Annotated in this window: 54 protein-coding genes, 2 tRNA genes and 1 other RNA gene (1 of these 57 running past the window's edge); 33 read left to right on the top strand and 24 right to left on the bottom strand. The window is 54.7% G+C overall.

Going from position 1 to position 56,534, the window contains the following annotated elements:
* On the top strand, positions 1-1,099 hold the 3' portion of the coding sequence (gene cgtA, locus SIK97_RS26885; protein WP_004125676.1) for an Obg family GTPase CgtA. The gene continues 74 nt to the left of window position 1, outside the view; only the last 1,099 of its 1,173 coding nucleotides appear in the window; its start codon lies beyond the left edge, outside the window; its stop codon occupies positions 1,097-1,099.
* A 45-nt stretch (positions 1,100-1,144) separates the two neighbouring features.
* Here cgtA and dacB read toward each other — a convergent pair whose 3' ends face one another.
* Entirely contained in the window at positions 1,145-2,578 is a 1,434-nt protein-coding gene (gene dacB, locus SIK97_RS26880; RefSeq protein ID WP_057173180.1) for a serine-type D-Ala-D-Ala carboxypeptidase, read from the bottom strand.
* A 234-nt stretch (positions 2,579-2,812) separates the two neighbouring features.
* Between dacB and greA the strand changes: the two genes are divergently transcribed.
* Entirely contained in the window at positions 2,813-3,289 is a 477-nt protein-coding gene (gene greA / locus SIK97_RS26875) for a transcription elongation factor GreA (protein WP_004854554.1), read from the top strand.
* Positions 3,290-3,441: 152 nt separating this feature from the next.
* Here greA and yhbY read toward each other — a convergent pair whose 3' ends face one another.
* Positions 3,442-3,735 (bottom strand): ribosome assembly RNA-binding protein YhbY, encoded by a 294-nt coding sequence (gene yhbY, locus SIK97_RS26870; protein ID WP_004139797.1) that lies wholly within the window; start codon positions 3,733-3,735, stop codon positions 3,442-3,444.
* 124 nt (positions 3,736-3,859) lie between these two features.
* Here yhbY and rlmE point away from each other — a divergent pair, with 124 nt between their 5' ends.
* The 7 genes from rlmE to SIK97_RS26835 all read left to right on the top strand — a co-directional run bounded on the left by rlmE (position 3,860) and on the right by SIK97_RS26835 (position 10,005).
* Complete coding sequence (gene rlmE, locus SIK97_RS26865; RefSeq protein WP_004106110.1) at positions 3,860-4,489, top strand: 23S rRNA (uridine(2552)-2'-O)-methyltransferase RlmE; 630 nt, start codon at positions 3,860-3,862, stop codon at positions 4,487-4,489.
* A gap of 99 nt (positions 4,490-4,588) precedes the next feature.
* Positions 4,589-6,523 carry an ATP-dependent zinc metalloprotease FtsH gene (gene ftsH / locus SIK97_RS26860; RefSeq protein WP_004854549.1) on the top strand — a complete coding sequence of 645 codons (1,935 nt, stop codon included), beginning with the start codon at positions 4,589-4,591 and terminating at the stop codon, positions 6,521-6,523.
* Positions 6,524-6,621: 98 nt separating this feature from the next.
* Positions 6,622-7,470, top strand: coding sequence for a dihydropteroate synthase (gene folP / locus SIK97_RS26855; RefSeq protein WP_014226978.1), 849 nt, complete (start codon positions 6,622-6,624; stop codon positions 7,468-7,470).
* Positions 7,463-8,800, top strand: coding sequence for a phosphoglucosamine mutase (glmM, locus tag SIK97_RS26850; protein WP_057173181.1), 1,338 nt, complete (start codon positions 7,463-7,465; stop codon positions 8,798-8,800). The genes folP and glmM overlap by 8 nt, the downstream gene beginning before the upstream one ends.
* A gap of 229 nt (positions 8,801-9,029) precedes the next feature.
* The gene (secG, locus tag SIK97_RS26845) at positions 9,030-9,359 is read left to right on the top strand and encodes a preprotein translocase subunit SecG (RefSeq protein WP_004106103.1); all 330 of its coding nucleotides are present in this window, start codon (positions 9,030-9,032) and stop codon (positions 9,357-9,359) included.
* Between the two features lie 14 nt (positions 9,360-9,373).
* Positions 9,374-9,460 (top strand) — tRNA-Leu (locus SIK97_RS26840).
* Between the two features lie 149 nt (positions 9,461-9,609).
* Positions 9,610-10,005 carry a hypothetical protein gene (locus tag SIK97_RS26835; RefSeq protein ID WP_032751474.1) on the top strand — a complete coding sequence of 132 codons (396 nt, stop codon included), beginning with the start codon at positions 9,610-9,612 and terminating at the stop codon, positions 10,003-10,005.
* Between the two features lie 37 nt (positions 10,006-10,042).
* Here the strand turns inward: SIK97_RS26835 and SIK97_RS26830 are convergent, their stop codons facing one another.
* From SIK97_RS26830 to argG, 3 genes are all read right to left on the bottom strand, one after another.
* Entirely contained in the window at positions 10,043-10,594 is a 552-nt protein-coding gene (locus SIK97_RS26830; RefSeq protein WP_032751473.1) for a YfaZ family outer membrane protein, read from the bottom strand.
* A 286-nt stretch (positions 10,595-10,880) separates the two neighbouring features.
* A complete protein-coding gene (locus SIK97_RS26825) occupies positions 10,881-11,510 on the bottom strand; it encodes a winged helix-turn-helix transcriptional regulator (protein WP_032751472.1) in 630 nt (209 codons plus the stop codon).
* Between the two features lie 165 nt (positions 11,511-11,675).
* A complete protein-coding gene (gene argG / locus SIK97_RS26820) occupies positions 11,676-13,019 on the bottom strand; it encodes an argininosuccinate synthase (protein WP_032751471.1) in 1,344 nt (447 codons plus the stop codon).
* Between the two features lie 308 nt (positions 13,020-13,327).
* Here argG and SIK97_RS26815 point away from each other — a divergent pair.
* From SIK97_RS26815 to mtr, 12 genes are all read left to right on the top strand, one after another.
* A tRNA-Met gene (locus SIK97_RS26815) sits at positions 13,328-13,404 on the top strand.
* Between the two features lie 206 nt (positions 13,405-13,610).
* Positions 13,611-14,063, top strand: a complete 453-nt coding sequence (rimP, locus tag SIK97_RS26810; RefSeq protein ID WP_004125659.1) for a ribosome maturation factor RimP — start codon at positions 13,611-13,613, stop codon at positions 14,061-14,063.
* A 27-nt stretch (positions 14,064-14,090) separates the two neighbouring features.
* Positions 14,091-15,578 (top strand): transcription termination factor NusA, encoded by a 1,488-nt coding sequence (nusA, locus tag SIK97_RS26805; RefSeq protein WP_004854539.1) that lies wholly within the window; start codon positions 14,091-14,093, stop codon positions 15,576-15,578.
* 24 nt (positions 15,579-15,602) lie between these two features.
* Complete coding sequence (gene infB, locus SIK97_RS26800; protein WP_025108147.1) at positions 15,603-18,293, top strand: translation initiation factor IF-2; 2,691 nt, start codon at positions 15,603-15,605, stop codon at positions 18,291-18,293.
* A gap of 91 nt (positions 18,294-18,384) precedes the next feature.
* Positions 18,385-18,786, top strand: a complete 402-nt coding sequence (gene rbfA, locus SIK97_RS26795) for a 30S ribosome-binding factor RbfA (protein ID WP_004106092.1) — start codon at positions 18,385-18,387, stop codon at positions 18,784-18,786.
* Entirely contained in the window at positions 18,786-19,730 is a 945-nt protein-coding gene (gene truB / locus SIK97_RS26790; RefSeq protein ID WP_032751469.1) for a tRNA pseudouridine(55) synthase TruB, read from the top strand. Before rbfA ends, truB begins: the two co-directional genes overlap by 1 nt.
* A 147-nt stretch (positions 19,731-19,877) precedes the next feature.
* Positions 19,878-20,147: a 30S ribosomal protein S15 gene (gene rpsO / locus SIK97_RS26785; protein ID WP_002918244.1), complete on the top strand. Its 270-nt coding sequence runs from the start codon at positions 19,878-19,880 to the stop codon at positions 20,145-20,147.
* A gap of 241 nt (positions 20,148-20,388) precedes the next feature.
* Complete coding sequence (gene pnp / locus SIK97_RS26780) at positions 20,389-22,527, top strand: polyribonucleotide nucleotidyltransferase (RefSeq protein ID WP_047722877.1); 2,139 nt, start codon at positions 20,389-20,391, stop codon at positions 22,525-22,527.
* A gap of 107 nt (positions 22,528-22,634) precedes the next feature.
* Positions 22,635-23,519, top strand: a complete 885-nt coding sequence (nlpI, locus tag SIK97_RS26775; RefSeq protein WP_004854535.1) for a lipoprotein NlpI — start codon at positions 22,635-22,637, stop codon at positions 23,517-23,519.
* A 100-nt stretch (positions 23,520-23,619) separates the two neighbouring features.
* Positions 23,620-23,700, top strand: a complete 81-nt coding sequence (gene yrbN / locus SIK97_RS26770) for a protein YrbN (protein WP_085954934.1) — start codon at positions 23,620-23,622, stop codon at positions 23,698-23,700.
* On the top strand, positions 23,693-25,654 hold the full coding sequence (locus SIK97_RS26765) for a DEAD/DEAH family ATP-dependent RNA helicase (RefSeq protein ID WP_014839626.1): 1,962 nt from the start codon (positions 23,693-23,695) through the stop codon (positions 25,652-25,654). Before yrbN ends, SIK97_RS26765 begins: the two co-directional genes overlap by 8 nt.
* Positions 25,655-25,798: 144 nt before the next feature.
* Positions 25,799-27,043, top strand: coding sequence for a tryptophan permease (gene mtr / locus SIK97_RS26760; protein WP_025108146.1), 1,245 nt, complete (start codon positions 25,799-25,801; stop codon positions 27,041-27,043).
* A 32-nt stretch (positions 27,044-27,075) separates the two neighbouring features.
* Here the strand turns inward: mtr and SIK97_RS26755 are convergent, their stop codons facing one another.
* From SIK97_RS26755 to ubiU, 3 genes are all read right to left on the bottom strand, one after another.
* A complete protein-coding gene (locus SIK97_RS26755) occupies positions 27,076-28,083 on the bottom strand; it encodes a luciferase-like monooxygenase (RefSeq protein WP_032693258.1) in 1,008 nt (335 codons plus the stop codon).
* 143 nt (positions 28,084-28,226) lie between these two features.
* Positions 28,227-29,105, bottom strand: coding sequence for a U32 family peptidase (locus SIK97_RS26750; RefSeq protein WP_077254512.1), 879 nt, complete (start codon positions 29,103-29,105; stop codon positions 28,227-28,229).
* Positions 29,106-29,113: 8 nt separating this feature from the next.
* Entirely contained in the window at positions 29,114-30,109 is a 996-nt protein-coding gene (ubiU, locus tag SIK97_RS26745; protein ID WP_004106058.1) for a ubiquinone anaerobic biosynthesis protein UbiU, read from the bottom strand.
* Positions 30,110-30,330: 221 nt separating this feature from the next.
* On the opposite strand from ubiU, the gene ubiT reads away from it, so the two are divergent.
* Together ubiT and SIK97_RS26735 are read left to right on the top strand one after the other, a co-directional pair.
* On the top strand, positions 30,331-30,855 hold the full coding sequence (gene ubiT, locus SIK97_RS26740) for a ubiquinone anaerobic biosynthesis accessory factor UbiT (RefSeq protein ID WP_004854523.1): 525 nt from the start codon (positions 30,331-30,333) through the stop codon (positions 30,853-30,855).
* Positions 30,849-31,352 carry a GNAT family N-acetyltransferase gene (locus tag SIK97_RS26735; RefSeq protein ID WP_057173182.1) on the top strand — a complete coding sequence of 168 codons (504 nt, stop codon included), beginning with the start codon at positions 30,849-30,851 and terminating at the stop codon, positions 31,350-31,352. The genes ubiT and SIK97_RS26735 overlap by 7 nt, the downstream gene beginning before the upstream one ends.
* On the opposite strand, the gene SIK97_RS26730 is transcribed toward SIK97_RS26735, so the two are convergent.
* Positions 31,339-31,623 (bottom strand): GIY-YIG nuclease family protein, encoded by a 285-nt coding sequence (locus SIK97_RS26730; RefSeq protein ID WP_004854522.1) that lies wholly within the window; start codon positions 31,621-31,623, stop codon positions 31,339-31,341. The genes SIK97_RS26735 and SIK97_RS26730 overlap by 14 nt on opposite strands.
* Before the next feature lie 55 nt (positions 31,624-31,678).
* On the opposite strand from SIK97_RS26730, the gene SIK97_RS26725 reads away from it, so the two are divergent.
* On the top strand, positions 31,679-32,122 hold the full coding sequence (locus tag SIK97_RS26725) for a YhbP family protein (RefSeq protein WP_025108142.1): 444 nt from the start codon (positions 31,679-31,681) through the stop codon (positions 32,120-32,122).
* On the opposite strand, the gene SIK97_RS26720 is transcribed toward SIK97_RS26725, so the two are convergent.
* Entirely contained in the window at positions 32,102-32,620 is a 519-nt protein-coding gene (locus tag SIK97_RS26720) for a type 1 glutamine amidotransferase domain-containing protein (RefSeq protein ID WP_004854517.1), read from the bottom strand. The genes SIK97_RS26725 and SIK97_RS26720 overlap by 21 nt on opposite strands.
* A 128-nt stretch (positions 32,621-32,748) precedes the next feature.
* Here SIK97_RS26720 and SIK97_RS26715 point away from each other — a divergent pair, with 128 nt between their 5' ends.
* Positions 32,749-33,399 carry an NAD(P)H-binding protein gene (locus SIK97_RS26715; RefSeq protein WP_057173183.1) on the top strand — a complete coding sequence of 217 codons (651 nt, stop codon included), beginning with the start codon at positions 32,749-32,751 and terminating at the stop codon, positions 33,397-33,399.
* Positions 33,400-33,468: 69 nt separating this feature from the next.
* Positions 33,469-34,509 (top strand): permease, encoded by a 1,041-nt coding sequence (locus tag SIK97_RS26710; protein WP_047722880.1) that lies wholly within the window; start codon positions 33,469-33,471, stop codon positions 34,507-34,509.
* Positions 34,510-34,616: 107 nt separating this feature from the next.
* Here the strand turns inward: SIK97_RS26710 and dolP are convergent, their stop codons facing one another.
* Genes dolP through SIK97_RS26690 form a run of 4 tightly spaced genes read right to left on the bottom strand, consistent with a single transcriptional unit; the run spans position 34,617 to position 38,240 of the window.
* Positions 34,617-35,192: a division/outer membrane stress-associated lipid-binding lipoprotein gene (gene dolP, locus SIK97_RS26705; RefSeq protein ID WP_004125578.1), complete on the bottom strand. Its 576-nt coding sequence runs from the start codon at positions 35,190-35,192 to the stop codon at positions 34,617-34,619.
* A 9-nt stretch (positions 35,193-35,201) separates the two neighbouring features.
* Positions 35,202-35,792 carry a DnaA initiator-associating protein DiaA gene (gene diaA, locus SIK97_RS26700; protein WP_002918211.1) on the bottom strand — a complete coding sequence of 197 codons (591 nt, stop codon included), beginning with the start codon at positions 35,790-35,792 and terminating at the stop codon, positions 35,202-35,204.
* Positions 35,793-35,814: 22 nt separating this feature from the next.
* Complete coding sequence (locus SIK97_RS26695) at positions 35,815-36,201, bottom strand: YraN family protein (protein ID WP_014226966.1); 387 nt, start codon at positions 36,199-36,201, stop codon at positions 35,815-35,817.
* On the bottom strand, positions 36,159-38,240 hold the full coding sequence (locus SIK97_RS26690; RefSeq protein WP_057173184.1) for a penicillin-binding protein activator: 2,082 nt from the start codon (positions 38,238-38,240) through the stop codon (positions 36,159-36,161). The genes SIK97_RS26695 and SIK97_RS26690 overlap by 43 nt, the downstream gene beginning before the upstream one ends.
* Positions 38,241-38,303: 63 nt before the next feature.
* Between SIK97_RS26690 and rsmI the strand changes: the two genes are divergently transcribed.
* Positions 38,304-39,164, top strand: coding sequence for a 16S rRNA (cytidine(1402)-2'-O)-methyltransferase (gene rsmI / locus SIK97_RS26685; protein ID WP_009651852.1), 861 nt, complete (start codon positions 38,304-38,306; stop codon positions 39,162-39,164).
* A 34-nt stretch (positions 39,165-39,198) separates the two neighbouring features.
* On the opposite strand, the gene SIK97_RS26680 is transcribed toward rsmI, so the two are convergent.
* The 9 genes from SIK97_RS26680 to kbaZ form a co-directional block, all read right to left on the bottom strand.
* The gene (locus tag SIK97_RS26680; protein WP_032751456.1) at positions 39,199-41,088 is read right to left on the bottom strand and encodes an enterotoxin; all 1,890 of its coding nucleotides are present in this window, start codon (positions 41,086-41,088) and stop codon (positions 39,199-39,201) included.
* Positions 41,089-41,179: 91 nt separating this feature from the next.
* The gene (kbaY, locus tag SIK97_RS26675) at positions 41,180-42,052 is read right to left on the bottom strand and encodes a tagatose-bisphosphate aldolase subunit KbaY (RefSeq protein WP_004125566.1); all 873 of its coding nucleotides are present in this window, start codon (positions 42,050-42,052) and stop codon (positions 41,180-41,182) included.
* A 12-nt stretch (positions 42,053-42,064) separates the two neighbouring features.
* A complete protein-coding gene (locus tag SIK97_RS26670; protein WP_025108320.1) occupies positions 42,065-43,219 on the bottom strand; it encodes an SIS domain-containing protein in 1,155 nt (384 codons plus the stop codon).
* A gap of 304 nt (positions 43,220-43,523) precedes the next feature.
* Positions 43,524-44,657 carry an N-acetylglucosamine-6-phosphate deacetylase gene (nagA, locus tag SIK97_RS26665; RefSeq protein ID WP_057173185.1) on the bottom strand — a complete coding sequence of 378 codons (1,134 nt, stop codon included), beginning with the start codon at positions 44,655-44,657 and terminating at the stop codon, positions 43,524-43,526.
* Positions 44,654-45,088: a PTS galactosamine/N-acetylgalactosamine transporter subunit IIA gene (gene agaF, locus SIK97_RS26660; RefSeq protein WP_004125557.1), complete on the bottom strand. Its 435-nt coding sequence runs from the start codon at positions 45,086-45,088 to the stop codon at positions 44,654-44,656. Before agaF ends, nagA begins: the two co-directional genes overlap by 4 nt.
* A 17-nt stretch (positions 45,089-45,105) precedes the next feature.
* Positions 45,106-45,984 carry a PTS N-acetylgalactosamine transporter subunit IID gene (gene agaE, locus SIK97_RS26655; RefSeq protein WP_004125554.1) on the bottom strand — a complete coding sequence of 293 codons (879 nt, stop codon included), beginning with the start codon at positions 45,982-45,984 and terminating at the stop codon, positions 45,106-45,108.
* On the bottom strand, positions 45,974-46,753 hold the full coding sequence (gene agaW / locus SIK97_RS26650; RefSeq protein WP_009651887.1) for a PTS N-acetylgalactosamine transporter subunit IIC: 780 nt from the start codon (positions 46,751-46,753) through the stop codon (positions 45,974-45,976). Before agaW ends, agaE begins: the two co-directional genes overlap by 11 nt.
* Positions 46,754-46,763: 10 nt before the next feature.
* On the bottom strand, positions 46,764-47,237 hold the full coding sequence (gene agaV / locus SIK97_RS26645) for a PTS N-acetylgalactosamine transporter subunit IIB (protein WP_038423719.1): 474 nt from the start codon (positions 47,235-47,237) through the stop codon (positions 46,764-46,766).
* 12 nt (positions 47,238-47,249) lie between these two features.
* The gene (gene kbaZ, locus SIK97_RS26640; RefSeq protein WP_038423717.1) at positions 47,250-48,551 is read right to left on the bottom strand and encodes a tagatose-bisphosphate aldolase subunit KbaZ; all 1,302 of its coding nucleotides are present in this window, start codon (positions 48,549-48,551) and stop codon (positions 47,250-47,252) included.
* A gap of 250 nt (positions 48,552-48,801) precedes the next feature.
* Here kbaZ and SIK97_RS26635 point away from each other — a divergent pair, with 250 nt between their 5' ends.
* Entirely contained in the window at positions 48,802-49,611 is an 810-nt protein-coding gene (locus tag SIK97_RS26635) for a DeoR family transcriptional regulator (protein WP_057173186.1), read from the top strand.
* Between the two features lie 60 nt (positions 49,612-49,671).
* Here SIK97_RS26635 and garD read toward each other — a convergent pair whose 3' ends face one another.
* The gene (garD, locus tag SIK97_RS26630; RefSeq protein WP_057173187.1) at positions 49,672-51,243 is read right to left on the bottom strand and encodes a galactarate dehydratase; all 1,572 of its coding nucleotides are present in this window, start codon (positions 51,241-51,243) and stop codon (positions 49,672-49,674) included.
* A gap of 518 nt (positions 51,244-51,761) precedes the next feature.
* On the opposite strand from garD, the gene garP reads away from it, so the two are divergent.
* The 5 genes from garP to rnpB all read left to right on the top strand — a co-directional run bounded on the left by garP (position 51,762) and on the right by rnpB (position 56,436).
* Positions 51,762-53,096, top strand: a complete 1,335-nt coding sequence (gene garP / locus SIK97_RS26625; protein WP_057173188.1) for a galactarate/glucarate/glycerate transporter GarP — start codon at positions 51,762-51,764, stop codon at positions 53,094-53,096.
* A gap of 28 nt (positions 53,097-53,124) precedes the next feature.
* Positions 53,125-53,895: a 2-dehydro-3-deoxyglucarate aldolase gene (garL, locus tag SIK97_RS26620; RefSeq protein ID WP_014226949.1), complete on the top strand. Its 771-nt coding sequence runs from the start codon at positions 53,125-53,127 to the stop codon at positions 53,893-53,895.
* Between the two features lie 28 nt (positions 53,896-53,923).
* Positions 53,924-54,814, top strand: coding sequence for a 2-hydroxy-3-oxopropionate reductase (garR, locus tag SIK97_RS26615; RefSeq protein WP_004105999.1), 891 nt, complete (start codon positions 53,924-53,926; stop codon positions 54,812-54,814).
* A gap of 65 nt (positions 54,815-54,879) precedes the next feature.
* Positions 54,880-56,025: a glycerate 2-kinase gene (garK, locus tag SIK97_RS26610; protein WP_057173189.1), complete on the top strand. Its 1,146-nt coding sequence runs from the start codon at positions 54,880-54,882 to the stop codon at positions 56,023-56,025.
* A gap of 32 nt (positions 56,026-56,057) precedes the next feature.
* Positions 56,058-56,436: RNase P RNA component class A (gene rnpB, locus SIK97_RS26605), an RNA gene on the top strand.
* Positions 56,437-56,534: the final 98 nt, after the last annotated feature.

Here is a 56,534-nt window from a genome sequence, read left to right as displayed (position 1 = left end):
CGAAAAATATATCCCGAGAGGCGGCCCGGACGGCGGTGACGGCGGTGACGGCGGCGACGTCTGGCTTGAGGCGGACGAAAACCTCAACACCCTGATCGACTACCGTTTTGAGAAGTCTTTCCGCGCTGAGCGCGGGCAGAACGGTCAGAGCCGTGACTGTACCGGTAAACGCGGTAAAGACGTAACGGTGAAGGTACCGGTAGGGACTCGCGTCATCGATCAGGGCACCGGCGAGACGATGGGTGATATGACCAAGCACGGTCAGCGCCTGATGGTCGCCAAAGGCGGCTGGCACGGTCTGGGTAACACCCGTTTCAAATCGTCCGTTAACCGTACTCCACGTCAAAAGACGATGGGGACGCCGGGCGATAAGCGCGATCTGCAGCTGGAGCTGATGCTGCTGGCGGACGTCGGCATGCTGGGAATGCCGAATGCGGGTAAATCGACCTTTATTCGTGCCGTTTCCGCCGCGAAGCCTAAAGTCGCTGACTATCCGTTTACTACGCTGGTGCCGAGCCTCGGCGTGGTGCGTATGGACAACGAGAAGAGCTTCGTGGTGGCGGATATCCCGGGGCTGATTGAAGGCGCCGCTGAAGGCGCGGGTCTCGGTATTCGCTTCCTGAAGCACCTGGAGCGCTGCCGCGTGCTGCTGCATCTCATCGATATCGAGCCGATTGATGGTTCCGATCCGGTGGAGAACGCGCGGATTATTATCGGTGAGCTGGAAAAATACAGTGAGAAACTTGCTTCTAAGCCGCGCTGGCTGGTCTTTAACAAGATTGACCTGATGGACAAAGCTGAGGCGGAAGCGAAAGCGAAAGCTATCGCGCAGGCGCTGGGCTGGGAAGATAAGTTCTACCTGATTTCGGCGGCCAGCCAGCAGGGCGTAAAAGACCTGTGCTGGGACGTGATGACCTTTATCATCGAAAACCCGATTGTGCATGCGGAAGAAGCGAAGCCTGCCGAAAAAGTCGAGTTTATGTGGGACGACTACCACCGCCAGCAGCTTGAAGAAGCTGAAGTGGAAGATGATGAAGACTGGGATGATGATTGGGATGAAGACGACGAAGAAGGCGTTGAATTCATCTACAAACGTTAATCCTGAACAAACGAAAAGGGCCGCCAATGATGCGGCCCTTTTGCTTTAGTTGTTCTGATAGAGGTCTTTGTACAATCGGCTTTCGAACCGCACCAGTGGAATGCGGCGATTACGCTGGTCGGCCGGAGGCACGGCGTAGCCAGACAGGTATTGCACGAACGCCATCTTCTGCCCGCTGGTCGTCGTGATGAAACCGGCCAGGTTATACACCCCCTGCAGTGAACCCGTTTTCGCCGAGACTTTGCCATCGACACCTGCCTGATGCAGGCCTGCGCGGTACTGCAGAGAACCATCATGGCCGGCCAGAGGCAGCATCGAGATAAAGTTGAGTTCATTATCGTGCTGGGCGATGTACTGCAGCACCTGCATCATCGTCGCGGGTGCGATGAGGTTATGGCGCGACAGACCTGAGCCATCGGCAATGATGGTATTCCCGAGATCGACGCCGGCCTGCTGACGTAAGATCTGCCGAACCGCATCGGAACCGGCTCGCCAGGTACCCGGTACGCTGAAGCGAGCGTGCCCAATGGTGCGGAATACCGTATCGGCGATCATGTTGTCCGATTTTTTCAGCATAATACGCAGCAGATCGTGCAGCGGCGCAGATTGTGTACTTGCCAGGACGGTACCCGGATCGTTTGCCAGCGTCTGGCGCAGCAGCGTACCGCTCCAGGTGATGTCGGCGTCGGCCAGCTCAGCTTTCAGAATCGCACCGGCGTAGCTGGCGCCATCCTGAATGGCAAAAGCCAGCGGCAGCGGCTCGCTGCGCTGCGGCAGACAGCCGGTCAGGGTATAACGGTTCAGATCGCCGGGAACCACGTCAAGCTCACAGTACTGGGCTTCAGAAGAGCCCCGGGGCAGCGTACGCACCTGGCTGAACATGGTCACCGGGTAGTAAGACGCCACGCGAATAAACGCCAGATCGCCCGGCTTTTGCGCGCTATAGAGCGAGATGGAGAAGCAGTTCCGATCGACAATCGCCGCCGCCGGCGGGGCGCTAAAGCACTGCGTCATATCGTTCCATGGCCAGCCCGGCGCTTTGTCATGGCTGGCGAAGATGGAGGTATCGATCAGCACATTACCTTCAATTCGCTGGACGCCTGCTTTCTTCAGCGTGGCCACCATATTACGAATATCCTGACGCCTGAGGGTAGGATCGCCACCAAAGCGCGCAATGAGGTCGCCTTTCAGGACGCCGCCATCGAGGCTGCCTTTCGTTTCCAGCGTCGTGGTGAAGCGGAAGTCCGGACCCAGCTGCAGCAGCGCAGCAAGCGCGGTTATCACTTTTTGGGTGCTGGCGGGGAGCGCCATCTGCTGGCTATGGTAGTCTATCTCCGGCGTCGGGGATCCCACCTTCTGCGCCATAAAGGCAAGGTTTGCGCCCGCAGGAAGCTGATTGATGTACTCGTCAATATTCGCCGCCTGAGCGCTAAGCGCTATACCGGCAGTCAATCCGATGATAAATCTGGAAAATCGCATAATCTCGCGCTAACAACCTGAAACCAGTCCGTCATACTACGGTGCATCGCCCTGTAAAGTAAACGATGACCCATAGTGAACTTCAGGGTAAAATACGTATCAAATTGAAAATTGCTGCTGGCCTGGGGATGACTTTCCGGGTCGGTTTTCTTTTGCTCCGGCCCTGCTCAAGTCTTGACCGGCTGCGGAGCGGCGTTGTCTGCTCCATGAAGGAATGAAAAAGAGGTATAACAAATGCAAGCTATTCCGATGACCTTACGTGGCGCTGAAAAACTGCGCGAAGAACTGGATTTTCTGAAGTCCGTACGTCGTCCTGAAATCATCGCGGCCATCGCTGAGGCCCGCGAGCACGGCGATCTGAAAGAAAATGCTGAGTATCATGCTGCCCGTGAACAGCAGGGCTTCTGTGAAGGTCGCATTAAGGATATCGAAGCGAAGCTGTCGAACGCGCAGGTCATCGATATCACCAAAATGCCCAACAATGGCCGGGTGATTTTTGGTTCGACGGTCAGCGTTCTGAATCTCGATACGGATGAAGAGCAAACTTATCGTATCGTTGGCGATGACGAGGCCGATTTTAAGCAAAATCTGATTTCTGTAAACTCACCGATTGCACGTGGTTTAATCGGTAAAGAGCAGGACGATGTGGTGGTTATCCGTACACCGGGCGGGGAAGTCGAATTCGAAATTCTTAAGGTTGAGTACCTTTAATTCGAATTTAACGCTACGATGTTGATGGATTGTAAAGAAAGGAAAAAGGCCGCGTAGCGGCCTTTTATCAGCGTCCGGAGCATGGCATTTTGCTCGTCTACCCGCAGAAAACCCTCGATTTACACAAAGTTGTGTCGATAACCAGGATATTCTTAGCGTGGCAGCGAGATTTTACGCTCTTTAGTCGGGCGGTACAGAACCAGCGTTTTACCGATGACCTGTACATTACAGGCGCCGGTTTCGCGCACGATAGCTTCCACGATCAAGGTTTTAGTTTCGCGATCTTCCGAGGCGATCTTCACCTTGATAAGTTCATGGTGCTCTAACGCTTGTTCAATCTCGGCCAGTACCCCTTCGGTCAAACCATTGTTGCCAAGCATAACTACCGGCTTGAGCGGATGTGCCAGACCTTTCAGGTGCTGTTTTTGTTTAGTACTCAGATTCATCGTATTTTTTTGCTTACGTTGGGATTGAAAACGGTTCATTCTACCGCCATCTCCCATATATCGCCAAACTACCGCGTCGATTTTTACGTCGCGAAGTACGATGAACCCGAAATGGGAATGTTAAATGACAGGTAAAAAGCGTTCTGCCAGCTCAAGTCGTTGGCTTCAGGAACACTTTAGCGATAAATATGTTCAGCAGGCACAGAAAAAGGGGTTACGTTCCCGTGCCTGGTTTAAACTTGATGAAATACAGCAAAGTGACAAGATTTTTAAACCGGGGATGACGATAGTTGACCTCGGCGCTGCACCCGGTGGCTGGTCGCAATACGCGGTTACGCAGATCGGTAACAGCGGCCGCATCATTGCTTGCGATCTTTTACCTATGGATCCAATCGTTGGTGTGGACTTCCTTCAGGGCGACTTTCGTGATGAATTAGTCCTGAAAGCGTTACTTGAGCGTGTAGGTGACAGTAAAGTACAAGTTGTCATGTCCGATATGGCGCCAAATATGTGTGGAACACCGGCGGTGGATATTCCCCGGGCCATGTATCTGGTGGAACTGGCGCTTGGAATGGCTCGTGATGTATTAGCGCCAGGTGGTAGTTTTGTAGTGAAGGTGTTCCAGGGCGAAGGCTTCGATGAGTATCTAAGAGAGATTCGCTCCCTGTTTACGAAGGTCAAAGTTCGTAAGCCGGACTCTTCTCGCGCCCGTTCGCGTGAAGTGTATATTGTAGCGACCGGGCGTAAACCATAACCGGCAGATTTCAAACGAAAGTTTGAAAGACGCTGGATATAGAGTATCCTGACGCTGTTTTTAACACAGTTGTAATATGAGGTTAATCCCTTGAGTGACATGGCGAAAAACCTAATACTCTGGCTGGTCATTGCCGTTGTGCTGATGTCAGTATTCCAGAGCTTTGGGCCCAGCGAGTCGAATGGCCGCAAGGTGGATTATTCTACCTTCCTGCAGGAGGTCAATCAGGACCAGGTTCGCGAAGCGCGTATCAACGGACGTGAGATAAACGTTACCAAGAAAGATAGTAACCGTTACACGACCTACATCCCGGTGAACGATCCTAAGCTGCTTGATAACCTTCTGACTAAAAACGTCAAGGTGGTAGGTGAGCCGCCAGAAGAGCCGAGCCTGCTGGCTTCTATCTTCATCTCCTGGTTCCCGATGCTGCTTCTTATCGGCGTCTGGATCTTCTTTATGCGCCAGATGCAGGGCGGCGGTGGCAAAGGCGCCATGTCGTTCGGTAAGAGCAAGGCGCGTATGCTAACGGAAGACCAGATCAAAACCACTTTCGCTGACGTCGCCGGTTGTGACGAAGCGAAAGAAGAAGTTGGTGAACTGGTTGAATACCTGCGCGAGCCGAGCCGTTTCCAGAAGCTGGGCGGTAAAATCCCGAAAGGCGTCCTGATGGTCGGCCCTCCGGGTACCGGTAAAACCTTGCTGGCAAAAGCCATCGCGGGTGAAGCAAAGGTACCGTTCTTTACGATTTCCGGTTCTGACTTCGTTGAAATGTTCGTCGGTGTGGGTGCATCCCGCGTGCGCGACATGTTTGAACAAGCCAAGAAAGCGGCTCCGTGCATCATCTTTATCGATGAAATCGACGCCGTGGGCCGTCAGCGTGGCGCTGGCCTGGGCGGTGGTCACGATGAACGTGAGCAGACGCTGAACCAGATGCTGGTAGAGATGGACGGCTTCGAGGGTAACGAAGGTATCATCGTTATCGCAGCAACCAACCGTCCGGACGTTCTTGACCCTGCGCTGCTGCGTCCAGGCCGCTTTGACCGTCAGGTTGTGGTCGGTCTGCCGGATGTCCGCGGTCGCGAACAGATTCTGAAAGTGCATATGCGTCGCGTACCGCTGGCGCCGGATATCGACGCGGCAATTATCGCCCGCGGTACGCCTGGCTTCTCCGGTGCTGACCTGGCAAACCTGGTGAACGAAGCTGCGCTGTTTGCCGCTCGTGGCAACAAGCGCGTTGTATCGATGGTTGAATTCGAGAAAGCGAAAGACAAAATCATGATGGGTGCGGAACGTCGCTCCATGGTGATGACGGAAGCGCAGAAAGAGTCCACCGCGTATCACGAAGCCGGTCACGCAATTATTGGTCGCCTGGTGCCGGAACACGACCCGGTGCACAAAGTGACGATTATTCCGCGCGGTCGCGCGCTGGGTGTCACCTTCTTCCTGCCTGAAGGCGACGCGATTAGCGCCAGCCGTCAGAAGCTGGAAAGCCAGATTTCTACCCTTTACGGCGGTCGTCTGGCGGAAGAGATTATCTACGGCGTAGAACATGTTTCTACCGGTGCGTCGAACGACATTAAAGTCGCGACCAACCTGGCGCGTAACATGGTGACCCAGTGGGGCTTCTCTGACAAACTCGGCCCGCTGCTGTATGCCGAAGAAGAAGGTGAAGTATTCCTTGGCCGCAGCGTTGCGAAAGCGAAGCATATGTCCGATGAAACGGCGCGTATCATCGACCAGGAAGTGAAGTCACTGATTGAGCGTAACTACAATCGTGCACGCCAGCTCCTGAACGATAATATGGACATCCTGCACGCGATGAAAGACGCGCTCATGAAATATGAGACCATCGATGCCCCGCAGATTGATGACCTGATGGCTCGCCGCGATGTTCGCCCGCCAGCTGGCTGGGAAGAACCGGGCTCGTCCAACAATTCTGACAACAATGGCACGCCTCGTGCGCCGCGTCCGGTCGATGAACCGCGTACGCCAAACCCGGGTAATACGATGTCAGAACAGCTGGGCGACAAATAAGTTAGCCGTTATTGATGCTGTTGTACTTTTCTAAAACCCCTGAGCGTTTGCTCCGGGGTTTTTCTTTTTCAATCTTTCTCTGACTCAGGGATTTAGCGATGAAACTTGTAGCCCAGGGCTCAACCCTCGATCTATCTCACCCACATGTGATGGGTATTCTTAACGTTACCCCGGATTCGTTCTCTGATGGCGGGACCCACAACACGCTGGTCGAAGCCGTGAAGCATGCCAATCTGATGATCAATGCCGGGGCGACTATCATTGATATCGGTGGGGAATCGACGCGTCCGGGGGCGGCAGATGTCAGCGTCGAGGAAGAGCTGGCGCGAGTCATTCCGACGGTAGAAGCGATTGCCCAGCGCTTTGAAGTCTGGATTTCCGTTGATACCTCAAAGCCGGAGGTGATCCGCGAGTCAGCGCGTGTTGGCGCGCATATCATCAATGATATCCGCTCGCTGACCGAACCGGGAGCGCTGGAGGCGGCGGCTGAAACGGGCTTGCCGGTGTGCCTGATGCATATGCAGGGTCAGCCGAAGACAATGCAGGATGCCCCGAAGTACGCGGACGTGTTTGCTGACGTTGAGCGCTTTTTTATCGAACATATTGTGCGTTGCGAACGGGCCGGTATCGCAAAAGATAAATTGTTGCTCGACCCGGGATTTGGTTTCGGTAAAAATCTTTCTCATAATTATGAACTGCTTGCCCGACTTGGGGAGTTCCATCATTTTGGTCTTCCGCTGCTGGTAGGCATGTCACGTAAATCGATGGTAGGTCAGTTGCTGAATGTCGGGCCGACGGAACGCCTGAATGGCAGCCTGGCTTGCGCAGTCATTGCTGCAATGCAGGGCGCGCAGATTATTCGCGTCCATGATGTCAAAGAAACGGTAGAAGCGCTGCGCGTGGTGGAAGCTACCCTGGCCGCTAAGGAAAATAAACGTTATGAGTAACCGCAAATATTTTGGTACGGATGGTATTCGTGGCCGCGTAGGCGATGCGCCAATAACGCCAGAATTTGTATTAAAGCTGGGCTGGGCGGCGGGTAAGGTGCTGGCACGCCACGGTTCACGGAAGATTATTATTGGTAAAGATACCCGTATTTCAGGGTATATGCTGGAGTCCGCGCTGGAGGCTGGACTGGCCGCCGCGGGATTATCCGCTTCTTTTACCGGCCCGATGCCAACGCCGGCAATTGCCTATCTGACGCGCACCTTCCGCGCGGAAGCCGGGATTGTGATTTCCGCTTCACATAATCCGTTTTATGACAACGGCATCAAATTCTTCTCTATCGAAGGTACCAAGCTTCCGGATGAGGTAGAAGAAGCCATTGAAGCCGAAATGGAAAAAGAGCTGACCTGCGTGGATTCCGCCGAGCTAGGTAAAGCCAGTCGTATCGTCGACGCCGCCGGTCGCTATATCGAGTTTTGCAAAGGCACTTTTCCGAACGAGCTGAGCCTCAATGCTTTGAAGGTGGTAGTCGATTGCGCTCACGGGGCGACTTATCATATTGCGCCGAATGTTTTCCGCGAGCTGGGCGCTCAGGTTATAGCGATGGGCTGTGAGCCTGATGGCCTCAACATCAATGAAGAGGTCGGGGCGACGGACGTTCGTGCTCTGCAGGCGCGCGTGCTGGCGGAGAAAGCCGACCTGGGTATTGCCTACGATGGCGATGGCGATCGGGTCATTATGGTGGACCACGAAGGCAACAAAGTCGACGGTGACCAGATCCTCTATATCATTGCCCGTGAGGGGCTACGCCAGGGGCAGCTGCGGGGCGGCGCCGTCGGGACGCTCATGAGCAACATGGGCCTTGAACTGGCGCTTAAACAGCTGGGCATTCCTTTCGTTCGCGCGAAGGTGGGCGACCGCTATGTGCTGGAGAAGCTGCAGGAGAAAGGCTGGCGCATTGGCGCAGAAAACTCCGGTCATGTGATCTTACTGGATAAAACCACGACGGGGGATGGAATTGTCGCCAGCCTGCAGGTGGTGGCGGCGATGGTGCGTAACCATATGAGCCTGCTCGACCTGTGCAGCGGAATGAAAATGTTCCCGCAGCTTCTGGTTAACGTTCGCTTTACTGAAGGTAGCGGCAACCCGCTGGAACATGAGCATGTAAAAGCAGTAACCGCGGAAGTAGAAGCGGCGCTGGGTAATCGGGGGCGCGTACTGCTGCGTAAATCAGGCACAGAGCCGCTGATTCGCGTTATGGTGGAAGGTGAGCACGAAGAGCAGGTGCACGAATTTGCCCACCGTATCGCCGATGCCGTAAAAAGCGTTTAATCTCTCTTGCTAAGTGATTAAAAAGGCGACGCCTGCCGCCTTTTTAATCGACAAAAAATCGCTTTTTGCTGTTTTTTTCCGCACTTGATACAATGCGCTGAAATTGCCCTTGCGAAGGTCATTCGCTTTGGTTAGTATTCACACCCGCTTCAGTGGGAAACGTTAAAACGTCCCGCTTTATTGGTCGAAGCACTTGGTATGCGGCAAATCCGCAAGGAACAGGTTGATTATGTACGAAGCTCTTTTAGTTGTTTTCCTTATTGTGGCAATTGGCCTTGTGGGTCTGATTATGCTGCAGCAAGGTAAAGGCGCTGATATGGGAGCCTCCTTCGGAGCAGGCGCTTCCGGCACTCTGTTTGGATCCAGCGGTTCAGGTAACTTCATGACCCGTATGACTGGTATCCTGGCTGCGCTGTTCTTCATCATCAGTCTGGCGCTGGGCAATATCAACAGCAACAAGACCAATAAAGGAAGTGAGTGGGATAACCTGAGCGCGCCGAAAACTGAGCAAACTCAGCCGACCGCGCCGGCGCAGCCGAGCAGCGACATCCCGCACTGATAAGCAGTATCCGTACCGAGGTGGTGGAATTGGTAGACACGCTACCTTGAGGTGGTAGTGCCCTAACGGGCTTGTGGGTTCGAGTCCCATCCTCGGTACCAATTTCCTGAAGAAAGACGCTGAAAAGCGTCTTTTTTGTTTTTATTTCTCCCATACGTTGTTTATTTATAAACAACACTGCGCTGGTTTAGACCCCTGCAAAATCGCTAAAGTCGTCCTCATCAATTTTTAGACGAGGTACAGTGACGCCATGCGTACTTTTCAAATAGTAATCATTGTCAGCGTATTAGGCCTGGCTGGATGTAGCCGTCATTCATCTCCTGAAACGGTTGATACCCTGAATACTATGGTTGTACCGGTGATCGTGAATTCGGAACCCGCGCAGGCGTCGGCAAAGATAGTCAGCTGTTTTCAGGATAACAGCATGCTAATCGGCAAGCTCAGCCAGTCGCTTAAAGACAACTATTTACAGGATGCGGATAATCGAGATGTCTTTAATAAAGACGGTGAAGCGTACCAGGTCTACGCTGCGTTAACCAAACTGGAGCAAATATCTTCAATGAATGATGTCTACCGTAAAGAGAACAATATCGCGGGCTTGCAGGAGATTAATAAATTGCTGAAGTCTGTCCCTTCGGTTGCATGAAATGGGGATTGCCGAACGGCAACCCCTGATTAAACGCTTAGAAGCGGAAATTGAAACCTGCATAGGCGCCATCCGCAAGTTTATTATCGCGATGGTTATGCTTGCCTGTCATATTGATGTAGCGATAACCTGCTTCAATGTTCATAGACTTAATGATATTCACCCTGACACCGGCATTCGCTTCCAGGTAATCATTTACGCCGCTGGACATGGAATCAGGGGAATAATAAGACTCGCCGAACAGAGTAACGAAGTCGCCAAGCGGTAGCTGCGCGCCTCCTCCGAGCGCGATCGCGTAGCCCTCATCCCCATCTTTCGGATTCAGGTATAGCGTTTTTCCGCCAGCCGTTAACAGAAACGGGCCGAGGTTAAAATTGTAACCCAGCCCTAATCCCGCCGTATCACCATCATTATCGCTGTGTGCCCAGTTACCGCTAACGGTCATGCCGGGGTGCTCCGCGCCAAAGCTTGCCGATAGATTGGTAAACTCTGAACCGGCTTCGCCGTGGAGGTTGAGGGAGGCGAAGGTGGTACTGCTGGCACAAAGAGCCGCGATTAGCAGTACAGGCTTTGCTGTAAATATGCGCATTTTTCATATTCCTTCGGGTAAAAAAATGCCCGATACGATTGTTCGGGCAAAATTAACGGGTTTCTGGATTAAGCATTTTTTCGCTGTTACCCAGCGCCGATGCTATACAGACGGCGCAGGTATCCGCATTCTGGCCAACCGATGAATGACGCTATCAAATAATTAATTTATCCAGCTGTCGATTGACACGGACTCCCAGCATAAAAGTATTTATCGTTCGCCGTTACCGTTTATCCGTTTAAATTTAAACGATAGCGGGAGACGGCAAAAGGAACGGGGGAAGGCGTTAAAATTTCTCAGGCAGGGAGGCGATGCTTTGTAAATAACCGCCGCGGGCATACTCGATATAGGCCCCTTTTTTCAAGGCCGATAGCACATTGAGAATGCTGCTACGGGAGAGGTGCGTTCGGTCCTGAATGTATTCCAGAATCGATACCCGCAGCCGGGTTTCCTCTGGTAACAGGATCATTTCCATTAAATGATTGCGAATCACGGAGTAAGTACGCTGCTGTAAGACTAAATCGTCACGATACACCAAATAAGAGGTATGATAGGCCAGCAGTCTGGTGACCTCTTCCCACATGTTGTGCTGACCGAATAGCTGCATCGCGATGTCGCTGTCAATCCGCAATATCTCTGAGTCAATTTCGGCGCGTAGACCATGGCTACGACTCGGTTGTAGCATTTCAGCCACGCCAAACAAGTGCGGTTCATATACCGTGACCATCAGTAACCTGTCCGATGAACGAAAAATGGAAAGGCCGCCTTTCTTGAAAAGATAGAGCTGGATTTTTCCTCTATGTTCCCAGCTTAGCCTTTTGCGAGCGACAACATTCAGCGGAGTTGCATGCGGTTCCAGCATGGCCATTAAACGATCGATATGGGCCTGTGGCCTGACGGGAGGCTTAATATTCATCGTGATCCTCTCGGAATAAGTATAAAGGTGTTCACCAATTATAGGCTGTGATTATCAAAAATTTATGTATCATCAGTTATAGCAATTAATTGGTTATCTTATTTAGGATTTATTGCGAGAGTAAAAAAGCCGGCGGGTTAAGGCCGGCTGGAACGTTTTTGCGGATTATTTATCGCGATTTTCCAGGTTTTCCACCTGCGGCAGGCCAGTGGCGGAAGACGCAGTCAACAGTCCGGACTGCGCGTAGCCAAACAGCTTATCGCGAGTATCGGTGATATCCAGGTTGCGCATCGTCAGCTGGCCGATACGATCCTCAGCGGAGAACATCGAGTCACCTTTTTCCATCGTCAGACGCTCTGCTTTATAGGTCAGATTATCAGAGACGGTATTCAGGATGGAGTAGTCGTTGCCGCGACGCAGTTCAAGCGTCACTTCGCCGGTAATTTGGCTTGCTACCCAGCGCTGCAGGCCGTCGCGCAGCATCAGCGCCTGGGAATCGAACCAGCGCCCTTGATACAGCAGCCGACCCAGCTGACGACCGTGCGCGTGGTATTGCTCAATGGTATCTTCGTTATGAATACCGGTCAGCAGACGCTCATAGGCAATATGCAGCAGCGCCATTCCCGGGGCTTCATAGATGCCGCGGCTCTTCGCTTCGATGATACGGTTTTCGATCTGATCGCTCATACCCAGACCATGACGGCCGCCGATGCGGTTAGCCTCCAGCATCAGTTCAACGTCATCGCTAAAGGTCTGCCCGTTCAGCGCAACCGGATGGCCCTGTTCAAAGCGAACGGTGACTTCTTCCGCAGGGATTTTGACGCTTTCATCCCAGAACTTGACGCCCATAATCGGGTTCACAATCTTGACGCTGGAGTTCAGGAATTCAAGATCTTTAGCTTCGTGCGTCGCGCCCAGCATATTGGAGTCAGTTGAGTAGGCTTTTTCAACGGACATTTTATAGTCAAACCCGCAGGAGATCATAAACTCTGACATCTCCTGGCGGCCGCCTAACTCGTCGATAAAGTCGCTATCCAGCCACGGTTTGTAAATTTTCAGCTCAGCGTTGGTCAGCAGGCCGTAACGATAGAAACGTTCGATATCGTTGCCTTTATAGGTACTCCCGTCGCCCCAGATGTTAACACCGTCTTCCTTCATTGCGGCGACCAGCATGGTACCAGTCACTGCGCGGCCCAGCGGCGTAGTATTAAAGTAGGTCAACCCGCCGGTGGTGTTATGAAATGCGCCGCACTGGATCGCGGCAATGCCTTCCGCAACCAGCTGCTTACGGCAGTCGATCAGACGAGCCCCTTCAGCACCATACTCTTTGGCACGACGAGGAATGGCCTCGTAATCGTCTTCGTCTGGCTGTCCCAGATTGGCGGTATATGCATAAGGGACTGCTCCCTTTTTACGCATCCACAGCAGCGCGGCGCTGGTATCCAGCCCACCAGAAAAAGCAATACCAATACGTTGGCCAACCGGGAGATGCTTGAGAATCGTCGTCATAAAATAAAACCCTGCTAGATAGACTGTGGTGAGTTTGACTCAACAATCTTTATTGCATGTTTATGCATTAATTGTGAGTTTTCATTTAATCATCTTTTGCTGGCGACAGGAAGAGGCTGAGCCGCTTTTTGCCAAAAAACCCAGAAATACCAGCATGAACCGAAACCTGGCAATGTGAAATTCATGTTGACAAAATATATGAAGTATCAATACAATTCACTACGATTTTATGTCCCGTCTCTCGGTACCAAATCCCAGCAGTATTTGCGTCTTTTACTCAAAACGAGTAAAATATGCCACGTTTCAGGCGCGGGGTGGAGCAGCCTGGTAGCTCGTCGGGCTCATAACCCGAAGGTCGTCGGTTCAAATCCGGCCCCCGCAACCACTTTCCCATTAAGTACTTTTTCAAATATACTGTGAGGACCGGGTCCTTCGTAGACGAATTTGAAAGAATTCTTCTGGAAAGTGTTCCAGATCGCAGTTGCGATCTCAGGGTTCAGTTATCTAAAGCCCCGATTTATCGGGGTTTTTTGTTATCTGACTTCAGAATAACTGGGCTATACGCCCTTTTTTTATGTCTTGGGGGTGGGTTTGTCCACATTAGAGCAAAAATTAACAGAGATGCTCACAGCGCCAGTTGAAGCGCTTGGCTTTGAGCTGGTCGGCATCGAATTTATTCGCGGTCGCACGTCCACACTGCGCATCTATATTGATAGTGAAGATGGCATCAATGTTGATGATTGTGCTGATGTGAGCCACCAGGTCAGTGCTGTTATGGACGTAGAAGACCCGATTACAGTCGCTTATAACCTGGAAGTTTCTTCTCCAGGTCTCGATCGTCCTATGTTTACCGCCGAGCACTATGAGCGTTTCATCGGCGAAGAAGTTTCGCTGGTTTTGCGCATGGCGGTACAGAACCGACGCAAATGGCAGGGCCTTATCAAAGCGGTAGACGGTGAGATGATCACGGTAACCGTCGAAGGCAAAGATGAAGTGTTCGCGCTGAGTAACATCCAGAAGGCGAACCTGGTTCCCCACTTTTAACAGTCTGGATTGAGGTGAAAGGCCCCGATGAACAAAGAAATTTTGGCTGTTGTTGAAGCCGTTTCCAACGAAAAGGCGCTGCCGCGTGAGAAAATTTTCGAAGCGTTGGAAAGTGCGCTAGCAACGGCTACCAAGAAAAAATATGAGCAAGAGATCGACGTTCGCGTAGAAATCGATCGTAAAAGCGGTGATTTCGACACATTCCGTCGCTGGCTGGTTGTTGAAGAAGTGACCCAGCCGACTCGCGAAATCACGCTGGAAGCTGCGCGTTTCGAAGATGAAAGCATGAATCCTGGCGATTACGTCGAAGACCAGATTGAGTCTGTCACCTTTGACCGTATCACTACGCAGACCGCGAAGCAGGTTATCGTACAAAAAGTACGTGAAGCCGAACGCGCAATGGTCGTCGATCAGTTCCGTGAGCACGAAGGTGAAATCATCACGGGCGTAGTGAAGAAAGTGAACCGCGACAATATTACGCTGGATCTGGGCAACAACGCTGAAGCCGTGATCCTGCGCGAAGACATGCTGCCGCGTGAGAACTTCCGTCCGGGTGACCGTATCCGCGGCGTACTGTACGCAGTTCGTCCGGAAGCGCGTGGCGCGCAGCTGTTCGTGACTCGCTCCAAGCCGGAAATGCTGGTTGAACTGTTCCGCATTGAAGTTCCGGAAATCGGTGAAGAAGTTCTCGAAATTAAAGCGGCGGCTCGCGATCCTGGCTCTCGTGCCAAAATCGCGGTTAAAACCAACGACAAGCGCATCGATCCGGTTGGCGCCTGCGTCGGTATGCGCGGCGCGCGCGTTCAGGCAGTCTCGACTGAGCTGGGCGGCGAGCGTATCGATATCGTGCTGTGGGACGATAACCCGGCGCAGTTTGTCATTAACGCCATGGCTCCGGCTGACGTCGCATCTATCGTGGTAGATGAAGACAAGCACACCATGGATATCGCAGTAGAAGCGGGCAACCTGGCGCAGGCCATTGGCCGTAACGGTCAGAACGTCCGTCTGGCGTCTCAGCTGAGCGGCTGGGAACTCAACGTCATGACCGTTGATGACCTCCAGGCTAAGCATCAGGCTGAAGCCCATGCAGCGATTGATACCTTCACTAAATATCTTGATATTGATGAAGATTTCGCCACGCTGCTGGTTGAAGAAGGTTTCGCCACTCTGGAAGAGCTGGCCTATGTGCCAATGAAAGAACTGCTGGAAATTGACGGTCTGGATGAAGCGACCGTTGAAGCACTTCGTGAGCGGGCGAAAAACGCGCTGACCACGCTGGCGCTGGCCAAAGAAGAGAGCCTGGGTGACAGCAAACCTGCCGACGATCTGTTGAATCTGGAAGGTTTGGATCGCGCTCTGGCATTCACCCTGGCCGCCCGTGGTGTTTGTACGCTGGAAGATCTCGCCGAGCAGGGCATTGATGATCTGGCTGATATCGAAGGCTTGACCGACGAGAAAGCCGGAGAACTTATCATGGCCGCTCGTAATATTTGTTGGTTCGGCGACGAAGCGTAATAAACTGTAGCAGGAAGGAACAGCATGACAGATGTGACCATTAAAGCGCTGGCCTCAGAGATTCAGACCTCTGTGGATCGCCTGATACAGCAATTTGCTGATGCAGGGATCCGCAAATCGGCTGATGATTCTGTGACCGCGCAAGAGAAGCAAACCTTGTTGACGCACCTGAACCGTGAACACGGCTCAGCGCCCGACAAGCTGACGCTGCAGCGCAAAACGCGCAGCACGTTAAATATTCCGGGTACCGGTGGAAAGAGTAAGTCGGTACAAATCGAAGTCCGCAAGAAACGCACCTTTGTGAAACGCGATCCGCAAGAGGCCGAACGCCTTGCCGCGGAAGAGCAGGCGCAGCGTGAAGCGGAAGAGCAAGCCCGTCGTGAGGCAGAAGAAGCTGCCAAACGCGAGGCGCAATTAAAAGCTGAACGTGAGGCCGCAGAACAAGCGAAACGTGAACTCGCCGATAAAGCGAAACGTGAAGCCGCGGAAAAAGACAAAGTGAGCAATCAACAAACCGACGATATGACCAAAACCGCCCAGGCTGAAAAGCAACGCCGCGAAAACGAAGCTGCGGAGCTGAAGCGCAAATCGGAAGAAGAAGCACGCCGCAAACTTGAAGAAGAAGCGCGCCGTGTAGCGGAAGAAGCACGCCGTATGGCTCAAGAAAATGAAAAGAACTGGACTGAAGCGCCAGAAACCCCTGAAGAGACCACTGACTATCACGTAACGACTTCTCAGCATGCGCGTCAGGCTGAAGACGATAACGATCGTGAAGTTGAAGGCGGTCGCGGCCGTGGACGTAATGCGAAAGCAGCGCGTCCGGCTAAGAAAGGCAACAAACACGCTGAATCGAAAGCCGATCGTGAAGAAGCCCGTGCGGCCGTTCGCGGCGGTAAAGGTGGCAAGCATCGTAAAGGTTCTGCTCTGCAGCAAGGCTTCCAGAAGCCGGCTCAGGCGGTTAACCGTGATGTTATCATCGGCGAAACCATCACCGTTGGCGATCTGGCCAACAAGATGGCCGTCAAAGGTTCTCAGGTCATCAAAGCGATGATGAAGCTGGGCGCCATGGCGACGATTAACCAGGTCATCGACCAGGAAACCGCACAACTGGTTGCCGAAGAGATGGGCCACAAAGTTATCCTGCGTCGTGAAAACGAGCTGGAAGAAGCGGTAATGAGCGACCGTGACACCGGCGCTGCGGCTGAACCGCGCGCACCGGTTGTGACCATCATGGGTCACGTTGACCACGGTAAAACCTCTCTGCTGGACTACATTCGTTCAACGAAAGTGGCCTCTGGCGAAGCGGGCGGCATTACCCAGCACATCGGTGCGTACCACGTCGAAACCGACAACGGTATGATCACCTTCCTGGATACCCCGGGTCACGCCGCGTTTACCTCTATGCGTGCTCGTGGTGCGCAGGCGACGGATATCGTGGTTCTGGTTGTGGCGGCAGACGACGGCGTAATGCCGCAGACTATCGAAGCTATCCAGCACGCGAAAGCGGCGCAGGTACCTCTGGTGGTTGCGGTGAACAAAATCGATAAGCCGGAAGCGGACCTGGATCGCGTTAAAAACGAGCTCTCTCAGTACGGCGTTATGCCGGAAGAGTGGGGTGGCGAAGCGCAGTTCATCCCTGTATCCGCTAAAGCCGGTACCGGTATTGACGATCTGCTGAATGCTATCCTGCTGCAGGCTGAAGTTCTGGAGCTGAAAGCGGTTCGCAACGGTATGGCGAGCGGCGCGGTTATCGAATCTTTCCTCGATAAAGGTCGTGGTCCGGTTGCCACCGTTCTGGTACGCGAAGGTACGCTGCATAAAGGCGACATCGTCCTGTGCGGTTTCGAATACGGTCGCGTTCGTGCGATGCGTAACGAACTGGGTCAGGAAGTGCTGGAAGCGGGTCCGTCCATTCCGGTGGAAATCCTTGGCCTGTCAGGTGTACCGGCTGCCGGTGACGAAGTGACCGTTGTGCGTGACGAGAAAAAAGCACGTGAAGTTGCGCTGTATCGTCAGGGTAAATTCCGTGAAGTTAAACTGGCTCGTCAGCAGAAATCTAAGCTTGAGAACATGTTCGCCAACATGACCGAAGGCGAAGTTCACGAAGTGAACATCGTCCTCAAAGCGGACGTGCAGGGCTCTGTGGAAGCGATCTCCGACTCCTTGCTGAAACTGTCTACCGACGAAGTGAAAGTGAAGATTATCGGTTCCGGCGTAGGTGGTATCACCGAAACCGACGCGACCCTGGCAGCCGCATCCAACGCGATTCTGGTTGGCTTCAACGTACGTGCTGATGCATCCGCACGTAAAGTTATCGACGCGGAAAGCCTGGATCTGCGCTACTACTCCGTCATCTACCATCTGATCGACGAAGTGAAAGCAGCGATGAGCGGCATGCTGTCTCCGGAACTGAAACAGCAGATCATTGGTCTGGCTGAAGTCCGTGATGTGTTCAAATCGCCGAAATTCGGCGCCATCGCAGGCTGTATGGTTACCGAAGGTACGATCAAGCGTCATAACCCAATCCGCGTCCTGCGCGACAACGTGGTTATCTATGAAGGCGAGCTGGAATCCCTGCGCCGCTTCAAAGATGACGTTAACGAAGTTCGTAACGGTATGGAGTGTGGTATCGGCGTTAAGAACTACAACGACGTTCGCGTTGGCGATATGATCGAAGTATTCGAAATCATCGAGATTCAACGTACCATCGATTAATCGTTTAGTAGGCCGGGGAAGCGCAGCGCCACCCGGTTATACAAAATTAAAGGGGGCCGCGTGGCCCCCTTATTTGTCTGGAGAATTTATTATGGCGAAAGAATTTGGTCGCCCGCAGCGCGTGGCCCAGGAGATGCAAAAAGAGATCGCAATCATCCTGCAGCGCGAAATTAAAGACCCGCGTCTGGGCATGATGACGACCGTTTCAGGCGTTGAAATGTCCCGCGACCTGGCCTATGCCAAAGTGTTTGTGACCTTCCTGAACGACAAAGACGAAGCCGCCGTGAAAGCGGGGATCAAGGCTTTGCAGGAAGCATCTGGTTTTATCCGCTCGCTGCTGGGCAAAGCGATGCGCCTGCGTATCGTGCCGGAACTGACTTTCTTCTACGACAATTCATTAGTCGAAGGGATGCGCATGTCGAACCTGGTGACCAGCGTGGTAAAACATGACGATGAACGTCGTGTGAACCCGGACGACAGTAAGGAGGACTAATGAGTCGTCCTCGTCGTCGCGGCCGTGACGTGCATGGCGTACTGTTGCTGGATAAACCGCAGGGCGCATCCAGCAACGACGTGCTGCAGAAAGTTAAGCGGCTTTATAATGCTAATCGGGCAGGGCACACCGGGGCGCTGGATCCGCTGGCGACCGGTATGCTGCCGATTTGCCTCGGGGAAGCGACAAAGTTTTCCCAGTATCTGCTCGATTCTGACAAGCGCTACCGCGTGATTGCCAGGCTTGGCCAGCGCACCGATACCTCTGATGCCGATGGCCAGGTGGTGGAAGAGCGTCCGCTGACTTTTAGCCCGGAGCTGCTGGCGGCAGCGCTCGACGGCTTCCGTGGCGAAACCCAGCAGGTACCGTCGATGTATTCGGCGCTGAAATACCAGGGGAAAAAGCTGTACGAATATGCCCGACAGGGGATTGAAGTACCGCGTGAATCCCGGCCGATTACGGTGTACGAGCTGCTGTTTATTCGCCATGAGGGGACGGAGCTCGAGCTGGAGATTCACTGCTCGAAAGGCACCTACATTCGCACGATTATTGATGACTTAGGCGAGAAACTCGGGTGCGGCGCGCACGTCATTTTCCTGCGTCGCCTGGCGGTCAGTAAATATCCCGTCGAACGGATGGTGACGCTGGAGCAGCTACAGGCGCTTGTCGAACAAGCAAATGCGCAGGATATTCCCGCAGCCCAGCTGCTGGACCCGCTGCTGATGCCGATGGACAGTCCGGCTTCGGATTACCCGCTGGTGAATATTCCGGAAACCTCGGCCGTCTACTTTAAAAACGGTAACCCGGTGCGGACATCGGGCGCGCCGCTGCAGGGGCTGGTTCGCGTTACTGAAGGCGCTGAAGAGAAGTTTCTTGGTATGGGTGAGATGGATGATGAAGGCCGCGTGGCGCCTCGTCGTCTGGTGGTTGAATACCCTGTCTGAGCGCTTTCCTTGCGATAAAAGGCTGCTGCGAGTAGAATATCGCCGCTTAACACTCGCCAACGTGTTTTAACATTTGCGAGCGTTATATCAGGGGTTGCTGAATTAGAGATCGGCACCCTTTCTTTCTTTTAATTTTGGAGTTCGAAAATGTCTCTAAGCGTTGAAGCTAAAGCAAAAATCGTTTCTGAGTTCGGTCGTGGCGAAAACGACAGCGGTTCTACTGAAGTTCAGGTTGCACTGCTGACTGCACAGATCAACCACCTGCAGGGTCACTTTGCAGAGCACAAAAAAGATCACCACAGCCGTCGTGGTCTGCTGCGCATGGTTTCTCAGCGTCGTAAACTGCTCGACTACCTGAAACGTAAAGATGTTGCACGTTACTCTGCGCTGATCGAGCGTCTGGGTCTGCGTCGCTAATTCTGCGAGTTTCAGAAGAAGGGGCCTCACGGCCCCTTTTTTCGACCGGGCGGCAGCAATTCATTAAAAACTCATGTATTGTTGCTATTAATGATCTTCATGCAGAGGTTCGCGCGGCTAATGAGAGGCTTGACTCGCAGGGGCGGGTAAAGGTTGTCATTAGTCGCGAGGATGCAGAAGATCGGGTCATACGATGTCTTATCGTGGATTTGACATCATCTATAGATAAAAGGATAGAATTTTGCTTAATCCGATCGTTCGTAAATTCCAGTACGGCCAACATACCGTAACGCTGGAGACCGGCATGATGGCGCGCCAGGCAACTGCCGCCGTTATGGTTAGCATGGATGACACCGCGGTATTCGTTACCGTTGTGGGCCAGAAAAAAGCGAAGCCAGGCCAGGATTTCTTCCCGCTGACCGTTAACTATCAAGAGCGTACCTACGCTGCAGGTAAAATCCCGGGTGGTTTCTTCCGTCGTGAAGGCCGTCCGAGCGAAGGCGAAACCCTGATCGCGCGTCTGATTGACCGCCCGGTTCGCCCGCTGTTCCCGGAAGGCTTCGTTAACGAAGTTCAGGTTATCGCGACCGTGGTTTCCGTTAACCCGCAGGTTAACCCGGATATCGTCGCGATGATCGGCGCTTCCGCAGCGCTGTCCCTGTCCGGTATTCCGTTCAACGGCCCAATTGGCGCCGCTCGCGTGGGTTATATTAATGACCAGTACGTGCTGAACCCGACCCAGGAAGAGCTGAAGTCCAGCAAACTGGATCTGGTTGTCGCAGGTACCGAAGCCGCAGTACTGATGGTTGAATCCGAAGCTGAACTGCTGAGCGAAGACCAGATGCTGGGCGCGGTCGTGTTTGGTCACGACCAGCAGCAGGTGGTTATTCAGAACATCAACGATCTGGTGAAAGAAGCCGGTAAGCCGCGCTGGGACTGGCAGCCGGAAGTGGTTGATGCGGCGCTGAACGCGCGCGTTGCCGCGCTGGCTGAATCTCGCCTGAGCGATGCTTACCGTATCACCGATAAACAGGAGCGCTATGCTCAGGTTGACGTGATCAAATCTGAAACTATCGCGACCCTGGTTGCGGAAGATGAAGCTCTGGACGCTAACGAACTGGGCGAAATCCTGCACGCAATCGAGAAAAACGTGGTGCGTAGCCGCGTACTGGCCGGTGAGCCGCGTATCGATGGTCGTGAAAAAGATATGATTCGTGGTCTGGACGTTCGTACCGGCGTTCTACCGCGTACCCACGGTTCCGCACTGTTTACCCGTGGCGAAACTCAGGCGCTGGTTACCGCGACCCTGGGCACCGCACGCGACGCGCAGAACATCGATGAACTGATGGGCGAGCGCACGGACTCCTTCCTGTTCCACTATAACTTCCCTCCGTACTCCGTAGGCGAAACGGGAATGGTCGGTTCTCCGAAGCGTCGTGAAATCGGTCACGGTCGTCTGGCTAAGCGCGGCGTACTGGCCGTGATGCCGACTATCGAAGAGTTCCCGTACACCGTTCGCGTGGTTTCTGAAATCACCGAATCTAATGGCTCCTCCTCCATGGCTTCCGTCTGTGGCGCTTCTCTGGCTCTGATGGACGCAGGCGTGCCGGTGAAAGCCGCCGTTGCGGGTATCGCAATGGGTCTGGTGAAAGAAGGCGACAACTTCGTTGTACTGTCTGACATTCTGGGCGATGAAGATCACCTGGGCGATATGGACTTCAAAGTAGCGGGTTCCCGCGAAGGTATCTCTGCTCTGCAGATGGATATCAAAATTGAAGGTATCACCAAAGAGATCATGCAGGTTGCTCTGAACCAGGCTAAAGGTGCGCGTCTGCACATCCTGGGCGTGATGGAACAGGCGATTAACGCGCCGCGCGGCGATATCTCTGAATTCGCACCGCGTATCCACACGATCAAGATCAGTCCGGACAAAATCAAAGACGTTATCGGTAAGGGCGGTTCCGTTATTCGTGCGCTGACCGAAGAAACCGGCACCACTATCGAAATCGAAGATGACGGTACCGTGAAGATCGCGGCAACTGACGGCGACAAAGCGCAGCACGCGATTCGTCGTATCGAAGAGATCACCGCTGAGATCGAAGTTGGCCGTATCTATAACGGTAAAGTGACCCGTATCGTTGACTTTGGCGCGTTTGTTGCCATTGGCGGCGGTAAAGAAGGTCTGGTTCACATCTCTCAAATCGCCGACAAGCGCGTTGAAAAAGTGACCGACTATCTGCAGATGGGTCAGGAAGTGCCGGTTAAGGTTCTGGAAGTTGACCGTCAGGGCCGTGTCCGTCTGAGCATCAAAGAAGCAACTGAACAAACTCAGCCTGCGGCTGCGCCGGAAGCTCCGGCTGCCGAACCGCAGGGCGAGTAAGGTTGCCGTTTGCCCTCCGCATTGCGGAGGGCGCATTGCGGGCAGGACGCCCTGTTTGCAGCCGGGGAACTGGACGTTCATCCAATCGTTGTCTTCGGGAGTGGGAAATGAAGCCTTTTTTGCGCTGGTGTTTCGTGGCGACAGCTCTCACGCTGGCAGGATGCAGCAACTCTGCCTGGCGTAAGGACGCAGTCCTCGCGGTGCCATTGCAACCGACTTTGCAGCAGGAAGTGATTCTGGCGCGCATGGAACAAATTCTTGCCAGTCGGGCTTTAACCGATGACGAACGCGCACAGCTTTTATATGAGCGCGGAGTGTTGTATGATAGTCTCGGTCTGAGGGCATTAGCGCGAAATGATTTTTCACAAGCGCTGGCAATCCGACCGGATATGCCTGAAGTATTCAATTACTTAGGCATTTACTTAACGCAGGCAGGCAATTTTGATGCTGCCTATGAAGCGTTTGATTCTGTACTTGAGCTTGATCCAACTTACAACTACGCGCACTTAAATCGCGGTATCGCCCTGTATTACGGCGGTCGCGCTAAGTTAGCGCAAGATGATCTGCTGGCGTTTTATCAAGACGATCCCAATGATCCTTTCCGAAGCCTGTGGCTTTATCTCGCCGAGCGTCAGCTCGATGAGAAGCAGGCGCTTGAAGCGCTGAGACAGCGCTTAAACAAGTCGGATAAAGAACAATGGGGATGGAACATTGTCGGGTTCTACCTTGGCGACATTAGCGAAAAAGAGCTAATGGACCGTCTGAAGGCAGACGCAACGGATAACACCTCGCTCGCTGAGCATCTCAGTGAAACCAACTTCTATTTAGGTAAGTACTACCTAAGTCTGGGGGACAAGGACAGCGCTACGGCACTGTTCAAACTGGCGGTCGCAAACAACGTTCATAACTACGTTGAGCACCGATACGCATTGTTGGAATTATCGCTCTTGGGCCAGGAGCAAGATGACCTGGCAGAATCGGACCAGCAATAGCTGACGAACACATCAGCCCTTTTTTGATTGCCATCACCTTTGCGGGTGAGGGCGTTGTTGTTCGTTAATACACCTACTTTGAGCCGGTTCACACTTTTCAATGAAAATTACCGAAAATTTTCACGATGAGTTATGTAGACTGGCCGCCATTAATTTTGAGGCACACGTACTACATGGCTGAATTCGAAACCACTTTTGCAGATCTGGGCCTGAAGGCTCCCATCCTTGAAGCGCTTAACGATCTGGGTTACGAAAAACCATCTCCGATCCAGGCTGAGTGCATTCCGCATCTGCTGGGCGGCCGCGACGTTCTGGGTATGGCCCAGACGGGTAGCGGTAAAACCGCAGCGTTCTCTTTACCGCTGCTGAACAACATCGATCCTGAGCTGAGAGCACCGCAGATTCTGGTGCTGGCGCCGACCCGCGAACTGGCGGTACAGGTTGCTGAAGCAATGACGGAATTCTCTAAACATATGCGCGGCGTAAACGTGGTTGCCCTGTACGGCGGCCAGCGTTATGACGTGCAGCTGCGCGCGCTGCGTCAGGGGCCGCAAATCGTTGTCGGTACCCCGGGTCGTCTGCTGGACCACCTGAAACGCGGTACGCTGGATCTCTCTAAGCTGAGCGGTCTGGTTCTGGATGAAGCTGACGAAATGCTGCGCATGGGCTTCATCGAAGACGTAGAAACCATTATGGCGCAGATCCCGGAGGGTCATCAGACCGCTCTGTTCTCTGCCACCATGCCGGAAGCCATTCGCCGTATTACCCGCCGCTTTATGAAAGAGCCGCAGGAAGTGCGCATCCAGTCGAGCGTAACAACTCGCCCGGACATCAGCCAGAGCTACTGGACTGCTTACGGTATGCGTAAAAACGAAGCGCTGGTGCGTTTCCTGGAAGCGGAAGATTTTGATGCGGCGATTATCTTCGTTCGTACCAAAAACGCGACCCTGGAAGTGGCCGAAGCGCTGGAGCGTAGCGGTTATAGCAGCGCTGCGCTGAACGGCGACATGAATCAGTCCCTGCGTGAGCAGACTCTGGAGCGTCTGAAAGACGGTCGTCTGGATATCCTGATTGCAACCGACGTTGCGGCCCGTGGCCTGGACGTTGAGCGTATCAGCCTGGTGGTTAACTACGATATCCCGATGGATTCCGAGTCTTACGTTCACCGTATCGGCCGTACCGGTCGTGCGGGTCGTGCTGGCCGCGCGCTGCTGTTCGTTGAGAACCGCGAGCGTCGTCTGCTGCGCAATATCGAACGTACGATGAAGCTGACCATTCCGGAAGTTGAACTGCCGAACGCAGAACTGCTGGGCAAACGCCGTCTGGAAAAATTCGCGGCGAAAGTTCAGCAGCAGCTGGAAAGCAGCGATCTGGATCAGTACCGTGCACTGCTGGCGAAAATCCAGCCGTCTGCCGAAGGCGAAGAGCTGGACGTGGAAACGCTGGCCGCCGCGCTGCTGAAAATGGCTCAGGGCGAACGTCCGCTGATCCTGCCGCCGGATGCGCCTATGCGTCCTAAGCGCGAGTTCCGCGACCGTGACGATCGTTTCGAACGTCGCGGCGACCGTAACGACCGTGGCCCGCGCGGCGACCGTCCGGAACGCAGCGGCGAAGATCGTCCGAAGCGTGAGCGTCGTGACGTTGGCGATATGGAACTGTACCGTATTGAAGTGGGCCGTGATGACGGCGTTGAAGTTCGTCACATCGTTGGCGCAATTGCTAACGAAGGCGACATCAGCAGCCGTTACATCGGTAACATCAAGCTGTTTGGTTCTCACTCCACCATCGAACTGCCGAAAGGCATGCCGGGCGAAGTGCTGCAGCACTTTACGCGTACCCGCATCCTGAACAAGCCGATGAACATGCAGCTGCTGGGCGATGCTCAGCCGCGTCCTGAACGCAGCGGCGAACGTCGTGGCGGCGGTGAGCGTCGTGAAGGCGGTCGTAGCTTCGGCGGCGGTGAACGTCGTGAAGGCCGTGGTTTCGGCGGTGAGCGTCGCGAAGGCGGCCGTGGTGAAGGTCGTCGTTTCAGCGGCGAACGTCGTGAAGGTGGCCGCGCGCCGCGCCGCGATGATGCTTCAGCTCCGCGTCGCGATGACTCCGCAGGTCGTCGTCGTTTCGGTGGCGATGCATAATTAGCGCTTTCCGCTAACGTAAAGTAAACGATACAGCCCCGATCTTTATGATTGGGGCTTTTTTTATTCCCTTTGTACTCGTGTACTGGTACAGTGCGTCACGTTAATAACAAGAAAAGTATTTTCGACTGGAGATTTCGGCAAATGGCGACACTTACCACTACGGCAACCCGACCGTCCTTGTTTGGCGGCGTAGTGATTATTGGCGGGACGATTATTGGGGCGGGCATGTTCTCACTGCCGGTTGTGATGTCCGGCGCGTGGTTCTTCTGGTCTCTGGCGGCGCTGGTTTTTACCTGGTTTTGTATGCTTCACTCCGGGTTAATGATCCTCGAAGCGAACCTGAATTACCGGATTGGCTCGAGCTTCGATACCATTACTAAAGATCTGCTCGGCAAAGGCTGGAATCTGGTTAACGGCGTGTCGATCGCCTTTGTTCTTTATATTCTGACTTACGCCTATATCTCCGCCAGCGGCTCGATTCTGCACCATACGTTTAGCGAAATGTCGCTGAACGTACCGGCAAGGGCGGCAGGTTTCGGTTTTGCGCTGCTGGTGGCGTTTATCGTCTGGTTGAGCACCAAAGCGGTGAGCCGCATGACGGCCATTGTGCTGGGAGCTAAGGTCATTACCTTCTTTTTGACCTTTGGCAGCCTGTTGGGGCACGTCCAGCCGACCACCCTGTTTAACGTGGCTGAACAAAATGCCTCGTATATGCCCTATCTGCTGATGACGCTGCCGTTCTGCCTCGCGTCCTTCGGCTATCACGGCAACGTGCCGAGCCTGATGAAGTACTACGGCAAAGATCCGCGCACAATCGTTAAGTGTCTGGTTTACGGTACGCTGCTGGCGCTGGGCCTGTACGTGGTGTGGCTGCTGGTGACGATGGGCAATATCCCACGCCCTGAGTTTATCGGTATTGCGCAGAAGGGGGGCAACATAGATGTCCTGGTCCAGGCGCTCAGTGGGGTACTGAACAGCCGGAGTCTGGATCTGCTGTTAGTCATTTTTTCGAACTTTGCCGTTGCCAGTTCATTCCTTGGCGTGACGCTCGGTCTGTTTGATTATCTGGCGGATCTGTTCGGGTTCGATGACTCCGCGCTGGGACGCTTTAAAACCGCGCTTCTCACCTTTGTTCCGCCGATGGCGGGTGGCCTGCTGTGGCCGAACGGATTCCTCTACGCGATCGGCTATGCGGGGCTGGCGGCGACGATCTGGGCGGCAATTGTACCGGCGCTGCTGGCTCGCGCATCGCGTAAACGCTTTGGTAGCCCATTGTTTCGCGTTTGGGGCGGAAAGCCGATGATTGCTTTGGTTCTGCTGTTCGGGCTGGGTAACGTTATCGTGCATTTCCTGTCGAGCTTTAACGTATTACCCACCTATCACTAATTGAAAATGCGGCAAAAATGCCGCATTTTTCACTATCCGAGAAGCTCTTCTTTCACCTGCATCGCCAAATCAAATGAATGCAGGCGCGCCTGATGATCGAAGATTTGGCCGTTGACCATGATTTCATCGGCCTGGGTTTCCCGCAGGATCGACTCCAGCCCGTGACGGATTTTCGCTTTATCGCCGACCAGCGACATGCTCAGCGCTTTTTCGACGCCGTACTGCTCTGAAGCGGACCACAGCTGATGCATATTTTGCACCGGCGGCGGCAGCTGTCCGGTCTCGCCGCGGCGCAGTTTGACGAACGCCTGCTGCATGGACGTAAACAGAAATTCCGCATCTCTGTCGCTGTCGGCGGCAATAATGTTAATGCATACCATCGCGTACGGCTTCGCTAACCGCTCTGACGGCTGGAAGTGGGTGCGGTAGAGGTGCAGGGCCTGAAAGAGCATATCCGGGGCGAAGTGCGAGGCAAAGGCAAACGGCAGCCCAAGCTGCGCCGCCAGCTGGGCGCTGTACAGGCTTGAGCCGAGCAGCCAGACCGGGATCTTCTCGCCATAGCCGGGAACCGGGCGCACGTGTGGATTAGGATCGCGGGCGTCGAACCAGTCCACCAGCTCCGCGACATCGCGCGGGAAGTTATCGACATCGCCGCTCATATGGCGACGCAGCGCGCGCATGGTTGGCTGATCGCTGCCCGGCGCGCGGCCAAGGCCGAGATCGATGCGTCCCGGGTAGAGCGTATTGAGTGTACCGAACTGCTCGGCAATCACCAGCGGCGAATGGTTCGGCAGCATCACGCCGCCGGAGCCCAGATGCAGAGTGGTGGTATTCGCGGCAAGGTAGCCAATCAGTACGGAAGTCGCCGCACTGGCGATACCGACCATATTATGGTGTTCGGCCAGCCAGTAGCGGTGATAGCCGCGCTTTTCCGCCAGCTGCGCCAGGTCTAAAGAGTGGGAGAAGGCTTCCTTTGCGGAAGAACCTTGCGGGATCGGCGCCAGATCGAGCACCGAGAACGAAACAGATTTGTCAGTCATAAAGGCTCACTTTGCTACAGCATCGTCATCAGATTGAAGGTCTTCTTCCAGCCTGGCGCATCCAGGATACGCCAACCAGAAAAGCTGCATCTTTAATAGTGCATTAAAAAGCAGCGATAGCCATTAACAAAGTGAGCGGTTAATCAGCTCTGCAATTCCAGCCCGGCCAGCCGTCGCCAGTAGCCGTTGCAGTCGCTGTTCGCCGTCAGCGGCAGCGGCGCCGCGCCGTTTTCATTCGCCCGGAAGGCGTCCAGCATAGCGAAGGTCTCGCTACCCAGCGGCGACAGGCGAACCATATCCACCAGCCCGGTCATGGTGCTTAGCTCATTCCCGAGGTTGTAGACGTAGCCGCTCATGGTCTGAATGCCGTTGAGGACGAACACCTGCTGGTTCTCCTGCGAAAGCACGTCGCGCCCGTTAGGGTATTTTATGCAGCAGGTTTCACACTCGTCTTTCGGCCGGTCTTCCGAGCGCGCGGTAAAGCAGCGGGCGGAGTAGGCCAGCGGTAGATGACCGTAGCTCAGGACCTCTACCTCAAACCGGTCGCGAATGCCCAGCTCGTCGCACTGGGTCAGCAAATTCGCCAGCCAGTCGCGGGAAAGTTCGACCGGCATACACCAGCGCACCATGCCCTGCTTGAGCAGCAGACGCAGGGTGACGGCGTTGTAGCAGTTAAGCGCGTGCCCGGCGACGAACGGCAGCTTACGTTCCGCGCACAGATTAACGACGCCGAGATCGCTGGCTTCAATCAGAAACTCGCCGTTATCGACATAGCGCTTCAGTTCGCCCAGCTCCGATGACGCCTGCACCAGCGCAAGGGTGGAAAGCACCACCTGTTTACCGCTTCCCGCCAGCGTTTTTGCCATGTCGATCCAGTCGCCGACTTTGGTGGCGCGACGTTTGCTGCATACCGCTTCGCCGAGGTAAATCGTGTCCGCGCTGCAGCTTGCCGCCTGCTGGTAAAAATCTTCCAGCGTCTCTTTTGACCAGTAATAAAGCACCGGCCCTAATGAATATTTCATTGCTGTTCTCACTGCCATTTACGGTGATAGGCGCCAAGGGTGGTTTGCGTCCCTTCGGACATGGAACCGAGGGTCTCCATCCACGCGGACTGCGGTACGAAGTTTTGCGGATCGGCTTTGCAGCGATCGATCGCCTGACGCCAGACTTTCGCCACCTGGGTAACGTACGCCGGGCTGCGCTGGCGCCCCTCGATTTTCACCGAGGCAATATTGGCCGCCATCAGTTCTGGCAGCAGCTCCAGGGTGTTCAGGCTGGTGGGCTCTTCCAGCGCGTGGTAGCGTTCGCCGTCGACCAGATACCGCCCTTTACAGAGGGTGGGATAGCCGGCGTTTTCACCGTCCCGATAGCGGTCAATCAGCACTTCGTTAAGGCGTGATTCCAGCCCCTGCGGCGTTTGCTGCCAGCGCACGAAGCGCGCCGGCGAACAGGCGCCGACGGTATTCGGCGATTCGCCGGTCAGATAAGAGGAAAGGTAGCAGCGTCCTTCCGCCATAATGCACAGGCTACCGAAGGCAAAAACCTCCAGCGGCACCGGCGTGGCGCGCGCCAGCTGTTTGACCTGGTGAATCGACAGCACGCGCGGCAGCACCACGCGGGCGACGTCAAAATTGCGATGATAAAACTTTACCGCCTCTTCGTTGGTGGCCGAGGCCTGGACGGAAACGTGGCGCTCAATATGCGGATAACGCTCGGCGGCGTATTCCAGCATCGCGATATCGGCGAGGATCAGCGCGTCGGCGCCCAGCTGCGCCGCCATGTCGACCGCGCGCTGCCAGCGGGCATAACCATCAGGATGCGCAAAGGTGTTAATGGCAATATGCAGTTTGCGACGATGCTGGTGCACAAAGCTGACGGCTTCCTGCAGTTTCTTTTCGGTGAAATTAAGGCCGGCAAAGTGGCGGGCGTTGGTGTCATCTTTCAGCCCGATATAGACGGCATCGGCGCCGTTTTCGATGGCCGCCTTAAGCGCCGGAAGGTTACCGGCTGGGCAGAGCAGCTCCATAATTTTTCCTGAAAAACGCGGCCCGTCAGGGACGCTGGATGGTTAATGAGCTGGGATTTTAGTTAACCTTTTGGTGACAATTTTTGATTTGAGGCAGTTAAAAGCGTATTGGCGGGATCAATACCTGCGGCCCGGCATCGTGATTTTGTTGATTTACGCCGCTATGTCGTTTATTTGATATGGCACAATAGAGGAACTATTGCATTCATGGAGTAAAGCTTGTGTTGGATAAACTGCGTTCCAAACTGGTTCACTTTGGCCCGTCGATGATGAGCGTGCCGGTTAAGCTGGCGCCATTTGCCCTCAAGCGCCAGGTGCTGGAACAGGTATTAAGCTGGCAATTTCGCCAGGCGCTGGCGGATGGGGAACTGGAGTTTCTCGAGGGGCGCTGGTTAAGTATTCATGTGCGCGACATCGGCCTGCTGTGGTATACCTCGGTGGTGGACGGTCGTCTGGTGGTCAGCCCTGCGGCTGAAGCGGACGTTAGCTTCAGCGCCGACGCCAGCGACCTGCTGATGATCGCGGCGCGTAAGCAGGATCCGGATACGCTGTTCTTCCAGCGTCGCCTGGTTATCGAAGGCGATACCGAGCTGGGACTGTATGTAAAAAACCTGATGGATGCCATTGAGCTGGAGCAGATGCCAAAGGCGCTGCGTATTATGCTGCTGCAGCTGGCGGACTTTGTTGAAGCTGGCCTGAAAGGCCCGCAGAAACCTGAACAGACATCGGTAGGTGAGGCATGCTGATTCGAGTAGAGATTGGGATTGATGCGCCGGGTATCGATGCTCTATTGCGTCGTACCTTCGGCGGCGACGCGGAAGCGCAGCTGGTGCACAGTCTTCGTGAAGATGGCCTGATCACGCTGGGCGTGGTGGCGACGGATGACGAAGGTCAGGTCGTAGGCTACGTAGCCTTTAGCCCGGTCGCCGTCGAAGGCGAAGAGCTGCAGTGGGTTGGACTGGCTCCGCTGGCGGTCGATGAAAGCTACCGCGGTCAGGGCATCGGGCGTCAGCTGGTCTATGAAGGGCTCGATTCCCTGAACGAGTTTGGCTATGCCGCCGTCGTGACGCTTGGCGATCCGGCGCTCTATGGCCGTCTGGGCTTTGAACCCGCGGCGCGTTTCGATCTGCACTGCCGCTGGCCCGATAGCGCTGAGGCTTTCCAGGTGCATCGTCTGGCCGATGACGCGCTGAACGGCGTGAGCGGGCTGGTCGAATATAGCGACCACTTTAATCGCTTCTGAGGCTTTCCAGCAGCGCCTCAAATGAACCGTCCCCAGCAACGAGGCGCTCTTTCTGGCGCTTCGTTAGCTGCTTAATACGATACTCAAGCCGTAACGCTAGTGAGCGTTCACCAACTTCCTGACTGAAGGCCAGCTCAAGCTCGCCTTTTCCACGCAGCGCTTTCGCGCCCTTGCCAGTCTGGTGCTGGCAAAAGCGGCGTGAAACATCGGTGGTAATCCCGGTATAAAGGCGATTATCGGCGGTACGAATCAGATAGAGAAACCAGCACACGGTACAGAGGTCGCTATGTTAAGGTGTGAGCACCATAACATACTGGAGAGTAAAGATGGATACGCTCGCCGCGATCGGCCGCTGGCTGGGTAAGCAGCACGTCGTGACCTGGTGCGTCGCCCGCGATGATGAGCTGTGGTGCGCCAATGCTTTTTACGTTTATGACCCGGAGAAGGTCGCATTTTATCTGCTCAGCGATGAAAAAACGCGCCACGGTCAAATGACCGGGGAAAGCGCCAACGTGGCCGGGACGGTCAACGGCCAGCCAAAGAGCGTGGCGCTGATCCGCGGCGTACAGTTCAAAGGTAAAATTCGCCGCCTCACCGGGGAAGAAGAGGCGGCGATGCGCAAGCGCTACGTCAGCCGTTTTCCTGTCGCCCGCATGCTATCGGCATCCGTCTGGGAGATTCGTCCCGATGAGCTTAAGTTCACCGATAACACGCTGGGCTTTGGGAAAAAGCTGCACTGGCTGCGCGAATCAGGCGCCGAGCAGGCGTAAGGCTTCACGATTAAAGGCCGGCAGGTCGTCCGGGGTTCTGCTGGTCACCAGCTGTTCGTTGTCGATCACCACTTCCTGGTCATAGAATTCGCCACCGGCGTTTTTCACGTCGACTACGATAGGCTTCACGGCCGTCAGCTTACGCCCGCGAATCACATCAGCGCTAATCAACAGCTGCGGGCCATGGCAGATGGCGAAGACCGGTTTGCCGCTATTGACAAAATCGCGGGTGAAGGTGACAAAGCGTTCGTCGCCGCGCAGCGAGTCCGGTGAATATCCGCCCGGCAGCAGCAGGGCGTCGAAGTCGGCAGGGCTGACGTCATCAATGGCTTTATCGATAACGACTTCAGCTTCCCCTTTTTTTCCTTTTACCTTCTTCCCCGCCTGTTTTTCAATGGTCACCACCTTGTGTCCGGCCAGACGGTAGGCGTCCGCGGGTGAGGTGAACTCCGAGTCTTCAAAGTCGTCGGTAATTAAAACGGCTATCTTCTTACTCATTCTTCCTCCAGTGTTTCGGTGTGGAATGAGGCATTTCCCTGATGATGATGGATAATTACCTCGTAGAGTATTAAGTCTGGAACATGAGGCTGGGATCGCAACATAGAAAAATCTGCAAAGGAGTTTCGATGAGTCAGGTACTGTTAACGGGGGCAACCGGGTTAGTTGGTGGTCACTTACTGCGAATGCTACTCAACGCACCGGATATTAAGTCCATTGCTGCGCCCACGCGTCGGCCGCTGAGCGATATCTCCGGCGTATTTAACCCGCACGATCCGCAGCTCACGGATGCGCTGGCGCAGGTGGTCGATCCGGTCGATATTGTTTTCTGCTGCCTGGGGACCACCCGCCGGGAAGCGGGAAGCAAAGAGGCGTTTGTGCATGCCGATTATACGCTGGTCATTGATACCGCGCTGGTGGGGAAAAAGCTGGGCGCGCAGCATATGCTGGTGGTCAGCGCGATGGGGGCGAACGCGCATTCCCCCTTTTTCTATAATCGGGTAAAAGGCGAGATGGAAGAGGCGCTGATTGCGCAGCAGTGGCCGAGGTTGACGATTGCCCGTCCATCAATGCTGGTAGGCGAGCGCGAAAAAAAACGCGCCGGCGAGACGCTCCTTGCGCCGCTTTTTAGCCTGCTGCCGGGAAACCTGAAATCGATAGACGCGCGGGACGTGGCAAGCGTGCTACTCGCGGAGGCGCTCTCCCCCGCGCAGGAAGGCGTCCGCATTCTCTCCTCGTCGCAGCTGCGCGAGAGGGCCGCGCGCGCGGGGGATTACTGATTTCCAAAGTTTCCCTGGAGGCGTAGTATTCATGTCCTCAATTTATCATGACACTCCCTGGGGAATGCTATGGCTGGTCAGTCTTCATCTCAGGCGGCAGCACCGTTTCAATGGTGGAAGCCCGCGCTGTTTTTTCTCGTCGTTATCGTTGGTCTGTGGTTCGTTAAATGGCAGCCCTATTACGGCAAAGCCTTTACCGCCGCTGAGACGCACAGTATCGGCAAATCCATTCTTGCAAATAGCGACGCGAATCCTTTCGCTGCGGCCTGGGATTACGCGCTGGTCTATTTCCTGGCGGTATGGAAAGCGGCGGTATTAGGCGTGCTGCTGGGATCGCTCATTCAGGTGCTGATCCCGCGTGACTGGCTGCGGCGCACGTTAGGGCAATCGCGTTTTCGCGGTACGCTGCTGGGGACCGCATTCTCTCTACCGGGGATGATGTGCACCTGCTGCGCCGCGCCGGTGGCTGCGGGAATGCGTAAACAGCAGGTATCCATGGGCGGCGCGCTGGCATTCTGGCTGGGCAATCCGCTGCTCAACCCGGCGACGCTGGTGTTTATGGGCTTCGTGCTGGGCTGGCAGTTTGCGCTGATTCGCCTGCTGGCCGGACTGGCGACCGTACTGGTGGTCGCCACGCTGGTTCAGAAATGGGTGAAAGAAGCGGCGACGCAGCCGGTTCCCGTGCCTGATATGTCGGTCACAACGGGGCAGGACGGCTTCTTCAGCCGCTGGCTGCGCGCGCTGTGGACGCTGTTCTGGAATACCATCCCGGTTTATATTCTGGCGGTTCTGGTGCTGGGCGCCGCGCGGGTGTGGCTATTCCCTCACGCCGATGGCGTGGTGGAGAATACGCTGTTCTGGGTGATTGCCATGGCGATTGCCGGCTGCCTGTTTGTGATACCGACGGCGGCGGAGATCCCGATTGTGCAGACCATGATGCTGGCAGGAATGGGCATGGCGCCCGCGCTGGCGCTGCTGATTACGCTGCCTGCTGTTAGCGTACCGTCACTGATTATGCTGCGTAAAGCGTTCCCGGCGAAGGCGCTGTGGCTGACCGGTGGGCTGGTGGCGCTGTGCGGCGCGGTGGTTGGGGGCGTTGCTTTACTCTGATGATCTTCCCGGAGGCGGCGCTGCGCGCCTGTCCGGGCTACCGGCCCACAGCCAACGGTGAACCCGTAGCCCGGCTCAGCGTAGCGCAGGCCGGGAGGCAGAGATGCTTACTTAATATAGGTAAAGGCGGTGGTGACGCGAGACACGCCGCTCACCCGGCTGGCGATATCCGCCGCCGCGCGTCCTTCACGGTCGGTGACCAGACCCATCAGGAACACTTCACCGTTTTCGGTTGTCACCTTCACGTTGGAGGATTTCACCTGGTCGGTACCCAGCAGCTGGGAGCGGACTTTAGTGGTGATCCAGGTATCCGAAGACGCGGTTCCTAAGCCGATCGGCTGGCCCTGACGCACTTCGTTAAACACCTCCGTCGTACCTTCTACGCCCATAGCGATTTGCTTCGCGCGCGCGGAGAGATCGGACGTTGGGGACTGCCCGGTCAGCAGAACTTTGCCCTGGTAGGCGGTCACGTTGATGCGGGCCTGTTTCTTAATTTGTTCATCTTTCGACAGCGCGCTGTTAACGCGCAGCTCCAGCGTGCTGTCGTCCACCTGAGTACCTACCGTACGCGGGTCCGTCGCGGCTTTAGTGCCGACTGCTGCCGTTCCGACTACCGCAGCAGCAACGCATCCCTGAAGCAGTAGCGCAGACAGCAGAATGGCGAGGGGCGAGAGAGCCTTCATGTGTTCTCCTTAATCGTCCTGGTGTGGAAAAAGCGTGTTATCGATCAAATCGCACAGACAGTTGACGGTGAGCATGTGCATTTCCTGAATTCGCGCGCTGCGATGCGACGGAATGCGGATTTCGACGTCCTGCTGCCCTAACAGGCCAGCCAGTTCACCGCCGTCATAACCGGTTAACGCCACGATAGTCATATCGCGGGTGACCGCCGCTTCCACGGCTTTCACGATGTCCCGGCTGTTGCCGCGCGTAGAAATCGCCAGCAGCACGTCGCCGGCGTGTCCCAACGCTCGCACCTGCTTAGCATAGATTTCGTCATGCAGGCGATCGTTGGCAATTGCGGTTAAGACCACATTATCGGTATTTAGTGCAATGGCGGGTAAACCAGGACGCTCTGTTTCAAAACGGTTAATCATACTGGCAGCAAAATGCTGTGCGTTGGCGGCGGAAGTGCCATTACCACAACAGAGGATTTTGTTGCCGTTCAGCAGCGACTGAACGAGCGTCATCGCCGCACGGGAGATGGCGTCCGGGAGTGCTTCCGCTGCTGCAATTTGGGTTTGAATGCTTTCGGTGAAGCAGGCTTTGATTCTGTCGAGCACGGGATCCCTTAATTCGTTTACGCTATTCGCCAAAGGCGTTTTTTAGCCATTGGATGTCGTTTCCGGTGAAGGCTACCACATCGAAACGGCAATCCACAGTCTCAAAGCTCCCATTCTGTCGGCAGAGCCACAGACGCGCGGCTTTGAGCAGTCTTTGTTGCTTTTGCGGCGTCACGCTGGAGGCGGCATCGCCGTAGTTTGCGCTGCGACGATAGCGTACTTCGACAAAGACGGTGACGCTGCCGTCGCGCATGATGAGGTCTATCTCGCCGCCGCGCTCGCGGACGTTGGCGGCGATAAAACGCAGACCCTGGCTCTCCAGCCAGCGGCGCGCCTGGGTTTCCCAGGCATCGCCGGTCTGTTTACTTAGTTGGCCGCGACGATTTGCCCACCCTGGTATTTGAGCCATGACAGTTTCCTGTTGATCACGCAATCCTGCGTGGCCGTGAGATCGCCGGTATTGCCGTTCAGCTCAAAGCCGGGAACCTGGCGCATCTGCGAGAAATGGTTGGCAAGGGACCAGGCGTCGGCGCCCATGGCGTACAGGCGCGCCAGCGAGTAGTCGTTACGAACGGCGGCCAGCGCCTGCTGCTGCAGGGCAGGATTACTTCCCGCCAGCATCGGGATCTCGCTATATTGCAGACCTTCCATCTCCAGACGGAAGTCCGGTCCGGAAGTCCCCTGGGCGCTGCGGGAGCTGGCGTAGAGCGTTACGCCGCTCTGGCTGCCGTTACGCAGGGCGATCATCGGTTTGATGTAAGCGATTTGTTCCGGCGTGGCCAGGATATACGCGGCGTCGACGCCGCCGGTGCTGCTGACCGGCACATCGCTCGGGCTACTCAGGGCGCTGTCCTGCGCTGACGGCAGGGTTGAGACCGGCGTACCGCTTAGCGAAATACCGCTGTTGACGCTGCCGCGCAGCTCGGCGGTGGAGCCCAGGCGCTGTTGCAGGACGGTACCGCCCCCCAGCTTCAGCCACTCGTTGGCGAAGGCGGTAACCACCCGATCGCCCAGGGCGCCGCGAGGCACCAGCAGCAGCGGAGTCTGTTTGCCCTGATCGTGAATGTGATGCGCCGCGTCGCGGGCTTCGTCTTCCGGCGAGAGGGCGAAATAGCAGATATTGGCCCGGCTTTCGACTTTTTCCGGCTGATTGAGCGCCAGCACGTTCAGCGAGGTATTGCTCTTGATGACATCTTCGACATTATCTTTCAGCAGCGGACCTACGACGATGGTCGCGCCATCCTGCTGCACTTGGGCCAGCAGCTGGCTCATTGGCTGAGCGGTGGTGTCGTAGATTTTCAGTTCTGCGGAAGGGTTGGCTGGCGTTGCGGCGACTGCCTGAGCCTGCGGCGCTTCCGCCGGCTGGCTGGTGGCCTCCGGCGTCGGGGCTTGTACTGCCGCCGGCGCGGTGACCGGCGCCGCGGTTTGCGCCTGGTCGGCCGCTGGCGCCTGGACCGGGGTCTGAGCGTTATTGGTGGTCGTCAGATCGGTGACCTCCGCCTGCGATGGGCTGACTACGGCGCTTTCGGCAACGTTCGCCGCCTGGGCGACCTGGGCGGGTACTGCGCTTCCTGCAACGGCAGGCGCGCCGTTCTTCGCCGCTTCAAAGCCCTGCTGGATCGTGCGGCCAAAAATCGCCGCCTGGCCGTTTAACGGCAGCAGCAGGGCGATTTTATTGGTCGATGCGGCCTGGTAGTTCTGCATATTCACTAGCTGCGTCGGCAGCATTTTCGCCCCCGGATTTTGCGGGTAGCGAGTCTGCCAGTCTTTCACTCCCGCCTTGAGCATCGTCGGATCGCTGCGGTTATCAAACCACATGCGCTGCAGATCCAGCCAGCCCTGCAGGACGTTCTCATCGGCGTTAATGACCAGCGCGTTGGCCTGATCTTTGGTCATGGCGGTGAGCGCTTTCCAGGTCGCGTCGATGTTTTTCTGCTTTTGCGCAGGCAGGCTTAACAGCGACTGTTGGGCAATTAGGGCCCGCAACAGGTTCAGCGAAGGTTGACCCTGGCTGGCGTCAATTTGCGCCTGCCAGTAGCGGGGCAGCTGGTTCTCCTCAAGGCTTGCCGGGTCGAGCTTGCTGAGCAGCGTCTGCGCGCCCTGGAAATCGTTCTGCGCCAGCTTCACTTCCACCGCCAGCAGCGACCTTTCGCGGCTTTGCGCACCGTTGAGATTAGACGGTAGCTGGTTGAACAGGTCGATCGCCTGCGGTTTCTTACCTTCCTTCAGCAGTGCACGAATGGCGAGTAATTGCCAGTTGGTCTTGCTATCATTCGTGCTTTGCTGCATCTGTTGCAGATAGTAACTGGAGTCTGCCTGAGCCGTACCCTGCAAATACGCCGTACTTTGATCCGGAGTATGGGTACCGCAGCCGGCAAAGATCAGCGCGGCCAGCAGTACGGGCAGACAACGCACGGGTTTAGAACGAAGAAATGTTGACGGTACCATATGTGTCCAGTGATATTTTTTTGGCTCAATGCTCAATATTAATTCGGCAATACGGACGAGACAATGAAACAACACGAATCAGCAGATAATTCTCAGGGACAGCTCTATATTGTGCCCACTCCGATAGGGAATCTGTCTGATATCACGCAACGCGCGCTGGAAGTGTTGCAAGCCGTTGATTTAGTTGCAGCGGAAGATACCCGCCATACCGGTTTGCTGCTGCAGCATTTTGCGATCAACGCCCGTTTATTCGCGCTTCATGACCACAACGAGCAGCAAAAGGCGGAAACGCTGGTCGCGAAGCTTAAAGCGGGGCAAAACATCGCGCTGGTTTCCGACGCCGGAACGCCGCTGATTAACGATCCCGGCTATCATCTGGTGCGCACCTGCCGTGAAGCTAATATTCGCGTGGTGCCTCTGCCCGGCCCCTGTGCGGCGATTGCGGCGCTGAGCGCGGCGGGTCTGCCTTCGGATCGCTTCTGCTATGAAGGCTTTTTGCCTGCCAAATCCAAAGGGCGTCGCGATACGCTGAAGGCGCTGGAAGAAGAGCCGCGGACGATTATTTTTTATGAGTCTACCCACCGTCTGCTGGAAAGCCTGGAGGATATCTGCGCTGTGCTGGGGGAGTCCCGCTACGTGGTGTTGGCGCGTGAGCTGACCAAAACCTGGGAATCGATTCACGGAGCGCCGATCGGCGAGCTGCTGGCATGGGTGAAAGAGGACGAAAATCGCCGTAAAGGCGAGATGGTGCTGATCGTAGAAGGTTTTAAAGCGCAGGAAGAGGCGCTGCCGGCGGTAGCGCTGCGTACGCTGGCCCTGCTGCAGGCTGAGCTGCCGCTGAAAAAAGCCGCCGCGCTGGCTGCGGAAATCCACGGCGTGAAGAAAAACGCCCTGTATAAGTATGCCCTGGAGCAGCAGGGGTAAGCAGAATGCCCGGGCGATTGCCCGGGCCAATACCTTATTTAGCGGGGGTTGCTTCGAATACAAGCATCTGTAATGGCTGCAACGTGACGACAATTGGGGCCTGGTATTTATCAGGGAATGTCGAATTGCTCCCGTAGATGCTTCTTAACGTGAAGTTTGAGGTTGCCCCATGCGGAAGCTCAAATGCTTTCGTCAGGTCGAGATAGTATTGCTGCGGTTTATCCGATGGGTTACGTATCCCCAGGATAGCTTTTTCTTTGCTCCAGGATGCCCAACCATACACTTCCAGCGCAGTCGGATCGCCGCCCACCCAGTGGGTATCGACTAATATATCGGCGTTAGCGCGGGACCATTTTGCCGCCTGCGCCAGGACATCCCATTTCGCTTTATTGAGCATGGACGGTGTGATGTAAAGCTCTTGTAGCTGGGTGCCGGTAGCGAAATAGCTCCATACTTGATCGGCAAAGTCGCTATCCGTTTGTACCTTCTCAAGCCCGTAATAGGCGTTTTCAGCGCTAACTATGCCGTGGTACATCAGTGAGTTAAGTGGAAATAGTGGACCTTTTCGTACGATAGAGCGCCAGGTTTCTGCATCCCGATAAGTCATCCATTGCTGTACTGGCGTGCCGGGACCGTAGAGATTAATGTCATCACCCTGACGCCAGATAGCGTCAGCATAGAAAAGCCATGAGGGGCTGGCGTTGGTCCCGGTGGTTAAATTAATAAACTGATTTGGGTTGGCGCTACGCATATTATGAAGTAGGGCAATTGACGCATCGAAGTCAGATGCGAACTCACTACCTTTAATATGTGAATTTGCGTTCCCCATACCATCCAGTTTAAATGAAGTGATATGCTCTTCTTTAATTAAATTAATAATCTGTGCATTAAAGTTTTTAAAATAGTTAGGGCCGGAGAGCGCAAATTTTCCATCGACGGTTTCGAAGCCATATTCTTTAGCATGGGATACGCGAATATCCCGCGGCTTGTTATATCCGCCCCAGGGAGAAAGCCAGAGTCCGATTGAACTATGCAAGCTATCGGCTTTTTCTCTTACCTTACTGAATCCGTTGCTAAAAGCCGGACCAAATAACCATCTTCCGGTCCGATCATCCCAGCCATCATCTAACAGGAAGGCATCCAGCATTACACCGCGTCCGGTAATGAATTCCTTATTCCATTCATCCATACGCTGTAGAACTTCGGGTTCGGTATAGGTGGTAAAGAATCCAATATCCATCCAGCTGTTGTAGTGCAGATAGGGCTTATAGGGCCGCGGGCGAACCGCATTGATAAACTGGTTGACGCTTCGGCGTAGCTGGTTGATTTCCGGGAATGTACCGAACCAGGTGGTATAGCTAACGGCGGTGCCTGGCTGTAAAGGTGTTTTTAGTTCAACATTAAGATTGGTGGTTGCTTCATAAGCCCAGGTGTTCACTACGGGTTTATTCGGCAATATAAAAAATGAATCAGCAATAATCGGCGAGCTATTTATTGAGCCTTCTACCCACGGGGCTTGTGACTGTTTTCTGGTGGGGAAAAACGTGATTTTAGAGACCTCTTGCGCCTTCCCGAGGGCGGTAATCGTATAATCAATGCTGGCGTATTTATCTTTAACCAGATTCAGTTTTACCTCGACGTTAAAATCCGGATGAGCATAATCAATGATAATGGTGTTATCTTTCTTATCTACATGCTTTATTTTAAAGTCAGCGGCGTGAATGACCGTTTCATCCGGAAGAGTAAGAAAGAAAAGCTCTTCGGGTGAAAGCTGATGCTGTGATTTAACGTCTTTAAGCGCCATCACAGAATTCGCATCGTTAAATGAAACGGCAAGGTATTTGCTGTCCAGTGCATATTGGGCGGCGAAAGCCCCGTTGGAAATAAGCAGAGCCAGTAACGAAACATTGAGCGTTTTTTTCATGAGAAAAGTCCTTGTTTTCGTTTTTTTTCAGAGGTAAGCAGCGTTAGCCTCCATTGGGTTAACGCTTTGGTAAGGGGGAGGCTGGCTACACTCAGGCTTCGGCGATTTGTAAAAGGCGGTTGGCTGACCCGCATACGGCGATCTTACTGCGTACCACCTCTTTCATCGCGTTCATGCCAACGCGCATGTAATAACGCGGATCGTTACCTTGCGGGTTTTCGGCAAACCATTTTTTCACCGCAGCAGCAAAGGCGATTTTCAGTTCAGTAGCGACATTGACTTTGCACACACCCAGTTCGATGGTGCGGCGAACATACTCATCAGGCACATCGCTTGCGCCATGGAGTACCAGCGGAATATCCACCACTTCACGGATTTCCGCCAGACGCTGGAAGTCGATTTTGGGTTTTTTGGTGTAAAGGCCATGAGCCGTACCAATCGCTACGGCCAGGCTATCTACGCCCGTTAGCTCAATAAAACGTTTGGCTTCCTGCGGATCGGTCAAAAACGCGCTTTCCGCATCCACACTCATGTCGTCTTCTACTCCACCCAGGCGTCCGAGTTCAGCTTCTACGCTACAGTCGCGGGCATGGCAAAAATCCACCACCGATTTTACCAGTTTCACATTCTCTTCAAACGGGAAGTGGCTGCCGTCGATCATGGCGCTGCGTACGCCTGCGTCCACTTTCCGGCGAATATCTTCCAGCGATTCATGGTGATCGAGATGCAGAGCCAGCGGAATGCCGAAACTGGTGGAGTAGGCGCGGCATAGCGCGTAGATCTCCTCCAGCGCAATATGCTTAAAAGTACCCGGGGTTCCGGCGAGGATCACGGGTGATTGCATTTCGCTGCACACTTCCAGAATCGCTTGGATCGTTTCGGCGTTATGGATGTTGAACGCGGGTACCGCGTAGCCTTTTGCCTGGGCATCCTGCAGGAGATACTTGGTAGAAATAATGCTCATGATCGGATCCTCTTAAGCCAGCCATGGATGAATAACGACGCCCTGCACTACGCGGTTAACCGTGCCGCTGGCGGAGGGGGTATCTGGCGTATTTCCTACGGCGATCGACTGCGTAAGTGCGAATACCTGGGCGTACATCAGGAAGCAGAAGGCCAGTTCTACATCTACGAAGTGACGCGCTGGCGGCAGAAGAATATGTGGGCCAGCTTCAATAACGGCATCGCTCTCCGCGGCGATGGCCACCACACGCATGGCCTGCCGATCGCGCCGTAGTTCTGCCAGCAGGTCGAGATCGTATTGGCGGGTGTAAGGGTGGCTAGATATATACACCACAACCAGCGTTTCGTTATCGACCAGTGATTTTGGTCCATGGCGGAAACCGGTCGGTGAGTCATAGAACGCTGCCAGCTTACCCGCCGTTAGCTCCAGGACCTTTAACGCCGATTCACGCGCAGCGCCCTGTAACCCACCGCTGCCGAGATAAACGATCCGCTTCCAGGGCTCGCTGCCAAATACGCCGTGGCTGAAATCGCCGAGTGAGGTCAGTATTGCGTGGCAGCGATCGGCCACATCGCGGAATGTCTGGCTGTTAATAACTTCTGGCGCAAAGGCCGCCAGGCAACTGGCCATCATTGTGGTAATACTGCTGGTCATCGCAAAGCCGCGATCGTGCGTTTCTGCTGGCATCAATAGCGCAAAGGCGTTCCCATTCTCAAGAGCGTTTTGATAAAGGCTACCCGCTTCGTTGCAGGTAATTGAAAGGTGATAGCACTCCGGGACGAACTGGTTTGCCAGCTCAACGGCGGCTACGCTCTCCGGGCTGTTGCCGGAACGGGCGAAGGAGACCAGCAGTAGCGGATGCGCCGGGTTCAGGTAATCCATCGGATTGGTAACCAGATCGGTAGTTGGTACCGCGCTAATGTTTTTTGCGCTGTGATTAGCAAGCCATGGAGCGATGATTTCGCCGATAAATGCCGAAGTGCCAGCTCCGGTCAGGATGATCCGCAGATCGTTTTTATGCAGCAGTGGCGTGAGAAAGTTGTCGATCGCCGGACGAATATTGTCGATGTTTTTCAGTGAGTGCATCCAACAGACAGGCTGCTGACGAATCTCTTCTTCTGTCCAGGTTCCGGTCGCCGCGGCAGCAGGGGTATAAATTTCTGACATAACGTAAGTCCTTATCTTGTGAACTCCACATCAGACGCTGGCAAATTGTCGCTATCTTTCGTTTTGTTTCACTTGTTCATGTGATCGATTGATTAAAATTTATAGGAAAGAAATCGAAAGTTCAATGATGCAAAATGAAATAAAACGAAATTTGTGATCGAGGGAGCAGGGGTTTTATATATGTAATTGATAAATGGATAATAAATCCCATGAAAGCAACGTGAGAGTTTTGTTTTACGAAAGGAAAAGAAAGTAAAGGCCTTGCGATCGTAAGTCGAAGGCCACTATGACGTTTAATGAAGGGCTATAGAGGGAAAACCTGGCCCTGAATCCATATCCCTTGTAAATGCAGTCCACCGTTGAGGGCGATGGCGCTGGCGCGTTTACCGGCCTTTAGCGAACCTAACTGATGGTCGATTCCCAGCAGACGGGCTGGATGTAGTGAAGCCATATGGATAGCATTCTCAGGGGAGATACCGGTGAGTTCGACCATATTACGAACTGCCGCATCTACCGAAAGCGTACTGCCCGCCAGACTACCGGAAGCGGTCCGCACAATACCACCACGCATCTCTACCTTTTGGCCGCATAAGGTATAGCTCCCGTCAGGCATTCCCGCGGCCTGCATCGCATCGGTAATTAGTACTATCCGGTCTTGCGCGCAGCAGCAGCATAGCTTCATGGCAGTGGGGTGAACGTGGTGTCCGTCGGCGATAAGTTCCAGCCATGCACGTGCGTCGGTTAACCCTGCGCCAACCATGCCCGGTTCCCTATGGTGTAATCCCGTCATACCGTTATAGCAATGCACCAGCCCGTCCGCACCGGCATCAAAAGCGCTCCGGGTTTGCTCGCAGGTCGCCGCGCTATGCCCCAACATTACCCGCAGACCTCGATGCTTCAGATGGTTAATCGCCTGAAGTGCTCCGGTTTTTTCCGGTGCCAGCGCAACCACGCGCAGGGTATCGCGAGAAATGGCTATCATTTCATCCAGTTCTGCGAGATCCAGTTCGCGGAACCATTCCGCAGGATGAGCGCCTTTGTTCTGCGGCGTAAAATAAGGACCTTCCAGATAGCTTCCCAGCACCTGCGCTCCGGGACCTCCGGAATAGCAGCGTTGCGCTATACGCGCCAGCACTCGGTGTATCGTCTCTAACGGAGCCGTAACGGTGGTGGGGAGCCAGCCGGTAACCCCTTCACGTGCTTTGTGCATGGCTAGTTTATCAAGTACATCCGGAGCATCGTCCATCACATCGACCCCGGCGCCACCGTGGACGTGAGTATCGATGTAAGCGGGAGCGAGTAGCTCAGCATCACGGAGCATGGTTCCCATGGAGATAGGCTCTATTGCCGTAATGACACCCTCTTCAATACGCAGTTGATGATCGTCCAGCCAGCCTTGTTCCGTCAGCAGACGTCTGGCGCGCAGAATTTGTGTCATATCCCTTCCTCGGCGGTGCTCTCTTCGCGACAGCGTCCTAGCTCGTCCACCAGACTGGTCAAGCCACGGTGCCCGCACTCCAGGGCCTGTATGCGAAACGCCTCGCCGCTGAGTTCATCGCGATCCAGCACCATTTCCAGCAGTAGCTGCAGGTTGGTGCCGGTAATCACTTCACGGCCGGTTTTTTGCATCGCCAGTGTTGATGCAACGCGGAATGGCGTCCCGCCGAGCAGGTCGGTCAGGAATATGAGGCCTTCTTCGCCGTCCAGTTCTCCAACAGCCTGCTCAAGCTGCGAGGTAAGCAGCGCGGTGGTGGAAGTCTCAGGAAAATCGATAGCGATAAAGTGAGACTGCTCGCCGAGGATCTGCTTCATCGCTTTTTCCATGCCGCTGGCAAATCCGCCATGCCCCGTCAAAATGATACCTAACATCTCTGACCTCTTTTGCTTTACAGGAAGTGACAGAATTTACCGACGACGCCCAGAACCACGGTGATGCCAATAAGGCGCAGCGGACTCCAGCCTCTGCGTACCAGCCAGTACATGGTCAGGGTATAGACCAGCGGCAAAAATGCCGGCATCAATTTATCAATAACGTCGGCCTGCAGTTTAACTACCGCATCGCCGGCCTTGATTTCGAGCGTCGTATTCAGGCGAACATAGGTTGCTACCAGCGCCCCAATGACCGTCATCCCAACGATTGATGCCGCATGACCCACTTTCTTTGTGTTCGCTTTGATAAGCGGAATTGCTGCGACGCCCATTCGATATGCATAGTGCGCCAGACCAAAGCGTAGACCGAGATGGACGACGTTAAACAACACGATAAAGACTATTGCGCCAAGGATAGAGCCTTGCAGCGCCAGGCTGGCTCCTATCCCGCCGCAGATCGGCAACAGCGTCAGCCAGAACATGGCATCGCCAATCCCACCGAGCGGTGCGCCAACGGCGATTTTGGTGCTTTGGATGCTGTTGACATCCTGCTTGGAGCGTTCCATTGCCAGAATGATGCCAATAACAAACGTCACCAGGAAAGGATGGGTATTAAAGAATCCCATATGGCCTTTCATGGCTCGGGCCAAATCGCGTTTGTTGGTATGGATCTTTTTCAACGCGGGTAGCAGACCGTATAGCCAACCAGATGCCTGCATACGCTCATAGTTAAAAGAAGCCTGCAGCAGCATGGAACGCCAGGCCACGCGGTTAATGTCTTTTTTAGTGAGATCGGCGCCAATATTCTGATCTTCATAGACGTTTTCATTCACCCCGGTGAGCAGCGTTTCTTCATTTTCAGTCGTATTCGACAAGGTATGTTGGTTAGATGCCATCTTCGAATTCCTCTTTCTGTGCCGCTGGTTTAGTCGGTTCGGGAGATTTACGCAGCAGATCGATCAGCGCCATTGCCAGCGCGGCCGCGGCGATAGCCAGGACCGGAAGCTTGAGCCAGGCTGCGGCAACGAAACCTATGATGAAATAAGGGATATAGACGTTTTTCAGCATGATTTTTAGCAGTACGGCAAAGCCGATAGCGGGCATGATGCCGCCTGCAACGCCCAGGCCGTCAATCAGACGTTCGGGCAGCACATCAATGGCGGTTTTCGCGTGTTCTGCTCCGAAGTAAATTGGCAGGAAAGCGCAAAGGAAGTAGAAAATGCCTAGCGCCAGCAGCGCCAGATAGTTAACCCGTTCAATACCTGCTGTATCGGCATTTGCGGCCATGCGATCGCAGCGGGACATCACGCCGGACATGACGGAGAACAGGAAGGTAATGCCCATTTGTACTGCGACGGCAAACGGTACGGCGACCCCTACAGCCACGTCAGGTTTCACGCCGGTGGTTATGGCAAAAGTTGTTCCCACGATAGTGCCAATAATGACGTTAGGCGGCTGAGCGCCAGCCAGCGGCGCCAGACCCATCCACACCAGTTCCAGCGTGCCGCCGGTTAAAATACCGGTATGCAGATCGCCCAGAATCAGACCAACCAGCGGCCCAAGTACCACTGGACGGTGCATGTGTGTTAAACCGTTGAACATATCGAGGCCGGCAATAAAGGCGAGAATACCTAATGCAAAAGCCTGCAACAGACTAATTTCCATTGTGAATCCCTCAAAGTAGTTTAAAGAGATCCAAAGCAGGTTCTGTCGGGACACCCTGAACGAAGCATTCCACTCCGGACGCTTTCAGACCGTTAAAGGCGCTGATATCGTTCGCGTCGACAGAAACCGTTTTGGCAATTTGTTTTTTACCTTCGGCGTAATGCATGTTTCCCACATTGATGCGTGTGACGGGCACACCGCCTTCGACCAGCTTGAGAAAATCAGTCGGTGTTCTGCATACCAGTAAAATTTTCTGCCGGTCGGCGGCGCGGTGAATGTTATCGATCGTTTTTTGCAGCGACCAGAAACGTACGGCAATCCCTTCGGCCAAAACCATTTCCATCAGATTCTGCTGCACGGTGTCTTCAGCGACTTCATCATTAGCGACCAGTACCAGATTTGCCCCCGCAAATCCGACCCACTGTACGCCTACCTGGCCATGGATGAGTCTTTCGTCAATACGACTCAGTACGATATTTGGCATAGCGTTTTCCTCTTAGTTGTTATCCGTTATGGAAGTAACGCCCTGACAGGCGGCATGGTACTGCTGCAGTATGTCCTGAATGTGGCTCATGATGAGTTCCCGCGGCGTGGCACTGAGATCTCCCTCGCGTACTTTTACGTACTGCAAAGGTAAATACTGGCTGATAAGCGGTAGCGGGATTGGCTCACCCGCCAGATTGCGAACCAATCTTTCGAATGCGTCATCAATCTGGCTGTCCGGCCAGTAATAACGAACGCGATCGGAATAGCTGTAGCCGCGGGCCAGACGACGTGCGTTGCCATCGCCGTGATAGTGGCTTTGCCAGTATTCCGGGCGATCTAGCATTACGCTCTCAAGTACGTGACGCAGGCCAGAACAGGCTTTGGCCGGCAACAGCTCCTCCTCAATGGCTGCTAGCGAGAACAGCGCTTCGCGCAGGGCGAAAGTCAACGCCGGACCAACTTTCAGAATGGCGAAGTGATCTTTCACTAGCTGGCGCAAAGATTGCGGCGTCTGGTAATCCGTGGAGTGTGCTTCGAATACCAACGTGTCGTAAGCTTCAACCATTTTGCTCAGAGCGACGGCTTTTTGCGGTTGGTAATCTATGATGTGCGTATGATCGAACTCGACGCCGGGTTGCACAACCAGGGCAATGATGCGGGACCAGATGGTATCCAGACCCAGTTTTTCAAACGCATGGCGATGGGCTTTCAGCGTGGCGCGTGCCGCATCGGGTGTAGTGACCTCTAGCTCGGCTAATGTTTCGTGGGCACCGCCTGGTACAGGCACTTCGGTGCCAATGACGTAGACGAGATCCGATTCGCCGAACTGCTCCACGCAGGTTTCCTCGGCAATCTTTGCCAGACGTGCAGCACGTTCAGCGACGATAGCATCGGTTAGCGGAACCGGATCGCCCTGACAGGACATGCTGCAATCAAGATGGATTTTTTTAAATCCAGAAGCCACGTAGCTTTTGATCAAACCGTCAGCATTGGCCATCGCCTGCTCTGCTGGCAGATGCTGCCAACGATTTGGGCCGAGATGGTCGCCGCCCAGAATTAACTGCTCTTCGGGGAAATCAAGCGAGTTGGCCAGTTGGCAGACAAAGTGGCGAAAATCAGCTGGGGTCATTCCCGTATAACCGCCAAACTGATCAACCTGATTGGAGGTTGCCTCTATCAGCAGAGGAGTTCGGTTAGCATGTGCGTAGCGTATTGCAGACTCCAGAACTAGTGGATGCGCCGAACAAACGGCATATATACCGTTTGCTTTCCCCCGTTTATGCTGTTCCACCATAGTCGTCAGATGTTTCACTTTCCTCTCCAGGTTGGATGGTTATGATAATTATCTTTCGTTTTGTTTCATTTTATACTGCATCATGGTGTTATAAAAATAAAACGAAAGATAATGGTTTTCCGATCTGTTTCACAAAAGAAACATAATGAAAGTGTTTTGCGGCGAGTTTATGGGCTGAGATACCTATCGCGGGGCTTGCATTCGGGTAAAAGAAAGGCGTTAATAAGGAAAACGAAATAAAACGAAAGAATTAGTTAAAGGATTTCTTATGAGCAACACAGACCATGCTGCAGATAAGCGGGTACCCGGTACCAGCGAAAGACGAGAGCAGATCATCCAGCGGTTGCGGCAGCATGGAAGCGTGCAGGTGAACGATCTTTCTGAATTGTTCGGCGTTTCTACGGTGACGATCCGTAACGATCTTGCATTTCTAGAAAAGCAGGGGATCGCCGTTCGGGCTTATGGTGGTGCACTGATTTGCGACAGTAATATCCCCGGCGGAGAGCCTTCTGTTGAGGATAAAAGCTCGCTGAATACGGCGATAAAACGGCGTATCGCCGGAGCTGCTGTTGCGCTGATCGGGCCGGGGCATCGCGTTATTCTCGATTCCGGTACCACGACATATGAGATCGCCCGTCTGCTGCGCGAGCATACTGATGTTATTGCTATGACCAACGGTATGAATGTTGCTAATGCATTACTTGAAGCGGATGGTGTTGAGCTGTTGATGACCGGTGGGCACTTGCGTCGTCAATCGCTTTCGTTCTATGGCGACCAGGCAGAACAGTCGTTGCAAAATTACCACTTTGATATGCTGTTTCTCGGTGTTGATGCGATCGATCTGGAGCGGGGCGTCAGCACCCATAATGAAGACGAGGCCAGACTAAATCGTCGGATGTGTGAGGTTGCGGAGCGCATTATCGTGGTCACCGACTCGACAAAATTCAACCGTTCCAGCTTGCATAAGATCGTCGACACTCAGCGGATCGATACCATCATCGTTGATGATGGTATCCCGCCAGAAAGCCTGGAGGGGCTGCGTAAGGGCGGCGTTGAAGTCATTCTGGTGAATGCGTAAATATTGATACGCCGGGGGCGATGCTCATTCACCGCCGCCCGACTTTTCTGCTAAGGATTATCACGTCACCGGCGCCGGGTTAAACACCGCCAGCTGATTGTGCAATCCCCACTGATCCGAGAAGGTCTTCTTGCGGCCGCTGGCGACATCAAGAATAAATTCAAACAACTTCAGCCCTACCTCTTCGATGGTTTCTTCTCCGGTGGCGATGGTTCCCGCGTTGATATCCATTAAGTCATACCAGCGGTTTGCCAGCTCGGTACGCGTCGCCATTTTTATGACCGGCACGGCGACCAGGCCGTACGGCGTACCGCGACCGGTAGTAAAGACCTGCACCGTGATCCCGGAAGCCACCTGCTGAGTACCGCAGACAAAGTCGCTCGCCGGCGTCGCGGCGTAAATCAGCCCGCGTTTGGTCGGGCGCTGCCCCGGAGAGAGCACTTCGGCAATCGCGCTCTTCCCGGATTTAGCGATAGAGCCCAGCGCTTTCTCGACGACGTTCGCCAGGCCGCCTTTCTTGTTGCCCGGGGAGGGGTTGGCGCTGCGGTCGGTTTTGCCCATATCGAGATAGTTATCGTACCAGGCCATCTCCTCCAGCAGGCGTTTTCCGACTTCTTCGTTGATGGCGCGCGGCGTCAGCAAATGGATCGCATCGCGCACTTCGGTGACTTCCGAGAACATAACGGTCGCCCCGCAGCGCACCAGCAGATCGGACGCGTAGCCCACCGCCGGGTTGGCGGTGACGCCAGAAAACGCATCGCTGCCGCCGCACTGCATACCGACAACCAGCTCGGAGGCCGGGCAGGTTTCACGCTGGCGCTGGTTCAGCTTCTCCAGGTGGCGCTCGGCGACCTGCAGAATGTCATCCACCATGGATTTAAAACCGACGTGCTTCTCATCCTGCAGGCTGACGATGCTGGCGCTATCCACGGGGATGCTTTTCACATCGTCGGTGCCTTCCAGCAGGCGCTCCGGCTGCAGTTTTTCGCAGCCAAGGCCAATCACCATCACTTCGCCGCCGAAGTTTGGATTGAGCGCCAGGTTATGAATGGTGCGGATCGGGACGACCGCCGCCGGGGCGTTAATCGCCACGCCGCAGCCATACAGGTGGTTCAGACCCACAACGCCATCGACGTTGGGATACTTCGGCAGCAGATCGCGTTCGATAATTTTCACCACATAATCGACGACGCCCGCCACGCAGTGCACGCTGGTGCTAATGCCGAGCAGGTTTTTGGTGCCCACGCTACCGTCGGCGTTGCGATAGCCTTCGAAGGTATAGCCTTCCAGCGGCGGCAGCGGCGCCGGGGCTTTGGTCGCCAGCGGTAGGGTATGCAGCGGCGGCGCTTTCGGTAGTTCGACCAGCGATTCGTCAATCCAGCTGCCCTGCGGAATATCGCGTACCGCATAGCCAATCACTTCGCCATAGCGGATGATTTCACCGTGGACGGGAATATCGACCAGCGCGACTTTATGGCCTTGCGGGATATGTTCAACGAGCGTGAGCCCGTCAGGGAAACGCGTTCCGGCCTTTAAACCTCGATCGTTAACAATAATCGCCACGTTATCCGTTTCGTCTACTTTTATATAAAACGCCGTTGGCGATTCTTGTCTAATTTCAATATCAGCCATTGTCCAGTATTCTCCAGCAAGGTGCGAATAATAAAATAAAACGTTTATATCCGTCATATTTCAAGCTGCATGTGCGTTGGCTTTCCTCGCTCACCTCAGTCACTTACTTTAGTAAGCTCCTGGGGATTCCCTGCGCTGCCGCCTTCATGCAACTCGAAATATTTAGGGTATATTCAATTTCTGATGTGCAGATTTGTGAAATAGAGAATGTCAGGTGTTTGAATCTGAAAATGTGATCTAAATCACCCATTGCTGCGCGGGCGAATACGTTAAAGAGGGAAATCGCTGGAACTGTGGAACAGCGCCCACTGATTATTGCATTTGCACAACAATAACGATAATTAAACGCCATTTACAGGTTATATGCACAGTGTTTAACGCTCGCAAGCTGATTATACTGAGTCATGCTTGCAATGCGCCGGATAAGTAAATCGATACCTCCTGATATTGATTTCTGAATAATGAAGAATCACGCCAAAATAAATAATGGAAGGTGTGTTGTACCTGAGGAATATTAGATGAGTCTGGATGCAACGATAGAACAGAAAAGGGAAGTGCCAACTCGATATTTAATTCTGTTGATCATTTTCATTGTTACCGCCGTTAACTATGCCGACCGGGCGACGCTCTCGATCGCCGGTACAGAGGTGGCGAAAGAGCTGCAGCTGAGCGCGGTCTCGATGGGCTATATTTTCTCCGCTTTCGGCTGGGCCTACCTGCTGATGCAGATCCCCGGCGGCTGGCTGCTCGATAAATTTGGCTCGAAGAAAGTCTACTCTTACAGCCTGTTCTTCTGGTCGCTGTTTACCTTCCTGCAAGGCTTTGTGGATATGTTTCCACTGGCGTGGGCGGGTATCTCAATGTTTTTTATGCGCTTTATGCTGGGTTTCTCTGAAGCGCCATCTTTCCCGGCAAACGCCCGTATCGTCGCGGCGTGGTTTCCGACGAAAGAGCGCGGGACCGCATCGGCGATCTTTAACTCCGCGCAGTATTTCTCCCTGGCGCTGTTCTCGCCGCTGCTGGGCTGGCTGACCTTCGCCTGGGGTTGGGAGCATGTCTTCACCGTCATGGGCGTGATTGGCTTTGTGCTGACCGGCCTGTGGGTAAAACTGATCCATAACCCCACCGACCATCCGCGCATGACGCAGGAGGAGCTGAAGTTTATCTCCGAGAACGGCGCCGTCGTTGATATGGACCATAAAAAGCCCGGCAGCACGGCGGCCAGCGGACCTAAACTGCACTATATCAAGCAGCTGTTGACCAACCGCATGATGCTGGGCGTATTCTTCGGCCAATATTTTATCAATACCATCACCTGGTTCTTCCTCACCTGGTTCCCGATTTATCTGGTGCAGGAAAAGGGCATGTCGATTCTGAAAGTGGGTCTGGTCGCATCGATTCCGGCGCTGTGCGGTTTTGCCGGCGGCGTACTGGGCGGGGTGTTCTCCGACTATCTGATTAAACGCGGTTTTTCCATCACCGTGGCGCGTAAGCTGCCGATCGTCCTCGGAATGCTGCTGGCTTCCACCATCATTCTGTGTAACTACACCGATAACACCGCGCTGGTGGTGACCCTGATGGCGCTGGCTTTCTTCGGTAAAGGGTTCGGCGCGCTGGGCTGGCCGGTGATTTCCGATACCGCGCCGAAAGAGATTGTCGGCCTGTGCGGCGGCGTCTTTAACGTATTTGGTAACGTCGCTTCCATCGTAACCCCGCTGGTTATCGGTTACCTGGTGAGCGAGCTGCACTCATTCAACGCAGCGCTGGTCTTCGTCGGATGCTCAGCCCTGATGGCGATGGTTTGCTATCTGTTTGTGGTCGGCGACATCAAACGCATGGAACTGCAGAAATAATTAACGGTTAAGTGACAAGGTATAAACGATGAACAACGATATCTTCCCGAACAAATTTAAGGCGGCCCTGGCGGCGCATCAGGTTCAGATTGGCTGCTGGTCCGCGCTGGCGAGCCCGATTAGCACCGAAGTTTTAGGTCTGGCAGGTTTCGACTGGCTGGTACTGGACGGCGAACATGCGCCGAACGACATCTCAACCTTTATCCCGCAGCTGATGGCGCTGAAAGGCAGCGCCAGCGCGCCGGTCGTTCGCGTACCGACCAATGAGCCGGTGATTATTAAGCGTCTGCTGGATATCGGTTTTTATAACTTCCTGATTCCGTTTGTCGAAACGGAAGAGCAGGCGGTTAACGCCGTCGCCTCAACCCGCTATCCGCCAGAAGGCATTCGCGGTGTATCCGTCTCGCACCGCGCCAATATGTTTGGCACCGTGCCGGATTACTTCGCGCAGTCGAACAACAACATCACCATCCTCGTGCAAATCGAGAGCCAGCAGGGCGTGGATAACGTTGATGCGATAGCCGCCACGACGGGCGTTGACGGTATTTTTGTTGGCCCAAGCGATCTGGCCGCTGCGCTGGGCCATCTGGGCAATGCTTCCCATCCGGAAGTGCAGAAAGCTATCCAGCACATTTTTGCCAGCGCGAAAAAGCACGGTAAGCCGAGCGGCATTCTGGCGCCGGTTGAAGCCGACGCGCGCCGCTATCTGGAATGGGGCGCGACCTTTGTTGCCGTCGGCAGCGACCTGGGCGTTTTCCGTTCTGCCACGCAGAAGCTGGCTGACTCCTTTAAGAAATAACCACCACCGAAACTAGAGAGATAAAGACATGACAATGAAAGTTGGTTTTATTGGCCTCGGTATCATGGGTAAACCAATGAGTAAAAACCTCCTCAAGGCAGGTTACTCGTTGGTGGTTGCTGACCGTAACCCGGAAGCGATTGCCGAAGTGATTGCCGCAGGCGCAGAAACCGCCGCGTCAGCGAAAGCGATTGCCGAGCAGTGCGATGTGATCATCACCATGCTGCCGAACTCCCCGCACGTGAAAGAGGTGGCGTTGGGTGAAGGCGGCATTATTGAAGGCGCGAAGCCGGGCACCGTGCTGATCGATATGAGCTCCATCGCGCCGCTGGCGAGCCGCGAAATCAGCGAAGCGCTGAAAGCGAAAGGCGTCGATATGCTGGATGCGCCGGTCAGCGGCGGCGAACCGAAGGCCATCGACGGTACGCTGTCGGTGATGGTGGGCGGGGATAAAGCGATTTTCGACAAATATTACGATCTGCTGAAAGCGATGGCGGGTTCGGTGGTGCATACCGGCGAGATCGGCGCGGGCAACGTGACCAAGCTGGCCAACCAGGTGATCGTGGCGCTGAACATTGCGGCGATGTCCGAAGCGCTGACGCTGGCGACCAAAGCGGGCGTGAACCCGGATCTGGTATATCAGGCCATCCGCGGCGGGCTGGCCGGGAGTACCGTACTGGATGCCAAAGCGCCAATGGTGATGGACCGCAACTTCAAGCCGGGTTTCCGTATCGATCTGCATATCAAAGATCTGGCGAATGCGCTGGACACTTCTCACGGCGTGGGCGCCCAGCTGCCGCTGACCGCCGCGGTGATGGAGATGATGCAGGCGCTGCGCGCCGACGGTCTGGGTACCGCCGACCACAGCGCGCTTGCATGCTACTACGAAAAACTGGCGAAAGTGGAAGTCACTCGCTAACAAGAAGGGCGCGGATGCGCGCCCTGTAATTCTTGCCTCGCGCGGCACTGTCAGGCTACATAACTATGAAAATCGTAATCGCCCCAGACTCTTATAAAGAAAGCCTCTCGGCCACTGAGGTTGCTCAGGCTATAGAAAAAGGTTTTCGGGAAATTTTCCCCGATGCGCTCTACGTGAAGGTTCCTCTCGCCGATGGCGGAGAAGGTACCGTTGAGGCGATGATTGCCGCGACGCAGGGAACCGAAATGAGCGCCTGCGTGACGGGGCCGCTGGGTGTTCCGGTTGATGCCTGCTGGGGGCTCTCCGGCGACGGCAAAACCGCGTTTATCGAAATGGCTGCGGCCAGCGGGCTGGGGCTGGTGCCGCCCGCTCAGCGTAACCCGCTATTGACGACGTCGCGCGGTACCGGCGAGCTGATTTTGCAGGCGCTGGATCATGGGGCGAAAAATATCATCATTGGCATTGGCGGCAGCGCCACCAATGACGGCGGCGCGGGGATGGTTCAGGCGCTGGGCGCGCGTCTCTGCGATGCCAATGGCGTGGAGATTGGCAACGGCGGCGGTAGTCTGTGTAGCCTCAATTCGATAGATCTCTCCGGTCTTGATGCGCGACTGCATGATTGCGCTATTCGGGTCGCCTGCGATGTCACCAATCCGCTGATTGGCGATACCGGCGCATCAAGGATATTTGGTCCGCAGAAAGGGGCTACCGAAGCGATGATCCGCGAGCTGGACAGCAACCTGGCGCACTATGCGGACGTTATTAAGGCCGATCTGCATGTCGATGTGAAGCAGGTTGCCGGCGCGGGCGCGGCGGGCGGTATGGGCGCAGCGCTGATGGCGTTCCTGAACGCTGAATTACGCAGCGGGATTGAAATCGTGACCCAGGCGCTGAATCTGGAAGAGCATATCCTCGATTGTTCGCTAGTGGTGACCGGTGAAGGCCGGCTGGATAGCCAGAGTATTAACGGTAAAGTGCCGGTTGGCGTGGCGAACGTGGCGAAAAAGTATCATAAGCCGGTAATTGGCATTGCCGGTAGTCTGACCCGGGACGTCGGCGTGGTTCACCAGTATGGGATTGATGCGGTGTTTAGCGTGCTGACCAGCGTAACGACGCTCGAAGAGGCGTTTCGCGGCGCGGCGGACAATATTTATCATGCGTCGCGTAATATTGCGGCGACATTGCAGGTTGGGATGGCGACAGAAGGATGACAACCGTCGGTAAACCCTCTATACTTCGCGCCGAAGCTGACCAGACAGTCGCCGCTTCGTCGTCGTCCTCTTTGGGGGAGACGGGCGGAGGGGAGGAAAGTCCGGGCTCCATAGGGCAGGGTGCCAGGTAACGCCTGGGGGGCGCAAGCCCACGACCAGTGCAACAGAGAGCAAACCGCCGATGGCCCACGCAAGTGGGATCAGGTAAGGGTGAAAGGGTGCGGTAAGAGCGCACCGCGCGTCTGGTAACAGTTCGCGGCACGGTAAACTCCACCCGGAGCAAGGCCAAATAGGGGTTCATAAGGTACGGCCCGTACTGAACCCGGGTAGGCTGCTTGAGCCAGTGAGCGATTGCTGGCCTAGATGAATGACTGTCCACGACAGAACCCGGCTTAACGGTCAGCTTCCTCATTCAAAGAAAACCCTCGTCAGAAATGGCGGGGGTTTTTGTTTTCGGCTAAAGGTTGAAACAGAGGGCAGATGAATGACTGTCCACGACGCTATACCCC

The sequence above is a fragment of the Klebsiella sp. JN_Kp126 genome (assembly GCF_033843325.1).
Classification (GTDB): domain Bacteria; phylum Pseudomonadota; class Gammaproteobacteria; order Enterobacterales; family Enterobacteriaceae; genus Klebsiella; species Klebsiella michiganensis.
The sequence above is the reverse complement of the archived record's forward strand: the minus strand, read 5'-3'. Positions and strand labels throughout refer to the sequence as shown.

Excerpts from the sequence above, each read along its gene's own strand:
- SIK97_RS26765 (WP_014839626.1), top strand. The coding sequence starts at position 23,693 with ATGGCTGAATTCGAAACCACTTTTGCAGATCTGGGCCTGAAGGCTCCC.
- SIK97_RS26695 (WP_014226966.1), bottom strand. The coding sequence starts at position 36,201 with ATGGCTCAAATACCAGGGTGGGCAAATCGTCGCGGCCAACTAAGTAAA.
- agaE (WP_004125554.1), bottom strand. The coding sequence starts at position 45,984 with ATGGCATCTAACCAACATACCTTGTCGAATACGACTGAAAATGAAGAA.
- SIK97_RS26635 (WP_057173186.1), top strand. The coding sequence starts at position 48,802 with ATGAGCAACACAGACCATGCTGCAGATAAGCGGGTACCCGGTACCAGC.
- rlmE (WP_004106110.1), top strand. The coding sequence starts at position 3,860 with ATGACAGGTAAAAAGCGTTCTGCCAGCTCAAGTCGTTGGCTTCAGGAA.
- garL (WP_014226949.1), top strand. The coding sequence starts at position 53,125 with ATGAACAACGATATCTTCCCGAACAAATTTAAGGCGGCCCTGGCGGCG.
- argG (WP_032751471.1), bottom strand. The coding sequence starts at position 13,019 with ATGACGACGATTCTCAAGCATCTCCCGGTTGGCCAACGTATTGGTATT.
- agaV (WP_038423719.1), bottom strand. The coding sequence starts at position 47,237 with ATGCCAAATATCGTACTGAGTCGTATTGACGAAAGACTCATCCATGGC.
- truB (WP_032751469.1), top strand. The coding sequence starts at position 18,786 with ATGAGTCGTCCTCGTCGTCGCGGCCGTGACGTGCATGGCGTACTGTTG.
- greA (WP_004854554.1), top strand. The coding sequence starts at position 2,813 with ATGCAAGCTATTCCGATGACCTTACGTGGCGCTGAAAAACTGCGCGAA.
- dolP (WP_004125578.1), bottom strand. The coding sequence starts at position 35,192 with ATGAAGGCTCTCTCGCCCCTCGCCATTCTGCTGTCTGCGCTACTGCTT.
- infB (WP_025108147.1), top strand. The coding sequence starts at position 15,603 with ATGACAGATGTGACCATTAAAGCGCTGGCCTCAGAGATTCAGACCTCT.
- SIK97_RS26720 (WP_004854517.1), bottom strand. The coding sequence starts at position 32,620 with ATGAGTAAGAAGATAGCCGTTTTAATTACCGACGACTTTGAAGACTCG.
- SIK97_RS26715 (WP_057173183.1), top strand. The coding sequence starts at position 32,749 with ATGAGTCAGGTACTGTTAACGGGGGCAACCGGGTTAGTTGGTGGTCAC.
- SIK97_RS26835 (WP_032751474.1), top strand. The coding sequence starts at position 9,610 with ATGCGTACTTTTCAAATAGTAATCATTGTCAGCGTATTAGGCCTGGCT.
- ubiU (WP_004106058.1), bottom strand. The coding sequence starts at position 30,109 with ATGGAGCTGCTCTGCCCAGCCGGTAACCTTCCGGCGCTTAAGGCGGCC.
- SIK97_RS26830 (WP_032751473.1), bottom strand. The coding sequence starts at position 10,594 with ATGCGCATATTTACAGCAAAGCCTGTACTGCTAATCGCGGCTCTTTGT.
- rsmI (WP_009651852.1), top strand. The coding sequence starts at position 38,304 with ATGAAACAACACGAATCAGCAGATAATTCTCAGGGACAGCTCTATATT.
- SIK97_RS26755 (WP_032693258.1), bottom strand. The coding sequence starts at position 28,083 with ATGACTGACAAATCTGTTTCGTTCTCGGTGCTCGATCTGGCGCCGATC.
- folP (WP_014226978.1), top strand. The coding sequence starts at position 6,622 with ATGAAACTTGTAGCCCAGGGCTCAACCCTCGATCTATCTCACCCACAT.
- nusA (WP_004854539.1), top strand. The coding sequence starts at position 14,091 with ATGAACAAAGAAATTTTGGCTGTTGTTGAAGCCGTTTCCAACGAAAAG.
- rpsO (WP_002918244.1), top strand. The coding sequence starts at position 19,878 with ATGTCTCTAAGCGTTGAAGCTAAAGCAAAAATCGTTTCTGAGTTCGGT.
- garK (WP_057173189.1), top strand. The coding sequence starts at position 54,880 with ATGAAAATCGTAATCGCCCCAGACTCTTATAAAGAAAGCCTCTCGGCC.
- SIK97_RS26670 (WP_025108320.1), bottom strand. The coding sequence starts at position 43,219 with ATGTCAGAAATTTATACCCCTGCTGCCGCGGCGACCGGAACCTGGACA.
- SIK97_RS26825 (WP_032751472.1), bottom strand. The coding sequence starts at position 11,510 with ATGAATATTAAGCCTCCCGTCAGGCCACAGGCCCATATCGATCGTTTA.
- ftsH (WP_004854549.1), top strand. The coding sequence starts at position 4,589 with ATGGCGAAAAACCTAATACTCTGGCTGGTCATTGCCGTTGTGCTGATG.
- secG (WP_004106103.1), top strand. The coding sequence starts at position 9,030 with ATGTACGAAGCTCTTTTAGTTGTTTTCCTTATTGTGGCAATTGGCCTT.
- rbfA (WP_004106092.1), top strand. The coding sequence starts at position 18,385 with ATGGCGAAAGAATTTGGTCGCCCGCAGCGCGTGGCCCAGGAGATGCAA.
- SIK97_RS26710 (WP_047722880.1), top strand. The coding sequence starts at position 33,469 with ATGGCTGGTCAGTCTTCATCTCAGGCGGCAGCACCGTTTCAATGGTGG.
- glmM (WP_057173181.1), top strand. The coding sequence starts at position 7,463 with ATGAGTAACCGCAAATATTTTGGTACGGATGGTATTCGTGGCCGCGTA.
- yhbY (WP_004139797.1), bottom strand. The coding sequence starts at position 3,735 with ATGAATCTGAGTACTAAACAAAAACAGCACCTGAAAGGTCTGGCACAT.
- kbaY (WP_004125566.1), bottom strand. The coding sequence starts at position 42,052 with ATGAGCATTATTTCTACCAAGTATCTCCTGCAGGATGCCCAGGCAAAA.
- SIK97_RS26680 (WP_032751456.1), bottom strand. The coding sequence starts at position 41,088 with ATGAAAAAAACGCTCAATGTTTCGTTACTGGCTCTGCTTATTTCCAAC.
- SIK97_RS26750 (WP_077254512.1), bottom strand. The coding sequence starts at position 29,105 with ATGAAATATTCATTAGGGCCGGTGCTTTATTACTGGTCAAAAGAGACG.
- garR (WP_004105999.1), top strand. The coding sequence starts at position 53,924 with ATGACAATGAAAGTTGGTTTTATTGGCCTCGGTATCATGGGTAAACCA.
- nlpI (WP_004854535.1), top strand. The coding sequence starts at position 22,635 with ATGAAGCCTTTTTTGCGCTGGTGTTTCGTGGCGACAGCTCTCACGCTG.
- mtr (WP_025108146.1), top strand. The coding sequence starts at position 25,799 with ATGGCGACACTTACCACTACGGCAACCCGACCGTCCTTGTTTGGCGGC.
- dacB (WP_057173180.1), bottom strand. The coding sequence starts at position 2,578 with ATGCGATTTTCCAGATTTATCATCGGATTGACTGCCGGTATAGCGCTT.
- SIK97_RS26690 (WP_057173184.1), bottom strand. The coding sequence starts at position 38,240 with ATGGTACCGTCAACATTTCTTCGTTCTAAACCCGTGCGTTGTCTGCCC.
- SIK97_RS26725 (WP_025108142.1), top strand. The coding sequence starts at position 31,679 with ATGGATACGCTCGCCGCGATCGGCCGCTGGCTGGGTAAGCAGCACGTC.
- garP (WP_057173188.1), top strand. The coding sequence starts at position 51,762 with ATGAGTCTGGATGCAACGATAGAACAGAAAAGGGAAGTGCCAACTCGA.
- agaF (WP_004125557.1), bottom strand. The coding sequence starts at position 45,088 with ATGTTAGGTATCATTTTGACGGGGCATGGCGGATTTGCCAGCGGCATG.
- nagA (WP_057173185.1), bottom strand. The coding sequence starts at position 44,657 with ATGACACAAATTCTGCGCGCCAGACGTCTGCTGACGGAACAAGGCTGG.
- SIK97_RS26735 (WP_057173182.1), top strand. The coding sequence starts at position 30,849 with ATGCTGATTCGAGTAGAGATTGGGATTGATGCGCCGGGTATCGATGCT.
- garD (WP_057173187.1), bottom strand. The coding sequence starts at position 51,243 with ATGGCTGATATTGAAATTAGACAAGAATCGCCAACGGCGTTTTATATA.
- agaW (WP_009651887.1), bottom strand. The coding sequence starts at position 46,753 with ATGGAAATTAGTCTGTTGCAGGCTTTTGCATTAGGTATTCTCGCCTTT.
- yrbN (WP_085954934.1), top strand. The coding sequence starts at position 23,620 with ATGAAAATTACCGAAAATTTTCACGATGAGTTATGTAGACTGGCCGCC.